The organism is Citrobacter sp. CtB7.12 (assembly GCF_001297795.1).
GTDB classification, from domain to species: Bacteria; Pseudomonadota; Gammaproteobacteria; order Enterobacterales; family Enterobacteriaceae; genus Citrobacter_A; species Citrobacter_A amalonaticus.
In genome coordinates this window covers 115,344-173,014 of sequence record NZ_LIFT01000009.1, presented here as the reverse complement: position 1 = coordinate 173,014, position 57,671 = coordinate 115,344, and the positions used below count along the sequence as shown (strand labels likewise).

At 51.0% G+C, this 57,671-nt stretch carries 53 protein-coding genes and 3 pseudogenes (2 of these 56 cut by a window edge); 31 read left to right on the top strand and 25 right to left on the bottom strand.

Annotated features, from left to right (window positions below; translation table 11 throughout):
* Window positions 1–912 carry the 5' portion of a hypothetical protein gene (locus AOY24_RS13565; protein WP_054176802.1) on the bottom strand. It extends 201 nt beyond the left edge of the window, so 912 of the gene's 1,113 nt are visible here — the first part of the coding sequence; the start codon lies at window positions 910–912; its stop codon lies beyond the left edge, outside the window.
* Window positions 913–1,142: 230 nt separating this feature from the next.
* On the opposite strand from AOY24_RS13565, the pseudogene AOY24_RS23945 reads away from it, so the two are divergent.
* The 11 genes and pseudogenes from AOY24_RS23945 to AOY24_RS13510 all read left to right on the top strand — a co-directional run.
* Window positions 1,143–1,636, top strand: a pseudogene (locus AOY24_RS23945) (IS630 family transposase); the annotation flags it as partial.
* A gap of 287 nt (window positions 1,637–1,923) precedes the next feature.
* Window positions 1,924–2,703 (top strand): hypothetical protein, encoded by a 780-nt coding sequence (locus AOY24_RS13555; protein ID WP_054176800.1) that lies wholly within the window; start codon window positions 1,924–1,926, stop codon window positions 2,701–2,703.
* A gap of 358 nt (window positions 2,704–3,061) precedes the next feature.
* Entirely contained in the window at window positions 3,062–3,937 is an 876-nt protein-coding gene (locus AOY24_RS13550; protein WP_054176799.1) for a GTPase family protein, read from the top strand.
* 309 nt (window positions 3,938–4,246) lie between these two features.
* Window positions 4,247–4,711, top strand: coding sequence for a hypothetical protein (locus AOY24_RS13545; protein ID WP_054176798.1), 465 nt, complete (start codon window positions 4,247–4,249; stop codon window positions 4,709–4,711).
* 101 nt (window positions 4,712–4,812) lie between these two features.
* Window positions 4,813–5,286, top strand: a complete 474-nt coding sequence (locus tag AOY24_RS13540; RefSeq protein WP_054176797.1) for a hypothetical protein — start codon at window positions 4,813–4,815, stop codon at window positions 5,284–5,286.
* Window positions 5,287–5,406: 120 nt separating this feature from the next.
* On the top strand, window positions 5,407–6,228 hold the full coding sequence (locus AOY24_RS13535; RefSeq protein ID WP_054176796.1) for a DUF932 domain-containing protein: 822 nt from the start codon (window positions 5,407–5,409) through the stop codon (window positions 6,226–6,228).
* Window positions 6,229–6,258: 30 nt separating this feature from the next.
* Window positions 6,259–6,702, top strand: coding sequence for an antirestriction protein (locus tag AOY24_RS13530; protein ID WP_054176795.1), 444 nt, complete (start codon window positions 6,259–6,261; stop codon window positions 6,700–6,702).
* A gap of 12 nt (window positions 6,703–6,714) precedes the next feature.
* On the top strand, window positions 6,715–7,257 hold the full coding sequence (gene radC / locus AOY24_RS13525) for a DNA repair protein RadC (RefSeq protein WP_054176794.1): 543 nt from the start codon (window positions 6,715–6,717) through the stop codon (window positions 7,255–7,257).
* A 10-nt stretch (window positions 7,258–7,267) separates the two neighbouring features.
* On the top strand, window positions 7,268–7,609 hold the full coding sequence (locus AOY24_RS13520; RefSeq protein WP_054176793.1) for a type IV toxin-antitoxin system YeeU family antitoxin: 342 nt from the start codon (window positions 7,268–7,270) through the stop codon (window positions 7,607–7,609).
* Between the two features lie 20 nt (window positions 7,610–7,629).
* Window positions 7,630–7,719: pseudogene (locus tag AOY24_RS23940) on the top strand (TA system toxin CbtA family protein); the annotation flags it as partial.
* A gap of 326 nt (window positions 7,720–8,045) precedes the next feature.
* Window positions 8,046–11,678 (top strand): hypothetical protein, encoded by a 3,633-nt coding sequence (locus AOY24_RS13510; RefSeq protein WP_054176791.1) that lies wholly within the window; start codon window positions 8,046–8,048, stop codon window positions 11,676–11,678.
* Window positions 11,679–11,889: 211 nt separating this feature from the next.
* On the opposite strand, the gene AOY24_RS13505 is transcribed toward AOY24_RS13510, so the two are convergent.
* Window positions 11,890–12,231 (bottom strand): hypothetical protein, encoded by a 342-nt coding sequence (locus tag AOY24_RS13505; RefSeq protein ID WP_054176790.1) that lies wholly within the window; start codon window positions 12,229–12,231, stop codon window positions 11,890–11,892.
* A gap of 298 nt (window positions 12,232–12,529) precedes the next feature.
* Here AOY24_RS13505 and AOY24_RS25390 point away from each other — a divergent pair, with 298 nt between their 5' ends.
* Window positions 12,530–13,009 carry a hypothetical protein gene (locus tag AOY24_RS25390; RefSeq protein ID WP_054176820.1) on the top strand — a complete coding sequence of 160 codons (480 nt, stop codon included), beginning with the start codon at window positions 12,530–12,532 and terminating at the stop codon, window positions 13,007–13,009.
* A 243-nt stretch (window positions 13,010–13,252) separates the two neighbouring features.
* Window positions 13,253–14,173, top strand: coding sequence for a hypothetical protein (locus tag AOY24_RS13495; protein WP_054176789.1), 921 nt, complete (start codon window positions 13,253–13,255; stop codon window positions 14,171–14,173).
* Between the two features lie 829 nt (window positions 14,174–15,002).
* On the opposite strand, the gene AOY24_RS13490 is transcribed toward AOY24_RS13495, so the two are convergent.
* From AOY24_RS13490 to lsrA, 7 genes are read right to left on the bottom strand one after another with little or no spacing between them, the layout of a single operon-like run.
* Complete coding sequence (locus AOY24_RS13490) at window positions 15,003–15,749, bottom strand: epimerase (protein ID WP_044264510.1); 747 nt, start codon at window positions 15,747–15,749, stop codon at window positions 15,003–15,005.
* A 10-nt stretch (window positions 15,750–15,759) separates the two neighbouring features.
* Window positions 15,760–16,050 (bottom strand): (4S)-4-hydroxy-5-phosphonooxypentane-2,3-dione isomerase, encoded by a 291-nt coding sequence (gene lsrG, locus AOY24_RS13485; protein WP_044264508.1) that lies wholly within the window; start codon window positions 16,048–16,050, stop codon window positions 15,760–15,762.
* A 48-nt stretch (window positions 16,051–16,098) separates the two neighbouring features.
* Complete coding sequence (gene lsrF, locus AOY24_RS13480; RefSeq protein WP_000774153.1) at window positions 16,099–16,974, bottom strand: 3-hydroxy-5-phosphonooxypentane-2,4-dione thiolase; 876 nt, start codon at window positions 16,972–16,974, stop codon at window positions 16,099–16,101.
* A gap of 28 nt (window positions 16,975–17,002) precedes the next feature.
* Window positions 17,003–18,025: an autoinducer 2 ABC transporter substrate-binding protein LsrB gene (lsrB, locus tag AOY24_RS13475; RefSeq protein ID WP_054176788.1), complete on the bottom strand. Its 1,023-nt coding sequence runs from the start codon at window positions 18,023–18,025 to the stop codon at window positions 17,003–17,005.
* Between the two features lie 26 nt (window positions 18,026–18,051).
* Window positions 18,052–19,050 (bottom strand): autoinducer 2 ABC transporter permease LsrD, encoded by a 999-nt coding sequence (gene lsrD / locus AOY24_RS13470; protein WP_042999273.1) that lies wholly within the window; start codon window positions 19,048–19,050, stop codon window positions 18,052–18,054.
* Complete coding sequence (gene lsrC, locus AOY24_RS13465) at window positions 19,050–20,096, bottom strand: autoinducer 2 ABC transporter permease LsrC (RefSeq protein ID WP_044256831.1); 1,047 nt, start codon at window positions 20,094–20,096, stop codon at window positions 19,050–19,052. Before lsrC ends, lsrD begins: the two co-directional genes overlap by 1 nt.
* Window positions 20,090–21,643 (bottom strand): autoinducer 2 ABC transporter ATP-binding protein LsrA, encoded by a 1,554-nt coding sequence (gene lsrA / locus AOY24_RS13460; protein WP_042999275.1) that lies wholly within the window; start codon window positions 21,641–21,643, stop codon window positions 20,090–20,092. The genes lsrC and lsrA overlap by 7 nt, the downstream gene beginning before the upstream one ends.
* Window positions 21,644–21,892: 249 nt before the next feature.
* On the opposite strand from lsrA, the gene lsrR reads away from it, so the two are divergent.
* The 6 genes from lsrR to AOY24_RS13430 all read left to right on the top strand — a co-directional run bounded on the left by lsrR (window position 21,893) and on the right by AOY24_RS13430 (window position 30,462).
* Window positions 21,893–22,849 (top strand): transcriptional regulator LsrR, encoded by a 957-nt coding sequence (lsrR, locus tag AOY24_RS13455; protein ID WP_054176819.1) that lies wholly within the window; start codon window positions 21,893–21,895, stop codon window positions 22,847–22,849.
* A gap of 108 nt (window positions 22,850–22,957) precedes the next feature.
* Window positions 22,958–24,550 (top strand): autoinducer-2 kinase, encoded by a 1,593-nt coding sequence (gene lsrK / locus AOY24_RS13450; RefSeq protein WP_042999276.1) that lies wholly within the window; start codon window positions 22,958–22,960, stop codon window positions 24,548–24,550.
* Between the two features lie 12 nt (window positions 24,551–24,562).
* On the top strand, window positions 24,563–24,913 hold the full coding sequence (locus AOY24_RS13445) for a dimethylsulfonioproprionate lyase family protein (RefSeq protein ID WP_042999277.1): 351 nt from the start codon (window positions 24,563–24,565) through the stop codon (window positions 24,911–24,913).
* 245 nt (window positions 24,914–25,158) lie between these two features.
* Window positions 25,159–27,126, top strand: coding sequence for a YjhG/YagF family D-xylonate dehydratase (locus tag AOY24_RS13440; protein ID WP_054176787.1), 1,968 nt, complete (start codon window positions 25,159–25,161; stop codon window positions 27,124–27,126).
* Between the two features lie 329 nt (window positions 27,127–27,455).
* The gene (locus AOY24_RS13435; RefSeq protein WP_042999279.1) at window positions 27,456–28,835 is read left to right on the top strand and encodes a glycoside-pentoside-hexuronide (GPH):cation symporter; all 1,380 of its coding nucleotides are present in this window, start codon (window positions 27,456–27,458) and stop codon (window positions 28,833–28,835) included.
* A 10-nt stretch (window positions 28,836–28,845) separates the two neighbouring features.
* Window positions 28,846–30,462, top strand: a complete 1,617-nt coding sequence (locus AOY24_RS13430) for a glycoside hydrolase family 43 protein (RefSeq protein WP_054176786.1) — start codon at window positions 28,846–28,848, stop codon at window positions 30,460–30,462.
* Window positions 30,463–30,474: 12 nt separating this feature from the next.
* Here the strand turns inward: AOY24_RS13430 and AOY24_RS13425 are convergent, their stop codons facing one another.
* From AOY24_RS13425 to AOY24_RS13415, 3 genes are all read right to left on the bottom strand, one after another.
* Window positions 30,475–31,236, bottom strand: coding sequence for an IclR family transcriptional regulator (locus AOY24_RS13425; RefSeq protein ID WP_044264503.1), 762 nt, complete (start codon window positions 31,234–31,236; stop codon window positions 30,475–30,477).
* A gap of 208 nt (window positions 31,237–31,444) precedes the next feature.
* Window positions 31,445–32,161 (bottom strand): SLATT domain-containing protein, encoded by a 717-nt coding sequence (locus AOY24_RS13420; protein ID WP_042999282.1) that lies wholly within the window; start codon window positions 32,159–32,161, stop codon window positions 31,445–31,447.
* Window positions 32,162–32,357: 196 nt separating this feature from the next.
* A complete protein-coding gene (locus AOY24_RS13415; protein ID WP_042999283.1) occupies window positions 32,358–33,230 on the bottom strand; it encodes a phosphorothioated DNA-binding restriction endonuclease in 873 nt (290 codons plus the stop codon).
* A gap of 141 nt (window positions 33,231–33,371) precedes the next feature.
* Between AOY24_RS13415 and AOY24_RS13410 the strand changes: the two are divergent.
* Window positions 33,372–34,008: pseudogene (locus AOY24_RS13410) on the top strand (HNH endonuclease).
* Window positions 34,009–34,056: 48 nt separating this feature from the next.
* On the opposite strand, the gene AOY24_RS13405 reads toward AOY24_RS13410, so the two are convergent.
* Window positions 34,057–35,970 (bottom strand): sigma-54-dependent Fis family transcriptional regulator, encoded by a 1,914-nt coding sequence (locus AOY24_RS13405; RefSeq protein WP_054176785.1) that lies wholly within the window; start codon window positions 35,968–35,970, stop codon window positions 34,057–34,059.
* Between the two features lie 235 nt (window positions 35,971–36,205).
* On the opposite strand from AOY24_RS13405, the gene AOY24_RS13400 reads away from it, so the two are divergent.
* From AOY24_RS13400 to AOY24_RS13375, 6 genes are all read left to right on the top strand, one after another.
* Window positions 36,206–37,402 carry a CaiB/BaiF CoA-transferase family protein gene (locus tag AOY24_RS13400; protein WP_044253842.1) on the top strand — a complete coding sequence of 399 codons (1,197 nt, stop codon included), beginning with the start codon at window positions 36,206–36,208 and terminating at the stop codon, window positions 37,400–37,402.
* A gap of 11 nt (window positions 37,403–37,413) precedes the next feature.
* Window positions 37,414–38,331, top strand: a complete 918-nt coding sequence (locus AOY24_RS13395; RefSeq protein WP_044264501.1) for a hydroxymethylglutaryl-CoA lyase — start codon at window positions 37,414–37,416, stop codon at window positions 38,329–38,331.
* A 50-nt stretch (window positions 38,332–38,381) separates the two neighbouring features.
* The gene (locus AOY24_RS13390; protein ID WP_227657171.1) at window positions 38,382–39,701 is read left to right on the top strand and encodes an MFS transporter; all 1,320 of its coding nucleotides are present in this window, start codon (window positions 38,382–38,384) and stop codon (window positions 39,699–39,701) included.
* Between the two features lie 241 nt (window positions 39,702–39,942).
* Window positions 39,943–40,362 (top strand): hypothetical protein, encoded by a 420-nt coding sequence (locus AOY24_RS13385; RefSeq protein ID WP_042999289.1) that lies wholly within the window; start codon window positions 39,943–39,945, stop codon window positions 40,360–40,362.
* A gap of 618 nt (window positions 40,363–40,980) precedes the next feature.
* Window positions 40,981–41,181 (top strand): hypothetical protein, encoded by a 201-nt coding sequence (locus AOY24_RS13380; RefSeq protein WP_042999290.1) that lies wholly within the window; start codon window positions 40,981–40,983, stop codon window positions 41,179–41,181.
* A gap of 20 nt (window positions 41,182–41,201) precedes the next feature.
* Window positions 41,202–41,426 carry a hypothetical protein gene (locus AOY24_RS13375; protein ID WP_042999291.1) on the top strand — a complete coding sequence of 75 codons (225 nt, stop codon included), beginning with the start codon at window positions 41,202–41,204 and terminating at the stop codon, window positions 41,424–41,426.
* On the opposite strand, the gene AOY24_RS13370 is transcribed toward AOY24_RS13375, so the two are convergent.
* From AOY24_RS13370 to AOY24_RS13340, 8 genes are all read right to left on the bottom strand, one after another.
* Entirely contained in the window at window positions 41,410–42,609 is a 1,200-nt protein-coding gene (locus AOY24_RS13370; RefSeq protein WP_054176784.1) for an MFS transporter, read from the bottom strand. The genes AOY24_RS13375 and AOY24_RS13370 overlap by 17 nt on opposite strands.
* 78 nt (window positions 42,610–42,687) lie before the next feature.
* The gene (locus AOY24_RS13365) at window positions 42,688–43,452 is read right to left on the bottom strand and encodes an SdiA-regulated domain-containing protein (RefSeq protein WP_054176783.1); all 765 of its coding nucleotides are present in this window, start codon (window positions 43,450–43,452) and stop codon (window positions 42,688–42,690) included.
* A 194-nt stretch (window positions 43,453–43,646) separates the two neighbouring features.
* Entirely contained in the window at window positions 43,647–43,922 is a 276-nt protein-coding gene (locus tag AOY24_RS23930; protein ID WP_042999294.1) for a DUF3343 domain-containing protein, read from the bottom strand.
* Complete coding sequence (gene yjiL, locus AOY24_RS13360; RefSeq protein ID WP_042999295.1) at window positions 43,919–44,686, bottom strand: putative 2-hydroxyacyl-CoA dehydratase activator YjiL; 768 nt, start codon at window positions 44,684–44,686, stop codon at window positions 43,919–43,921. The genes AOY24_RS23930 and yjiL overlap by 4 nt, the downstream gene beginning before the upstream one ends.
* A 9-nt stretch (window positions 44,687–44,695) precedes the next feature.
* Window positions 44,696–45,847, bottom strand: a complete 1,152-nt coding sequence (locus tag AOY24_RS13355; protein ID WP_042999296.1) for a double-cubane-cluster-containing anaerobic reductase — start codon at window positions 45,845–45,847, stop codon at window positions 44,696–44,698.
* A 96-nt stretch (window positions 45,848–45,943) separates the two neighbouring features.
* Entirely contained in the window at window positions 45,944–46,183 is a 240-nt protein-coding gene (locus AOY24_RS13350) for a DUF2164 domain-containing protein (RefSeq protein ID WP_054176782.1), read from the bottom strand.
* Between the two features lie 9 nt (window positions 46,184–46,192).
* Window positions 46,193–47,476, bottom strand: coding sequence for a DUF445 domain-containing protein (locus AOY24_RS13345; RefSeq protein WP_054176781.1), 1,284 nt, complete (start codon window positions 47,474–47,476; stop codon window positions 46,193–46,195).
* Between the two features lie 50 nt (window positions 47,477–47,526).
* Complete coding sequence (locus tag AOY24_RS13340) at window positions 47,527–48,453, bottom strand: LysR family transcriptional regulator (protein WP_042999299.1); 927 nt, start codon at window positions 48,451–48,453, stop codon at window positions 47,527–47,529.
* A 224-nt stretch (window positions 48,454–48,677) separates the two neighbouring features.
* On the opposite strand from AOY24_RS13340, the gene AOY24_RS13335 reads away from it, so the two are divergent.
* Both AOY24_RS13335 and metC read left to right on the top strand, forming a co-directional pair.
* Window positions 48,678–49,916, top strand: a complete 1,239-nt coding sequence (locus AOY24_RS13335) for a dicarboxylate/amino acid:cation symporter (protein WP_044253866.1) — start codon at window positions 48,678–48,680, stop codon at window positions 49,914–49,916.
* A gap of 25 nt (window positions 49,917–49,941) precedes the next feature.
* Window positions 49,942–51,132 carry a cystathionine beta-lyase gene (gene metC, locus AOY24_RS13330; protein ID WP_042999301.1) on the top strand — a complete coding sequence of 397 codons (1,191 nt, stop codon included), beginning with the start codon at window positions 49,942–49,944 and terminating at the stop codon, window positions 51,130–51,132.
* Between the two features lie 30 nt (window positions 51,133–51,162).
* On the opposite strand, the gene mdtM is transcribed toward metC, so the two are convergent.
* The 4 genes from mdtM to AOY24_RS13310 all read right to left on the bottom strand — a co-directional run bounded on the left by mdtM (window position 51,163) and on the right by AOY24_RS13310 (window position 55,774).
* Entirely contained in the window at window positions 51,163–52,395 is a 1,233-nt protein-coding gene (gene mdtM, locus AOY24_RS13325; RefSeq protein WP_099433781.1) for a multidrug efflux MFS transporter MdtM, read from the bottom strand.
* Between the two features lie 325 nt (window positions 52,396–52,720).
* Complete coding sequence (locus AOY24_RS13320; RefSeq protein ID WP_054176780.1) at window positions 52,721–53,362, bottom strand: LysE family translocator; 642 nt, start codon at window positions 53,360–53,362, stop codon at window positions 52,721–52,723.
* A 48-nt stretch (window positions 53,363–53,410) separates the two neighbouring features.
* The gene (locus AOY24_RS13315) at window positions 53,411–54,226 is read right to left on the bottom strand and encodes an AraC family transcriptional regulator (RefSeq protein WP_054176779.1); all 816 of its coding nucleotides are present in this window, start codon (window positions 54,224–54,226) and stop codon (window positions 53,411–53,413) included.
* Between the two features lie 135 nt (window positions 54,227–54,361).
* Complete coding sequence (locus AOY24_RS13310) at window positions 54,362–55,774, bottom strand: PLP-dependent aminotransferase family protein (RefSeq protein ID WP_054176778.1); 1,413 nt, start codon at window positions 55,772–55,774, stop codon at window positions 54,362–54,364.
* Between the two features lie 176 nt (window positions 55,775–55,950).
* On the opposite strand from AOY24_RS13310, the gene AOY24_RS23925 reads away from it, so the two are divergent.
* From AOY24_RS23925 to AOY24_RS13300, 3 genes are all read left to right on the top strand, one after another.
* Window positions 55,951–56,115: a DUF1127 domain-containing protein gene (locus AOY24_RS23925; RefSeq protein WP_071888362.1), complete on the top strand. Its 165-nt coding sequence runs from the start codon at window positions 55,951–55,953 to the stop codon at window positions 56,113–56,115.
* A 149-nt stretch (window positions 56,116–56,264) separates the two neighbouring features.
* Window positions 56,265–56,729 carry a MarR family winged helix-turn-helix transcriptional regulator gene (locus AOY24_RS13305; RefSeq protein ID WP_042999305.1) on the top strand — a complete coding sequence of 155 codons (465 nt, stop codon included), beginning with the start codon at window positions 56,265–56,267 and terminating at the stop codon, window positions 56,727–56,729.
* Window positions 56,730–56,734: 5 nt separating this feature from the next.
* Window positions 56,735–57,671: the 5' portion of an HlyD family secretion protein gene (locus AOY24_RS13300; RefSeq protein ID WP_054176777.1), read on the top strand. Its footprint extends 131 nt past the window's final position; only the first 937 of its 1,068 coding nucleotides appear in the window; its start codon is at window positions 56,735–56,737; its stop codon lies beyond the right edge, outside the window.

The following is a 57,671-nucleotide window of genomic DNA, read 5'->3' as shown; positions in this document are numbered from 1 at the left end:
CCTGTGGTGCCGCGCACAGTCCCAAATGTAACGTTCCAAATTGGAAATAAATTCTTCCGAGTGGACGGCCAACTTGTGCCAATCGAATACAGCCTCATTCCGGAACTCATTTTCTTTATTGATAAAAAACTCGGCATTTAATTCGTGAAGTTGTGTAAAACGCGACACATCTTCCTCAAACTTCCTTTTGGTTAGATAAATTACCCTAGAGTCCTGATCACAGTTATCTATTTTGTAGCTAGTCATGGACACTTGTTCTGGGATTTCTATCGCCTCGACATCTGCACCATCGTTAAAGTCAAAGGCAACAAATTCTCCTTCAGTTAAAGATATTAAGTTAAACTGCTTAATTTCACGATTCTCCACGTTATGTCGATCAGATATCTCATATGCCTGAGCTTTGATCAGTTGCATGGTGGCGCTATGCATGTCGCTATCATGAAGTTTTCCTTTCTCCAAGGGGATTTGCTGATGTGCAAACACGTCATGTTGGGGCACACCAAACCAACTTGATAGCCCGTGCCCGGCCATAAAATCACAAAACTCTCTTTGCCACCCCCACTTTAGAGCATAATTAACCGGAGGGTATTTTGAAACAATCATGGCTGGAAATAAATTTATCTGATTTCCATATTCAGGAAAAGACCTGCGCAAGAAGCCCCACACGGAGGATTTTGATTTTTTGCAGCTTATTAATAGAACCGTTTTTACGTTGAATCTATCAAGACGCTTTAACTTGTATGCAACGATATCCATTTCCCTAGGTTTCTTATCATCTGAATCGATATAATAGTAATTAGTCCTGACAATCCAGCCTTCTTTTCTTAGAAGTGAAGATGCCCAGTGCTCAAGTGGAAACCCTGACTCACTTATCTGTTCGACAAACTTCTTCAGTAGTTCATTTGATACCATGTCTAATTTTCCCCTAGCTAATCCCTGAGAATTAATTGTATTTCATTGTGATGTGAAATCCAATATTATCGCATTTCTTTTCTCCTGCAAAAAAATCACATACTCATGAAATAATTATTAACTCCCCCACATTCCTAAGTAGCTGCGTGGAATAGTAGATCCCTTAAAGGGAACTCAGCCCGAATTGTGCGATCTGATCAATCGCCAAGAATTACAAATCACCAACCGGACTGAGCGATGTTGCCCGAACACTGTGCTGCGCCCGTTCATCCGTCGCGCGCTGGATTAACTGGTTTACGTGTCGGGTGTAGAAGGCCTGAAATCCTTACCCGCAGGGCGTACCCGGCGCTGGTCCTTTGAGCATATCTGCATATTGTTACGTGAACTGATAAAACACACTCCCGGTGATTTTGGTTATCAACGTTCACGCTGGAGTACGGAGTTACTGGCGATCAAAATCAACGAGATAACCGGATGCCAGCTGCATGCCGGAACGGTGCGCCGCTGGTTGCCATCTACAGGGTTAGTCTAGTGCAGAGCCGCACCAACATTGCGTATCCGCGACCCGCATAAAGAAGAAAAAATGGCTGCTATCCATGATGCGCTGGGAAAATGTAGCGTAGTACATCCGGTATTTTACGAAGATGAAGTGGATATCCATCTCAATCCGAAAATCGGCGCAGACTGGCAGGTTCGCAGGCAGCAAAAACGTGTTGACCTGCCCCCAATGATTAATGCAGTGCAGCGTTAACAACGTCCGCTCTTGGCACAAAGCGGAAAAGGTCACTGAGCTGAGGGTCTGCTGTGAGCGAGGAGCGGACATTGATTTAACTGGATTATAAGGAGCTTCAAATGTTACTGGCGCAACTTTCTGGGATGCTTACAGCCATAGTTAGCATTTTAACCAAGGTTCTGGACTATGGCTAACCCGTCAGTTAAATTCGTTCCCGACCTGTCGTTCTCTCCCTGGCAGGGGCCGCTTATTTCCGTGTTATGTTTTAAGGATAATTCATGAGTAATCGAGCGCAATCGTTTTCTAGTCAATTGCTAATTACCATAATTTCTATATTCTTAGGGTCATTTCTTTTTGCTGGGATATTAGAAAACTACAAAAAGGACCAAGGTCTTCAAGAGGAACTTATAAAGGATTACTACAGACCAATGAGGGAATTACAAAGTTCTTGTTCATCTTCACACAATGAACTTTTTCTAAAATATGGAGAGTTATCTGGTTCTTATCAACTTATGTTTAATGAAGTAGTACATATGATGGTGACCCCTGATTCCAAATTAGGTCAGAATTATGAAGCTATTCCAATGTCAATTATCAAAGCAAATGCGGATTTAAAAAAGACAGTTGAAGACCTCGAAGTGACGGTAAAAAAATGCAAAGCCGATTTATTTCTCAAATATGAAGAGATTGCATTAGCTACTGGTTCATACCCAGAATTTATGAGGTTAGCAAAAAAATACACAAGCGAGATTAATGTTATCTATTCAGAAAGACAAAAAAAAGCTAGTGGGAATATAGAAAACATAGACCCAAATCAACTAATGCCATTAATGCGAGAATTTATCGCTATAGATCTGTCCATCGATAAAAATAGATCTATGTTGATCAAGGAAATGGAGAGGGTATTTAATCCGGTAATGCAAAATTATTTAATAATTGAAGAGCATGAGCAGTTAATATTTGAAAAAGATAATGATTTTTTTCGAAGTCTTCATGAACTGTATGCAATGAAAATTAGTGAAAAGCATTCAAGTGGATTTATCAGTTGGGTGTTTTAAAATATAATATATCGTAATCCACTACGAGCTTTCAGTATCGGGCGCAGTAAACCTGAGCCGGTTGTTGATGTGCAAGATATAGTGCAACCTGCTGCCTATAAATTAGCACATTACTCCGTTAGCAACGCCCGCTTCTGACTACTCCGTGCCAGAAGCGGGTATCCTGCTTATTGACTGAAGTGAGTGTTAGCAATGACTGCTTCGGGCACGAATCGGACATTTTTCACTCCTGGATCGCACAATATTTTTTACATGTTAATCTAAAATTCCAAATTATTTCAGACAGATATTATCTCAGTGAATCCCCGCCTTCCTTACTGGATCCGGGATTTTTAATTTTTCACGCTGAGACTACTGTATGAATAAACCTGACGGCCTTCAGGCCTTTGAGCAACCGCTCGCGTCGCTTCCGCACACGCTTCGCCAGCTTATTCTTGAACGTATCCAGAACCTGACCCACTACGAGCCGGTGATTGGCATTATGGGCAAAAGTGGTGCTGGTAAATCCTCTCTTTGCAACGAACTTTTCCGGGGCGAGGTGTCCCCGGTGAGTGACGTGAACGCGTGTACTCGCGACGTATTGCGCTTCCGGCTACGCAGCGGGCGTCACAGTCTGGTGATTGTCGATTTACCGGGTGTAGGTGAAAACGGGCGGCGGGATCATGAGTACCGGGTCCTGTACCGTCGTATGCTGCCGGAGCTGGAACTGGTGCTGTGGGTCATTAAGGCCGATGATCGGGCACTGACCGTGGACGAGCAGTTCTGGCACGGTGTGATGCAACCTTACAGGCAAAAGGTACTGTTTGTGGTTAACCAGGCCGACAAAATCGAACCCTGTCATGAATGGGATAGCGCGATCGGCACGCCCTCGCCACAACAACAGGTAAATCTTAAAGCGAAACAGGCTGCAATTATGGCAATGTTTAAACCGCATCATCCGGTCTGTGTGGTGTCCGCCAGCACTGGATGGGGCATTGAGGATATGGTGGCGAACATGATGTGTTGTCTGCCTGACCGCGCCACCAGCCCGGTGGTGACACAACTGCAAGGGAGACTCTGCACAGAGCCGGTAAAGTCGCAGGCCCGTGACAGTTTCGGTGACGCTGTGAGCCGGGTTTTTGATACGGCTGAGTCATCGTCGTTCCTGCCTGCACCACTGAAAACGGTGATTCGCACCGTGCGTGATGCGGTGGTGTCCGTCGCCCGTGCCGTCTGGGACTGGATTTTCTTCTGAAACCAGACTTTATACTCCTCCCGGTCATCCGTGGGCATGAGCCTCATTTACAGACCCACTTCTTTTAATCAGAACCCCCCGTTGCCCCCGCTTCGTGGTACCGGATACCTGAGTCCCTGTTCTGTCACACATTTTCCCCGAAAGGGATGACAACCCTTGTGTTAATTAATAGAATGTAACGATCGATATCTATTTTATCGATCGTTATTATCGATCGATAAATAAATGCATCTGCTCCACCTGCTGCGCGCCAGGTACGCCGTTGCGGGCGCTGACTCCGGATTTTCTGAAATGGCTAAGGAATGAAAAATGAAAGTGAGGTTTGCAGTTTTTGCGCTGGTCTTCAGCGTCAGTCTTAGTACCGCGGCCCGGGAACGAGCCGATATTCCGGCGAACACCATCTGGTCGTTTAAGGACCCTGGTGGTCGGGTGTTATGGGATGTCTGTGGGGGAAAACAAAGCACCTGCACCATCGTGTTGGCGGCAACGAACAGGGTGGCCATCGTTAATCGTAAATCCACTAACGGCTGCGCCCTGGGGGATTTTTACGTGGTGGGCAAACCCGAAAAAGCCTGGAACCAGTACGACACGGGGACCTGCAGCAGCAATGCTTACTTCAGTCAGGGGACCATGAACAACGGGCAGTACCGGACTATCGATGTCCGTCTCAACGGGGAACTGGTAAAACGATTCCCGGTGGAATACTGGTCGCTGGTGAAATCCTTTTCGGGTAGCAACCGGCCAAAATGGAAGGACAAGACGACAGACAGATAAGAGCGTTGATGAAGTGAAATAAGGTCGCCCGGGTACCCGGAGCGCTTCAGCGCGCCCTGACGGATGCCCCTCCCTCTGATATTAATGAAAGGAAATCACTTATGCGTTTATCTCATGCCGCCCTGGCGGTCGTTATGCTGGCCTCAGCCTCCGTTGCACAGGCCATCCCCAATATGTGGAGCAGCGGCTTCGCCCAGGGGGTGACCGAATACATCATCACCAGTCCGGAGAAAGTGGTCTTTAATCTTAACTGCACCACCAGCCCCGATGAGCAGAATGTGCTGCAGCACAGCGTATACCTGACCCTGCCCGACGGTACCTTGCTGAATTCTCACGATGACGGAACCAACATCACCGTGGTGATGGATGACAGCCAGTATCCGTTACCGTCATTCCTCGGCTGGCGAAACGGTGACAATGCCTGGGTGTCATTTATTGACGCCCTGAGCCAGGCTGGGAATTTTGATGTTTACGTCAACGATAAAAAAGTAGGCACTTTCAGTCCGGGTCTGAAGAATACGCAAAAAGAGCTGTCTGACCTCAGTGAGTGTCGGACCACACACTACAGCGATTAATTATTCACATTTCAGACCTCTCCAGCCCGCTACGCACCAACACCAGATAGCGACAGGCCATGCTCCTTCGGGAACATGGCCTTTTTTGTTTTTATTTGATTATCAGATAAGGAGTTAGCCATGCGATTAGCCAGCCGCTTTGGCCGTATAAACCAGATACGCCGTGACCGGCCTCTGACCCACGAAGAGCTGATGAGTCATGTGCCCAGCGTGTTCGGGAGTGACAAGCATGAATCTCGTTCAGACAGGTACACCTACATCCCGACCATCACCATCCTCGAAAGCCTGCAGCGTGAAGGCTTTGAGCCGTTCTTTGCCTGCCAGACAAAAGTTCGCGACCAGAGCAAGCGGGAACACACCAAACACATGCTTCGCCTGCGTCGTGCCGGTCAACTGACCGGACATCAGGTGCCGGAAATCATTCTGCTTAACAGCCATGACGGCTCCTCAAGCTATCAGATGCTGCCGGGGCTGTTTCGAGGCGTCTGTACCAACGGTCTGGTCTGCGGTCAGTCATTTGGAGAAGTGCGGGTCCCGCATAAAGGTAATGTCGTCGATAAGGTGATTGAAGGGGCTTACGAAGTACTCGGCGTGTTTGAACGGGTGGAGGAGAAGCGTGATGCAATGCAGTCACTGGCGTTGCCAGCACCCGCCCGTCACGCACTGGCGAATGCCGCGCTGAAGTATCGCTTTGGTGAAGACCACCAGCCGGTCACGGTATCGCAGTTGCTGACCCCGCGTCGTCGGGAGGACTACAGCGATGACCTGTGGACCGTTTACCAGCGCGTGCAGGAGAACCTGATGAAAGGTGGTCTGTCAGGGCGTACCGCTCAGGGGAAAAGCAGCCGCACCCGTGCCGTTACCGGCATTGACGGCGATGTGAAGCTCAATCGCGCTCTTTGGGTGATGGCAGAAAATATGCTCGAGTTTTTCGGGCGTTAAACAACCGTTCCGGCATAAGGAGATAGTTTAATGAATACACAAAATCATCAGTTCGCGGAGCATACCGCAATTACTGCCTCAGTGGTCCCGGACGAGTTACGCATCGGCTTCTGGCCGCAGCACTTTGGCTCCATCCCACAATGGATAACCCTTGAACCTCGCATTTTCGCCTGGATGGACCGGCTGTGTGTCGATTATCACGGCGGTATCTGGCGCTTTTCGACGCTCAGTAATGGAGGTGCTTTTATGGCTCCAGAGTCAGAGAGCGGTGAGAAGTGGGCATTGTTCAACAGCATGAACGGCAATGGCGCAGAGCTTACCAGTGAAGCTGCAGGGATGGTCGCCTGTCTGATGGCTTACAACCACCATGCCTGTCGCACCGAGTGTGACGCGATGACTGAACACTATTATCTCTTACGCGACTACGCGCTGAACCATCCGGAATGCAGCGCCATTATGCATCTAATCGACTGAGGAATACCTGACATGAATACCGCATTATCCCCGCTGTCAACGCAGCCTGAACTCTTTCCGCTGGCGGTTATGGCCCAGCATGGTTGCCTGCTCCCCGCGACCTCCGGATTGACACCTTATGCCCAACGGACCATTCGCCGCGCTATCAACCTGCTGGATAAATATCTGCGCCAGCCCGGCATGTCCTTTACCTCAAGCACGGCTGCCCGTGACTGGCTTCGGTTACAGCTGGCAGGACAAGAACGGGAAGTGTTTATGATGCTTTATCTCGATAACCAGCACCGTTTACTGGAGAGTGAAACGCTATTTGCCGGTTCGATTAACCATGTCCAGGTCCATCCCCGTGAGGTAGTGAAGTCAGTGCTTCGCTTCAATGCTGCAGCTGTCGTGCTTGCGCATAACCATCCATCAGGTGACCCGGAGCCCAGCCAATGCGATCGCAACATTACCGGTAGGCTTAAAGAAGCCCTGGCACTGGTTGATGTGAACATACTCGATCATCTGGTTGTCGGTTCAGATGGCATTGTGTCGTTTGCAGAGCGAGGCTGGATATGAGGGTACTTCAATGAAATCTACTGGCTCAGAGAACGAATCATTTCTCCAGTGGGGGCTGAATCGTAATGTGACGCCTTGCTTTGGCGCTCGTCTGGTACAGGAGGGAAACCGGCTGCACTATCTGGTTTACCGGGCCAGCATTACCGGTAAGTTCAGCGAAGCAGAATGTCTTAAGCTGGATGTGGCATTCCCGCATTTTATCAGCCAGATGGAATCGATGCTGACTACTGGTGAAATGAATCCTCGCCATGCCCACCGCGTCACCCTGTACCACAATGGTTTCACCTGCGAAGCCGATACCCTTGGCAGTTGCGGCTACGTATACATCGCCGTTTACCCCACTCATCGTTAACTACTTTCACAAGAGCAAATATGAAAACTCTACCTGCAACAAATCCGCAGGCGGCGACGCTATGTCTGTCGCCCGTGGCTGTCTGGCAAAGGTTACGTACTCATCTGCTATCGGCATAGTCTTTACCAAGATGACTATAAACGGTGGCTTAGCGTCCGCTTCGTGCCAGGAGCGGACGTTGCTACTTCGTAAATGTCTTGATCCATATGGCTTTATTGGTAAATATCAAGGAATGCAAACCCAAGGCAAAAGTATTGGACACGTTGCAGAGGTAATATTTAGCGTAAAATCAGAGGGATAGGAGAAGAAGAACAACGAGGCTTTGACTAATCTTTAGCATTGTTTCTGCTATAATAGGACGAATTTTTATCTGTATGATTTTGTTTGATTAACTCTGAGAAGTTGCTCTCTCGGTGAATATGGGGAAGGGATATCAATGAGTGATGACAGCTATAAATTTCAAAAGTTAACGCCGATCAGCGATGTTGAGCTGGGTATATATAAAAATGCGATAGATTTTGTTTTTGCCAATGACGATCTAAAAAATATTGCAATATCAGGGCAATATAGCGCAGGAAAAAGTAGCCTTGTCGAATCATATAAGAAAAGTCATTCGAATATAAAGTTTGTTCATATTTCACTTGCCCATTTTAGAGCGACGGAGGAAGCTGAAACTAATGAACCTAGTAAAGCCATAAGTGAAACAGCGTTAGAAGGTAAAATTCTTAACCAGTTAATTCACCAAATTAATGCTGATGACATTCCCCAGACGCATTTTAAAGTAAAGAAAAAAATAAAAACGAGCAACATTGTGATAAATACTATCTTCACGGTATTACTTATCGCAACGGTACTGCATATCACTCTATTTAATAAGTGGGATGAGTTTGTTTCACTTTTATCTGATGGCGTTTTAAAGACACTACTAACATTATCGACTAGGCACGATACGCTTTTAATTAGCGGCTTTATAGTTACTATCCTGTCTTTTATCTTTATTTATAAACTAATAAAAACCCAAAAGAATCGTAATGTCTTTAAGAAAATAAATGTACAGGGTAATGAAATAGAGATTTTTGAAGAGAGTGAAGAGTCTTATTTTGACCGGTATTTAAATGAAGTATTATACCTTTTCGAGAACGTTGATGCTGACGCTATTATTTTTGAAGATATGGACCGTTTTAATAGCAATCATATCTTTGAACGTCTTCATGAGGTGAATAGGCTGGTTAATATTCAACGGACCCTAGCAGGACACAAGAAATCGACGTTACGTTTTATTTACTTGCTTCGTGATGATATCTTTATTTCTAAGGATAGAACTAAGTTCTTTGATTATATTATCCCAGTTATTCCTGTTGTTGATAGTTCTAACTCTTACGATCAGTTTATCTCACATTTTGATGATGGTGGTATTCTCAATTTGTTCGATGAAAGATTTCTACAAGGGGTTTCGCTATATATTGATGACATGAGAATATTGAAGAATATATATAATGAATTTCAGATTTATTATAATAAGTTAAATACGACTGAGCTTGATTGTAATAAAATGTTGGCTATCATTGCCTATAAGAATATTTTTCCACGGGATTTTAGTGAGTTGCAACTTAATCAAGGTATGGTTTTTACCATATTTAGTAAAAAAGATAATCTTATTATTGAGGAATTAAAAAAAATAGAAAAAGACATTAGTGATAGGAAAAAGGAGATTGATGTAATCAATGATGAAATACTCATTTCTAGTCAGGAGGTTGATGCTATATATGATCAGGAATTATCCAGATATAATAATCATCCTCACTATTATCAGACTGAGAAAGCTGATATAGCGAAGAGAAGGGCGGCTAGAAAAGAAAATGTAGAAAACAAATTCAATGGAAAAATAGAAGAAATCAATGAGCTTATTTCAAGATCAAGAGAGAATTTGGTTGATTCCAGGAATAAAAAACTTAAAGAAATAATAACAAGAGAAAATATTGATGAAATATTTAAACTCACCTATACCAATGAAATTGGAGAGGAAAGAGATTTTAATGAAATAAAAAGTAGTGAGTATTTTGACTTACTTAAATATCTTATTCGTGATGGCTATATTGATGAAACCTACACCGACTATATGACCTATTTTTATGAAAATAGCCTGAGTCGTATTGATAAGATGTTTTTACGCAGCATTACCGATCAAAAAGGCAAAGAGTTCACTTATCAACTCAAGAACCCAAAACTGGTCGTTGCCCGCCTTCGAGAAGTGGATTTTGAACAGGAAGAGGCGCTCAATTTTGATCTATTAGCTTATCTGCTTCAAACGCCTGCCCAAGTAAACTTAATAAAACGTTTATTCAAACAGCTAAGGAAAGAAAGAAGAGTTGAGTTTATTCGCGGTTACTTTGAAACTGAGAGGGCTCAGCCTGGCTTCATTAATCGATTAAATACGCAGTGGCCTGAGTTTTTTTCTTATGCGCTGACAGAGAGTGAATTTTCTGCTGATTGGGTTAAACTCTACTCTATAGGCACATTTTATTATTCTGCCAATAACACCATTGAGGCCATTAACATTGATAATTGTCTGACTGAGTACCTCTCTAATTCTGCGGATTATTTAGCAATATCAGAACCGAAGGTTGACAAGTTAATTAGTGGTTTTAAGTTGCTTAACGTCTCTTTTGTCAGTATTAAATTTGAAAACGCAAATAAAGTACTCTTTGATGCGGTTTATCAGCATTCACTTTATGATATTAACTTTGCCAACCTGACCTTAATGCTGAGTAAGGTTTACACGCTTAACAGTGAAGATGATATTCGCCATAAGAACTATACACTAGTGATGTCACAGCCTGATTCTCCATTAGCTAGTTATGTTAATAACCATATTAGTGACTATCTGGATATGGTTTTATCTAGTTGTGATGGTTCAATCTTGGATGATGAAGCCATTGTTTTATCCGTTCTTAATAATGAGAAAATATCTGATGAACAAAAAGGCCAGTATATAAACTCTTTGCAAGTTTTCGTGACCTCTCTGAGTGAGGTTGAGAGCGAATCCTTATGGTCATCTTTGCTGGATAAAGATAGAGCAGTTTGCTCTGAGGAAAATATTGTCTCTTATTTTGAACATGTTGATGGACTGGATGGCTCACTTATCGAATTTATCAATAGAACTGATGTAGAGCTGAATTTTCAAAATATTAACATTGATAATGAGCTTAAGGATAAATTATTTAAGTCGATTGTTATCTGTAATGATTTATCAAATGATAAATATGAAAAGTTAATTTGTTCACTAAATCTTATTTACGAAAACTCCTTTAGTGCTAGTAATATTGCGGGTGATAAGTTCAAAATATTAGTGGATAAAAATATTATTCGTATGAGTATTGTTTCACTTAACTTCATACGAGATAACTATTCGGAGCAACTTTCCTATTATATTGATAAGAATATCGGGGTATACGTTGAATTAATGACAACTGATAGCTTTATTTTGGATGAGGCTATATCAATACTTTCTTGGCAAGTTGATGATGATTTGAAAATTAAACTACTCGAGTTTGTTAAAACACCGTTGGCTATTCATGGTAAGAATTACCCTCAGTTAGTTAATGACTATATTTTAGAGAATAATTTTGAACCAGATGAACTTCTAATCTTGACGTCATCTTATAAAACTTGGGTAACCTCTACTCAGTCGCTCATCTTGAGTCGAGCAATACAGGATATATCAGCATTGATAGCAAGCCCTAATGATGTTTCTGAACCGTTACTTAAAAACCTGTTTGTCGCAGAGGGACTGAGTATGCAGAATAAAATAGCACTGCTAATCGCTTTGTTGCCGGGTAAGGATTTGAGTAAGACGACTTGCAAAGAGTATCTTGATCTGCTTGGTTTATCGGAGTTCAGTAAAATTTTGGGGCGAGGAAAACCTAAAATTGAAGTTGATTCAACTAATCAAAGTTTATTAACAGCATTAAGAGATAACCGCTTCTTCTCTGATTTTGAGGTGGATGAAGAAAATCCCATTTACTATAAAATAACAAGGCAGCGCTCTATGTTTGACTCAGAGACATAGCATTATATATTTTTCTACAGTTTGGGTACTTTTATAGTGCCCAATTTTTACGCTGAAACTTACATAGCTAATCTGACTTTTCCCAGTGGACGAATACAGCTAGGTGTTCGTGAAGCCCTCAGTGTGTTGAGATAGATGCGAGCGTCCGCTTCTCGCTCAAAGCGGACCCTGAGGACCAGCCAGCCTAACCTCTGCGAGCCAACAGCAGACGTTATGCGTTAGTTGACGGATCATACTCCCACTGCGATTCGTCACTGTAAATCGTACCATCATCATCCATTACTTGGGCATTAAGGTGTCTTGCAATCCGCAACATCTTTCTGTACAGGTATGTATCGGGCCATGTGGTATAAATATTACCTGCGCTCCAGTCAAGCCATGGTTCTTCGTACAAAGAGTGACCTGACCACAAGGCGTTGTAATCGCCGTTTATAATATATCTGCTTAATTCATTATCGTTATTAATGTAGTTAAGCCATTCATCAGCGGTTATCTGCGCATCCTCATTATCTGCCCAAAATTCAGCTCTCGTTATGTGCAATTCAACACCCATAGCATCTCCTTAACGCTGGTATAGACTTCACAAACTAGCATAGTGGTTTATTAAAAACGAGGTGAGTAACACTGCAGAATCTATAGACTTGAACGATATGTCTGCTCTTCGCTCACAGCGGACCTTCAGCTTCGTTAACACGTCCGCTCCGTGCCAGAAGCCGACCTTTGGTAGTTGTCAGTAGGACGGTATTTGAGCAGAATGAGACAGTCTTTAAGGCTGTCCGTTTTTTATGCAACAACACAAGGTCCGAATGGGGCTACTGACCCACAAAAGAAAGGATGTACGAGATCAAGCTATGCGTATTCATCAGCAGAATAAGCCCCGTAAACTATATCGCAGCGTCAACACGACGACGCGGCACCATTCTAATGATCCAGGTGCTGAGTATCGGTGGGAACGAAATCGCAAAATAGTCGGAGATGAGCTACTGGTAAAGCGCGAGACAATGCATAGCAGACAGAAGCGTGGCCGAGACTACACACCATTGTTTTATTTTCTGATCAAACAGATTGGCAAGCCGTGGAATGAAATATTCAGCGAAGTATGTGGGCGTCTTGATACCACCGAGCCGGTATTCTGGTTGGTCGCGCTACATGAGCATCAGCGAAGGGATTTAGTCTGCATTGGTGAAAGCAGTTTCTACCCAGGTCTGTTTGTTGATGAGAATGGAATTCTGCAACAGGTAAACCCTTCAATCACGAGAAATGACGTTAAGGTGACATGTCGTTGCTGCACACACACTTATATTGGTGAACCTGTACCTTGGATAGATTGAGTGACACCACCTATCTTATCTTGGGTGCGATCATTGTCAGCAGTAAACATCCGTTACTCACTTACTGCGGGCCGTTAGCCCTTACGCAATGTGCCAGAAGCGGAGGTTCATCACAATTTGTATTTTTTCAAGATATTTCCTGTAAAAACCCCCCTTTGTTATATACCCATGAAGATTTACATTAACGTTATTGGCGGCTATAGCCGATACTGGTTTCAGGGGATCAAACAACAGGAAGAATGGATGAACATTTTTTTATCGAGGTCACTGTCAATTGTATGTACCACGCTGCTACTGACGGCCTGCTCTGGCATTCGTGACCAATCTGAAAAACCATACAATTATCGCGCTGAACATAGCATCGCCTGGAATATCATCAATGCATCCGGCATGGACGCATATAGCGACGCGTTGGTTAACCAGTCTCAAAGTAAAATGTACAGCCGCACGGATTACAATTTCGCTTACCCTGTCGAGGGAAATACTAAATTAAATGAAGTGACATTGCCCTTAACCCCGTTACTGCAACATCGTGACACGGGTATGAGTGTGGAAGATTGGCAATCAAATGGGATCCTTGCCTGGATCCCTACCGAACTGGCAACCACCCCCCAGGCGGCTTCACTTGTGCTCTCAGATAAAATAGAATCTGCTGTCCTGGCGACCCTAAATGAATCTAAACGCGAATTTAGGGTTCGTAAGGGGGCGGGGTACAACGACTGGTTAGGAAAATACGTTTTTCAAACCAATGCTTCACGCTATCTAACCATTAAATTTGCAGATAAAGATGCAGGATGTGAGCTTCCAAAGGATGATTATTTCGACCCTGCCCGCAAGAATACCCCGATCTGTACTTTTTTCACAAGCTTCCACGATGCAGAAAAAATTGTCCGCACTCCTGAGTTCATAGGTTCAAATGCGACCGGGAAAAGTTATTTCATAAGACACGATGGTTTAAATGGAAGTTCCCTCAGCTCGGTATTTAATAAAAACGCAGGTCATTCTGATGCAGAAAATGAGCGTATGAATTATGCCTTCATGCAACAGGTCAGTAGCCATCTTCCTGCGTGGGTAGTTATTTACCTGTCACCTCATGATGATGAAGGTTTGCCTGCCGTTGCATTACAGCAAGGGAAAGTGCATTTTTTCTTTCGCGAAAAATAAAGCAGAACACATCAACAGGGGATCTTAATGTCCGCTCTTCGCTCATAGCAGACTACAAGCGTTTAGATTCTGCCCACCTTGTACCAGAAGTTGTCAATGCTAGTATTGCGATGTATCGATCAACGAATGAAGGTCAGGATATATGATTGTAACCAGGGAAAGCATGAAACTATGGATCATTGAATGTCTTCGGGAACGAGGTGGTAGTGCTTGGCCACGTGAAGTCTCAAAGTATGTATGGGACAGCTACGAGGCTGAGCTTAGAGATTCGGGCGATATGTTGTATACGTGGCAATATGACATTCGTTGGGCCGCTCAACAGTTGAGAAACGAGGGTACTCTGAAACCAGTAAATAGACGCAGAGATTTGCCATGGGAACTAGCATAGCAAAGTAAGGTTAATGTTAACGTTCATATCTCGGCTAGATCTGACTTTGTTCTGAGTGGATACGAATTGATTCCTCTGAAGAAAACGTTCCTGCCTGCCTGAATATTGCTTTGATAGCCATATCGGTGTTCTACTGGTATGGCTTTATACCCACTCGCGATGTCTATTTTTTATACGGATTTTAACTTGTGGGTACAAGTGTGGGTATAAATAATTATTCCTGCTTATAAACTACATTGATATCAGTCTATTGGGTGTGAAATTCGAGTCCGGCCTTCGCACCAAATCTAAATATAAAGCCCTCAAAAGCAGTTTTTGTACCTTAAATCCGCGCCACGCAAGATTTCTCTTTCAATCATAACCATCCTCATCCATGTCTACGAACTTCACCGAATTCATCAAGGTACTGCCCAAAAATGCCCCATCCAGCAGACCCCCTCATCACCCCTTTGCTGAATGTATCGTCGTTAGCCAGTAAGTGATGTTTTCATTCAACGCATCGCTTTTGAAGAGGGCGCTGCCGGATACTACGCGATCGACGCCGCTGGCGATTATCTCCGGCAGTTCTTCCAGTGCTAGCGAACCGTCGACGGCCAGCAGAATGGAATCCCGCTTCCCGGACGCATTGAGTAATGCGACAACCTGAGCGATGCGCCTGAGTAAGGCAGGCTTGCTGAGCTTGCTCCCGTAGCCCGGATTGACCGCCAGAATTTGTACGATTTCAACGTCTTCAATGACCGGCAGAATGTGTTCCAGCGGTGTTGCCGGGCACAGACTGACTCCTCGCAACACCGGCATTGTGCCGCCGGAGACTTCCGCATTTTGCTCACCCAGCCAGTGGAGCATATGGTGCAGATGCGGCGAGTTTTCTACCTGCAACGTGACGCAGTGTGCTCCCGCCTTTACGCTTGCCTGCACGACGGGCCAGGGATTATCCACCATCAGGTGAACATCCTTAATTATCTGCGCTGGTAATTGCGTGATAGCCCAGGGACCGACGGTGAACTGAGGGCAAAAATGCCCGTCCATCAGATCCAGGTGAAGAACGGGTTGTTCAAGCGCGCGAAGCGTTTGCAGGTACTCACCGAGTTTGAGCCACTGACCGGCAAGAATACCGATGCTTAACGGGTAACGCTTCATTAACGAGACGCACTCTGCGCGATTCAACCCGGAAAAGGGACGGTTCATTTTGAGATCCTTATGGCATCAATCCATTGAAGACGCGTTTTTTTCGGGGGCAGCTCATCAGCGATTCCAGTTTTTCCACGCAGGCAAGGTAGTGGGGCGTGGTTTTATGGAACGCAACGGCGGCTTCATCCTTATAGGCTTCATAAATATAAAAGCGGCTCTTCACTTCCGGATCCTGTAACACGTCGAAACGGAGATTTCCCTCTTCACGCACCGATCCCAGATGATTGAGGCGAAAGACGTCGATAAATTCATCGACTTTATCGTCGTGGACGTTAATTTCCACCAGAGTGACATGCATACTGTTCTCCTTGAAACGCATGGGCCCGCCTGGCAGGCCCATGACTTCTTAGTTTTTCTCGCTCAGATAGAGTTCATACGCGCGGTCTGCGGTTTCATTACGATGTACCACCGCGTGGACGGCCTTCATCATGGCGACAGGGTGTTCGGACTGGAAGATGTTACGTCCCATATCGACACCGGATGCGCCCTGGTCGATGGCCTGCCAGCACATCTCAAGCGCTTCGCGTTCCGGTAATTTTTTACCACCGGCGATAACAATCGGAACCGGGCAGCCTGCGGCGATGCGCTCAAAACCTTTATCGACGTAGTAGGTTTTGATGATCTGCGCGCCCATCTCTGCGGCGATACGCGTGGCGAGCGAGAAGTAGCGCTGATCGCGCACCATGTCTTTCCCCACGCCAGTTACCGCCATCGTCGGCATGCCGACCTTGATACCGGCATCAATCAACTGAATGATATTTTTGATCGACTGGTGCTCATACTCACTGCCGATATACACCTGTGCCGCCACGGCGCAGCTGTTGAGACGAACCGCGTCATCGATGGAGAGCGCAACCGCCTCATTGCTTAACTCGGTGAGAATCGAGTTAGCGCCCGAGGCGCGCAGGACTACCGGTTTGTTGGTGGCGGGCGGTACCACACTGCGCAGGATACCGCGTGTGCACATCAGCACATCGGCGAGCGGGAACAGGGGGGCGATATTGATATCGATACGTTCCAGTCCCGTCGTCGGCCCCTGAAAATAGCCGTGGTCAAACGCGAGCATGACCGTTCTTCCCGTCTCAGGATTAAAAATGCGCGACAGTCGGGACTGCATCCCCCAGTCAAGTGCGCCGCACCCCTTTAATGTGAATGGGGTATTGCGTTGCGGCGTATCGGTATGGAAATCCTTACCATCTTTGATGTCATCTAAATCAGCCATTTTTTACTCCACGGTTAAGGAATGAAACTCAAAAATCGTACTTATCGATATTCTCTTTGGTGAACACCACGCGCTCAGGCAGCAGCACAATGCCGTTGCCTTTCGCCTCATAGCTGTAGCCCTGTACGCTGTTCGGCGAGACTTCAACCTGGCCCACGCCCGGAATGTCCAGCTTGTCGCCGGTATTCATTTCGCCTTTTTTCAGCAGCGCGTCAGCCACGTACACGGAGATCTTGCCCTGCTGGACCACGTCCCAGAGGCCAAACTCTTTCACCGTGCCGCGCTCAACATAAGGGCGCATCACGTTTGGCGTGCTGAAGCCGACAATCGCCACGCTGGTGTTTTTCAAGTTTTCAGCAGCCTGAGCGGCGGCGGGAAGGGCGTTGGCATCCGGCGCGATGATGGCGTCGAGATCGGCATAAGCCTTAATAATGCCTTCTGCGGTTTGCAGCGATTTGGTGGCGTCGTTATAACCAAACTGCGTGGTGACGACTTCCCAGCCAGGATGATCTTTGGCGATCTTGTCTTTCGCTTCTTTTACCCACTGGTTTTGATCGGTCACGGTCGGACTGGAGTAGAAGAAGGCCACTTTGGCTTTCTCTTTTTTGACCTGATTTGCGGCCATATCGACCAGCATGCCGCCTAACTGGGCAGGAGTGCCCTGGTTGATGTAGTACGACCGGCATTCCGGTTTGGTGTCAGAATCCCAGGTCAGCACCTTCACGCCGCGCTGCATGGCACGCTTTAACGCCGGGCATAAGCCATCAGGCGACACGGCGGACACCACAATGGCGTTATACCCCTGGTTGACGAAGTTATTGATGAGCTGAACCTGACCGGACACGCTGGGCTCCGTCGGGCCATCGTAGGTGACATCGACGCCCAGCTCTTTGCCTGCCTCGAGGGCGCCGTTACCGCCGCTGGTAAAGAATCCCACGCCAACCAGTTTTGGGATAAACGCGATTCGCTCTGCGGCATAAGCGTTGAGAGTGAACGCCGCCAGGCTAAGGGTACTGATTACGGCAATTTTTTTAATGCTCTGAATAGTCATGTACTTTTCCTTTATGGCAATGGGTTTTAGGCCTGCCGGATAGCGCGACGACGCGCCAGCCAGTCTTTGATTTGCTGACGATGCAGGCTGACAGAACGACCTACGACAACGACAATTAGCAATGCGCCGGAGAGGGCGCTGGATACCTGATTGGGCACGCCAGCCATCTGCAATCCCTGCTGCAGATAGCCCACCAACAGCGCGGCGATGGCGGTACCGAGAATTGACCCGGAGCCGCCGTAGATATTGGCGCCGCCCAGGACGACCGCTGTAATGGCTGGCATCAGGAAAGAGGCGCCCAGATCGGAACGTGCAGAGCCGAAGTAAGAGACCAGTAGCACCGCCGCGACCGCCGACGCAAAGCCGGTCATCGCGTACAGCGCGTACAGCGTCCGGTTCACCGGGATAGCGCTATACAGCGCCACGCGGGGGCTCTGCCCAATCAGGAAGACATTGCGTCCGGCGTGGGTCCGGTGCATCAGCAACCAGAAAAAGATCACGCTGACGAGAAAGAAGATCAGGGGGACGGGCAGACCCAGCACATCGAGATTGGCAAAATCGGTGAAGCCCTGCGGGAAGCCGCCGATACCTTCATAACCGGTCGCTCCCGCCATCCCCGACAACAGCAGTGCGCTGCCGCCGAACAGGTATAACGTTCCCAGGGTGATGACCAGCGGGTTCACACCGGTGTAGATAATCAGTCCGGCGTTGATCAGTCCGCACAGCGCGCCCAGCGCGAGCGTCAGAATAATGGCCAGCGGCAGCGGTACGCCGCCCTGGAACATCACGCCCAGCGCGATGGCGCACAACCCCATCGTCGAGCCAAAGGAGATGTCGATCCCGCCGCTGACGATCACCATGGTTAAAGGCAGGGCGACAATGCCAATGCAGATAAAGTCGCTGGTGCTGAACAGCAGGACGTTCAGATCCAACAGGCGTGGGTTCAGGGCGCCGAATCCCAGAATTTCAATCACCAGTAGCGCGGCGAGCGCCAGTTCCCAGCCGTAACGATGTAAACGAGTCATCAGGCAACCTCACGTTTTTTGGCAGTGCGCACAGAGTCGGTGTTTTTTGCCGACGGACGCGGTTGGGGCGGCGGCGTGAAGCGGGCATATTTTTGCCGACGGATATTGCGTTCCAGCGCGCAGCGCAACCGGCCGTCAAATACCAGCACCGCCAGCAGGACCAGACCGGCAATAAAGTCATTCCACCACGCCGGAATGCGCAGCAGGACCAGTACGCTGTCGATTTGCGTCAGGAAATAGGCGCCGAGCACGGCACCAATGATCGTCCCGGAACCGCCCAGCAGGCTGATGCCTCCCAGCACGCAGGCGGCAATGGCTTTCATTTCCAGCCCGGTTCCCGTCTGATTCGGGATAAAGCCAATCTGTGAGGCAAAGACGATCCCGGCCAGCGCTGCCATGCAGCCATTGAGCGAAAAGGCCAGAATCCGAATGGCTTCGGTACGCACGCCCAGTTGCCGCGCGCCCTGTAAATTATCCCCGGTGGCATAAAAACAGCGACCAAAAGCGGTTTTTGCCAGCAGCCAGGCCATCAGCAACATCAGCAGCAGGGTCAGCCAGCCAATGGCGGAGATACCGAGGAAAACCGGGGCGGAGAGTTGCTTAAGTTGTGCCGGTAATCCTTCAATCCATTTACCGCCCGTCCACAGCAGCATGACGCCGCGATACAAGCCAAGCGTGCCCAGCGTGGCGACAATCGCCGGGATCTTCAGCCAGGCGACCAGCACGCCGTTGATAAATCCTGCCAGCAGCCCCAGCAGCAGCGTCGCCACGCAGGCCACCGGCAAGGGATATCCCGCGTTCAGCAACAGCCCCAGCAGTACCGCGCACATCCCGGTGATTGAGCCGACCGACACGTCGATGTTGCGGGTCAGCATCACCAGCGTTGCGCCCATCGCCAGCAGCATGAGGATTTGGGCGCTGCTGAAAATCATTGTCAGCGTCTGAACGCTGAGGTACTGGCTGTCCAGCATCCCTGGCAGCACGAACAGCAGCAGCACGGCTAACAGGGCGGTGGCCTCGCGGTTATTCTGGATAAATTTCAGCATGGCGCCTCCCCGGAATGTGGTGTAGCCCCTGACGTGCGGTCGCCGAACGCCACGTGCATGATGGTGTCGACATTAATCTCGTCGCCTTGCAGAGCATCGTTGCCCGTTTCTCCCTGGTGCATGACGTAAACGCGATCGGCCATCTGTTCTATCTCCTCCAGATCAGAAGAGATGAACAGCACCGCGACGTTCTGGGCGGCAATACTGCGGAGCAACTGATAGATGTCATTACGCGCCGAGACGTCCACACCGCGCGTCGGCTCATCCACGATCAGCACCTGCGGCGAGGCTTCAAGGCATTTGGCGATCAGGATTTTTTGCTGATTACCGCCAGAGAGCGTGCGGGCAGGCTGTTCAGGATCGTTGAGCTTGATATTAAGCGCGCGGCGATAGCGTTCGAGCGTGGCGCTGTCTTTGGCCGGATTAGCCCAGAAACCGCTGTGGTTGTGGGTTAATGCGCAAACATTCCACGCCAGCGAGGCATCCAGATTCAGCCCTGACGATTGCCGGTCCTCCGGCAAATACACCAGACCGTGCTGTAGACGTTCGCGGGTGGAAAGTGAGGAGATATCCTTGCCGCCGAGTACGATGCTTCCGGCCCGTAGCGGTCGTAGCCCGTAAAGCGTTTCGGCAAGTTCGGTACGTCCGGCACCGACCAGACCGGCCAGCCCTAAAATTTCCCCGGCGCGGACCTCGAAACTGACGTTCATAAACCCTTCGCCGGTCACATTCTCAAGACTCAACACCGGCGTGCCCGCCTCGTGCTGCGGACGGTTGCCGGGCAATTCCAGCCACAGTTTTTGCGTCGCGCTCAGCGCGTTGGTGCGTGAGGCAGGCGTGATGGCCTGGATAATCTCGTCAGTGGTCAGATCCGCCGTTTTTCCGGATAGCGCAATGATGCCGTCCCGCATCACGCTAATGTAATCCGCTATCTGGCGTATCTCTGGCAGCTTGTGGGAGATAAAGACGATCCCTACGCCAGTGCTCAGCAATTCACGCAGGCGGCTGAATAAACGATCGGTTTCCGCAGGCGTCAGTGAGGCGGTGGGTTCATCGAGGATCAAAATTCGTGAATCGCGCATCAGCCCGCGCATGATTTCGACCATTTGCCGGTCGGCCACATCCAGTGAACCCGCCGGGCTGTTGATATCAAACTGGCAGCCCAGCGCGGTCAGCATCGCCGCCATTTTTTGCGCCGAGCTCTGGTGTTTGGGCAGACCAAAGAGAATATTCTCCTTTACCGTCAGGCTGGGGAAGAGCAGAGGCTCTTGCGGGACAAGGTAGATGCCTAACTGATGCGCCAGAATGGGCGTCAGTTTTGTACAGCGGGCTCCCTCAATCTCAATGATTCCGCTATCCGCAGGGGTAATGCCGGCGATGATTTTCATCAGCGTGGATTTCCCGGCGCCATTCCCGCCCAGGAGCGCATGGACTTCGCCTTTGCGTAAGACAAAATCAATCCCTTTCAGGACGTTGACGCCGGAATACTGCTTGCAGACAGACTGCGCGCTGAGTAGTGGGGCGATCTTTTCTTGACTCATTTGCATGCCACCTCCGTTCGGCCTGGGTAGAATCAGGTTGAACAAATGTATTGTGCGATTCGAATTGTTCATAACCTTATGACCTAACTGCTCATAAAACCGACGAATAGATCACGTTTCATGCTAAAATGATCGTCAATATTAAATTTGTTCAAACGAAAGCCACTGAATTGTGGGTTTAATCACAGTTATTAACGACCAATGAATGAACAATTGTGTTCAGAAATTCGATATGTTCAAAGTGAAGACAGAATGATGACTATTAATGACCCGATGATTTCCGAGCAAGGGATGTGTGAAGAAGAGCTGGTGGCACGTATTGCGTGGTTCTATTACCACGACGGTATGACGCAAAGCGACATCAGCAACAGACTGGGGTTGACGCGGCTTAAGGTGTCGCGCCTGCTGGAAAAGGGGCATCAGTCCGGGATTATTCGCGTACAGATTAATTCTCGCTTTGAAGGCTGTCTGGAATATGAAACCGAATTACGTCGTCACTTTGACCTGAATAATGTGCGGGTCATCCCGGGACTTCCCGGCGCGGATGCATGTGTTCGCCTGGGGATCGGCGCTGCGCATATGTTGATGGAGTCACTCCAGCCACAGCAGATTCTGGCGGCGGGCTTCGGCGAAGCGACCATGAATACCTTAAAACGGCTCAGCGGGTTTATTTCTGCTCAGCAAATTCGCCTGGTGACGCTGTCGGGTGGCGTGGGGCCTTACATGACCGGGATTGGACAACTCAACGCGGCCTGTCCGGTCAGTATTATTCCGGCGCCGCTTCGCGCCTCTTCTGCGGAGATTGCCCGGACGTTAAAAAATGAAAATAGCGTCCAGGATGTCCTGCTGGCCGCCCAGGCAGCCGATGCGGCCATTGTCGGTATCGGCGCTATCAACCAGAAAGATGAGGCCACCATTATTCGCTCAGGCTATATCACGAAGGGTGAACAACTGATGATTGGCCGCAAAGGCGCGGTGGGCGACATTCTGGGTTACTTCTTCGATGGTGAAGGGCAGGTGATCCCGGAGATGAAGATTCACGATGAACTGATTGGGTTAACCCTCAATACCCTGAAGACGATCCCGACCGTGATTGGCGTCGCCGGGGGCGTGAATAAAGCGGAAGCGATCGCCGCCGCGATGAAAGGGGGCTATATCAACGCATTGGTCACCGACCAGGAAACTGCCGCCGCCATTGTCAGCGGACAGTAATGCGTATCTGTCGTGCAGGCGTACGGCAGGGGAGTAACAGAATTTCCGTTTGTACCGTGGAGAAAGCATTGACGACCTGACAGATATAATAAGCCGAGGACTAAAACGATGGCCCGACTCTGTACCCTCTCTGACTCAGAACATTACCTGATGGCACTGGACGCCGGAACTGGCAGCGTCCGCGCCGTGATTTTCGACCTGGAAGGCAAACAAATTGCGGTGGGACAAGCGGAATGGCGACACCTTGCCGTACCGGATGTGCCCGGCTCGATGGAATTTGATCTGGGAAAAAACTGGCAACTGGCCTGTGATTGCATTCGCCAGGCACTGCATATCGCCGGTATTGCGCCGGAAGCAATAGCTGCCGTTTCCGCCTGTTCGATGCGCGAAGGCATTGTGGTCTATGACGCAGAGGGAACGCCGGTCTGGGCCTGTGCCAACGTGGATGCCAGAGCGGCACGGGAAGTCAGCGAGCTTAAAGAGATCCACGACTACACTTTCGAAAGCGAAGTCTATCGCAGCACCGGCCAGACGCTGGCGTTGAGTGCCATTCCGCGTCTGCTCTGGCTGGCGCACCATCGTTCGGACATCTATCGTCGCGCCTCGACGGTCACGATGATCAGCGACTGGATGGCCTATATGCTCAGCGGCGAGCTGGCGGTCGATCCTTCCAATGCCGGAACCACGGGCCTGCTGGATCTCAAAACGCGCGACTGGAAACCCTCACTACTGCAAATGGCCGGACTGCGGTCGGATATTCTCTCGCCGGTCAAAGAGACCGGCACGCTGCTGGGTAGGGTGACGGCTCAGGCTGCAGCCCTGTGCGGGCTGAAAGCCGGCACGCCGGTGGTGGTGGGCGGCGGGGATGTGCAGTTGGGCTGTCTCGGCCTTGGGGTTGTTCGTCCGGCGCAAACCGCCGTACTGGGTGGCACATTCTGGCAGCAGGTCGTGAATTTACCTGCGCCGATTGTTGATCCTGAGATGAACGTACGCGTTAATCCGCACGTCATTCCGGGAATGGTACAAACTGAATCGATCAGCTTTTTTACCGGCCTGACGATGCGCTGGTTCCGTGATGCCTTCTGTGCCGAAGAAAAGCTGATCGCCGAGCGCCTGGGCGTCGACACTTATACACTGCTGGAGGAGATGGCTTCCCGGGTGCCGGCAGGGGCATGGGGCGTGATGCCGATTTTCTCCGACCGGATGCGTTTCAAGAGCTGGTATCACGCCGCCCCTTCGTTCATCAACCTGTCCATCGATCCGGAAAAATGTAATAAGGCCACGCTGTTCCGCGCGCTGGAAGAGAATGCGGCCATTGTGTCGACCTGCAATTTACAGCAAATCGCCGATTTTACCGGGATCCATCCCACGTCGCTGGTGTTTGCCGGGGGAGGCTCGAAGGGCAAACTCTGGAGCCAGATTCTGGCAGACGTGTCAGGGCTGACGGTCAACGTTCCGGTCGTCAAAGAGGCGACGGCGCTGGGCTGTGCGATTGCCGCTGGCGTGGGGGCCGGGATTTGGTCATCCATGGCTGAAACGGGCGAACGACTGGTGCGCTGGGAGCGGGAGCATGTTCCGGACAAGGAGAAACATGCGCTTTATCGGGAATCGCGCGAGAAATGGCAGGCGGTATATCAGGAACAGTTAGGTCTGGTCGATCACGGGTTGACGACCTCTTTGTGGAAAGCGCCGGGTTTATAACAGGAGATCGTCATGATTAAATCGAATGAAGCGCAGCATGAGTACCGTTTTGGCGACAGTGGCCCGAAATACCTCATTCGTGGCCCGGTATGTGACATGGGCGTCGTCATGCTCCAGCCCGGTCAGTCTTTTCCCAACCATCGCCACATCGAAGCCTGTGAAATTTTTTATACCCTGGCAGGCGAAGTGACGCTGTACCTGAACGGTGAACCCTACACATTAGGCTCCGGGGATGTGATGCACTGCGATCCCGGTGAAGCGCATTTTCTGGTGAACAAAGGGGAAGTGCCGTGGAAAGGGGTCTTTGTGAAATCGCCTCATATACCGGGTGACAGTCATCCGGTTGAGCCTGCCGGGTATTAGCTTTCGGGATCATCAACGGTCGGATAGTCAGTGGCTGTCCGACCATTTCGTTAGCGTAACCTTCTCGTTACATTTCGTTGCTTACCGTTTTGTGATCAAGGCTAAAAAACGCACAGCCTGCTCCTCTCTCTGATTTACCTCTACGCATGGCCTGCATTACAGTGAATCTATAAATAAGAACGTTGTTCTATAATGTAGAACAATAATGGAGCGACCTGAACCCCGACGCTCGGGAGAGTGAGACAATGTCTATCAACACCATTTTTACGCCGCAGGATGAACCGTTCTATGCGGTGAAAACCCACGCTGCCGGCCCCCAGGGGGCATTGCCGCTGACGCCGCAAATGTTATTGGAGTCTCCCAGCGGTAACCTTTTCGGCATGACGCAAAATGCCGGAATGGGCTGGGATGCTAACAAACTCACGGGCAGAGAAGTGTTATTGATTGGCACGCAGGGTGGTATTCGCCACTCAGATGGCCGCCCTATTGCTCTCGGTTATCACACTGGGCACTGGGAGATTGGCCTGCAAATGTCGGCGGCGGCGAAGGAAATTACCCGTCTCAGTGGCATTCCTTTCGCGGCATTTGTCAGCGATCCGTGTGACGGTCGTTCGCAGGGGACGCACGGCATGTTTGATTCGCTGCCTTATCGTAACGACGCGGCGATTGTCTTTCGCCGTTTGATTCGTTCGCTACCGACACGGCGGGCGGTCATTGGCGTGGCGACCTGTGATAAGGGGTTGCCCGCAACGATGATTGCGCTGGCGTCAATGCACGATCTGCCGGTGATCCTCGTACCGGGCGGGGCGACATTACCGCCCACCTTCGGCGAAGATGCCGGAAAGGTACAAACCATCGGTGCTCGTTACGCTAATAATGAGTTGAGTTTGAAAGAGGCATCCGAACTGGGGTGTCGCGCCTGCGCGTCGCCCGGCGGCGGATGCCAGTTCCTGGGGACCGCAGGGACATCACAGGTAGTGGCGGAAGCGTTAGGACTGGCGCTGCCGCACTCAGCGCTGGCGCCGTCGGGCCAGGAGGTGTGGCTGGAGATTGCGCGTCAATCGGCGCGGGCAGTGATGGCGCTGGATGAAAAAGGGATTACTGCCCGCGACATCCTCACCGACAAAGCGATAGAGAATGCGATGGTGGTGCATGCGGCCTTCGGAGGCTCGACGAATCTGCTGCTGCATATACCGGCGATCGCCCATGCCGCCAGATGCCGCCTGCCGGATGTGGCGCAGTGGAGCGCGATCAACCGCAAAGTGCCGCGCCTGGTCAGCGTGTTGCCCAACGGCCCGGATTATCACCCGACGGTGCGTGCATTCCTGGCGGGGGGCGTGCCGGAGGTGATGCTGCACCTGCGTCGACTGGGACTACTGCATGAAGATGTGATGACGGTAACCGGGCAAACACTCGGTGAAAACCTCGACTGGTGGGAGCACGCTGAACGTCGGGCGAAATTCCGTCAGTGCCTGCGCGATCAGGACGGTGTGGATCCTGATGACGTGATCCTGTCGCCGGAAGGGGCAAAAGCGAAAGGGATGACCTCCACAGTGGCGTTCCCGGTGGGTAATATCGCGCCAGAAGGGTCAGTGATCAAAGCGACGGCGATCGACTCGTCTGTGGTGGATGATGACGGTGTTTATCGCCATACGGGCAAGGCGCGCGTATTTGTCTCGGAAGAGGCGGCGATCAAAGCCATCAAACAGGGGCAGATCCAGCAGGGCGATATCATGGTGATTATCGGCGGTGGGCCATCCGGCACTGGCATGGAGGAGACTTACCAGCTCACTTCGGCGCTGAAGCATATCTCATGGGGGAAAACCGTATCGCTCATTACCGATGCCCGTTTTTCCGGCGTATCCACCGGCGCTTGCCTGGGGCACGTTGCGCCGGAAGCGCTCGCGGGAGGGCCGATCGGCAAATTGCGCACGGGGGATGTGATTGAAATTGTGGTCGATCGCTTGTCATTGAAAGGCAGCGTGAACTTTATCGGCAGCGCACAAGCACGACTGACGCCGGAAGAGGGCGCGACAGTTCTGGCGGAGCGCGAGTTACATCCCGACCTGAAGCCCCATGACTATCTGCCTGACGACACCCGACTGTGGGCTGCATTGCAGGCGGTAAGCGGTGGAACCTGGAAAGGGTGCATCTACGATACGGATAAAATTATTGAGGTGATTAACGCTGGGAAAAAAGCACTTGGGCTTTGAATAATTAAAATTAATTAATCAGTCGCCGGAACACTATTTTCGGCGACGAATAATATTGTCCTGAAATATATTATCCTTCACGGGAGGATGTCTTTTTTTTATTTTCTTGAAAAGTGCATCGTTATCACAGAAGTTAAAATACATAACCGCTAAAGCAAATATGACAATTGTTGTCTCATCGAATCCCTCTCTACAATCTTCCTCGTAAGCATCATCTGGTAAGCATACGGATAAAGGGTGTATTCCTCACAAAGTTCACGTTCAGATATTTAATTTTGTAGGTCCCGGTCATTCGGAACGTATTTCTCTCATATTCTCTGGAGGTAGAAATGCAGTTAACAATGAAAGATAAAATTGGTTATGGACTGGGGGACACCGCCTGCGGTTTCGTCTGGCAGGCCACGATGTTTTTACTGGCCTACTTTTATACCGATGTTTTTGGTTTGTCGGCAGGCGTAATGGGCACATTATTCCTGATTTCACGCGTGCTGGATGCGATAACCGATCCATTAATGGGGTTAATGGTTGACCGAACGCGTACCCGCTACGGCCAGTTTCGTCCCTATTTGTTGTGGGGAGCGATCCCGTTTGGTATTGTCTGCGTATTAACATTTTATACGCCTGATTTCTCCGCTCAGGGCAAAATCATTTATGCCTGCGTCACCTATATTTTATTGACGCTGGTTTATACCTTTGTGAATGTCCCTTATTGTGCCATGCCCGGCGCCATTACCGCTGATCCAAAAGAGCGTCATGCTTTACAATCGTGGCGTTTTTTCCTGGCCGCTGCCGGTTCATTAGCCATTAGCGGCATTGCCCTGCCGTTGGTAAAAATTATTGGCCAGGGGGATGAACAGGTCGGCTATTTCGGCGCGATGTGTGTATTGGGTATTTGTGGCGTAGTGCTGCTGTTCGTGTGTTTCTTTACAACGAAAGAGCGTTATACGTTCGAGATTCAACCTGAATCATCGGTTAAGAAAGACCTTAAATTGCTGATGGGGAATAGCCAGTGGCGAATTATGTGCGCCTTTAAAATGATGGCAACCGGTTCGAACGTGGTTCGCGGCGGCGCAACGCTCTATTTTGTCAAATACGTGATGGACCATCCTGAGCTGGCAACGCAGTTCCTGCTCTATGGCAGCCTGGCGACGATGTTTGGTTCTCTTTGTTCGTCTCGTCTGCTTGGCCGATTCGATCGCGTGACGTCGTTTAAGTGGATCATCGGCATTTATTCACTGATCAGCCTGAGTATTTTCTTTATTCCGTCAGACAATATCGCGCTGATATTTGCGCTGAATATTGTGTTCCTGTTCGTCTTCAATACCACCACACCGCTGCAATGGTTGATGGCCTCCGATGTGGTGGATTATGAAGAGAGCCGAAGTGGACGTCGCCTTGATGGCCTGGTATTCTCTACCTATCTTTTCAGCCTGAAAATCGGTCTGGCCATTGGCGGCGCGCTGGTGGGCTGGATCCTTGCCTTCTCCAGCTACTCGGCAAGCAACGCCGTGCAGCCAGATAACGTCCTGATGACCATCAAAATCCTCTTCTGCATCGTACCGGTCGTGCTTTACGTCGGTATGTTCACACTGCTTTCGTTCTACAAACTGAGCAGCAAGCGTGTGGAAGAGATCAGTCAGCAGCTGCAACGTCAGCGCACCGCGCAGCCTGAGAGCAAACCTGCCGATGCCGCTGTGGCAGTGAACTGAGGAGAGAACCATGTATCAGATTGAAAACCCGATCCTGACCGGCTTCAACCCGGACCCGTCTCTGTGTCGTGTGGGCGAGGATTACTATATCGCCACCTCAACCTTTGAATGGTTTCCCGGTGTGCGGATTTATCATTCTCGCGACCTGAAACACTGGTCTCTGGTCAGTACTCCGCTCGACAGCGTGGCGCTGTTGGATATGAAAGGCAATCCGGATTCTGGCGGCATCTGGGCGCCTTGCCTGAGCTATGCCGATGGCAAATTCTGGTTGCTGTATACCGACGTAAAAATCGTTGATTCGCCGTGGAAAAATGGCCGTAACTTCCTGGTTACCGCGCCATCTATTGAAGGGCCGTGGAGCGCGCCTGTGCCAATGGGCAACGGCGGGTTTGACCCTTCACTCTTTCATGATGCGGATGGACGAAAGTATTACATCTATCGCCCGTGGGGGCCGCGTCATCACAGTAATCCTCATAACACCATTGTGTTGCAGGAGTTTTTTGCTGATACGCAAACCCTTTCGCCGCAGCGTTCAACGCTCTTTACGGGTACTCCATTGGGCTATACCGAAGGGGCGCATATTTATCGTCGCGAGGGCTACTGCTATCTGATGGTGGCGGAAGGGGGAACCAGTTACGAACATGCCGTGGTGGTATTGCGGGCAAAAAATATTGATGGGCCGTACGAACTGCATCCCGATGTGACGATGATGACCAGTTGGCATCTGCCGGAAAATCCCCTACAGAAGAGTGGTCACGGTTCACTGCTGGAGACCCATACCGGCGAATGGTATCTGGCGTATTTGACCAGCCGTCCGTTACATCTTCCGGGAATTCCGCGATTAGCAGCGGGCGGGCGGGGATACTGTCCGCTCGGGCGTGAGACAGGGATTGCGCGTATCGAGTGGCGTGACGGTTGGCCCTATGTTGAAGGGGGCAAACACGCGGCGCTGACGGTGCCGGGGCCACGTATGACAGAGCAGGCTAGCGTTGGAACGGGAGCGTGGCGAACGGATTTTGACAGTGAAAGACTCGATCCGGAATTGCAGACCCTACGTATTCCGTTTGATGACCAGCTTGGCTCGCTGACCGCCCGACCTGGATTTTTACGTCTGTATGGCAATGATTCGCTGAACTCCACCTTTACCCAGTCAACGGTCGCTCGCCGTTGGCAGCATTTCTGTTTTCGTGCTGAAACGCAGATGGCCTTTTCCCCGCGCTACTTCCAACAAAGTGCGGGGCTAACCTGTTACTACAACAGTAAAAACTGGACGTACTGCTTTATGGACTGGGAAGAGGGGCGCGGACGAACGCTGAAGATTATTCAACTCGATCACAACGTGGCGCACTGGCATCTTTACGATAATCCGATTCTGGTGCCGGAGAATGCGGAAAACGTCTGGCTGCGAGTGGATGTGGACAATCTGGAATACCGCTATAGCTATTCATTTGATGGTGACCACTGGCAGACCATTCCGCTAACGTTTGAGGCGTGGAAACTGTCGGATGACTATATTGGCGGCAGAGGCTTCTTTACCGGGGCATTTGTTGGTTTGCACTGTGAGGATATTAGCGGCGACGGCTGCTACGCCGATTTCGCCACCTTCTCTTATCAACCGAAAGTTTAGCGAGACACAGGGTCAGGGTTGACGATAGCCCAGCGTTATCGACAGCCCCAGCCCGGCATCCATCAGTTTCTGACGCCAGGCGGCCAGCTCGGCGTCGTTTACGCGAGAAGTGAGAGTGGAGAGGCTAAGGGCTGCGATAACCCGTGATTCATGATTCCAGACCGGTACCGCGACGCAGCGCACGCCGGGCTCATTCTCTTCGTTATCCATCGCATACTGGTTATGGCGGGTTTCTTTCAGCGCGGCAAGTAGCGAGGCGCGATCGGTAAGGGTGGCGGGGGTAAAGCCATTGAACTGATACCCCTCCAACACCGCAGCAAGTTCTTCCTCATCCAGCCAGGCGAGCAATACCTTACCGATAGCCGTGGCGTGAACAGGCAAGCGGCGACCAATTCGTGAATAAGCGATGGCAGCCTGCTTACCTTCTATTTTCTCAATATAGACGCCTTCGTTGCCGTCCAGAATACCCAAATGGGTGGTTTGTCCCGTTTCCTGCGAGAGCCGGATCAACCAGCTTTTTGCCTTCTGGCGAATATCCATTGTGCCAACGACAAAGTGGCCACGCTCGACCAGTTTCATTCCCAGACGGTATTTTCCGTTTTCCGGGTTCTGATCGATATAGCCATGCAACTGAAGCGTTTTAAGAAGAGAGTGGAGGGTACTTTTGCTCAATCCCATCAGTTTGCTTATCTCGGTGATTTTGAGTTCCGTAGCCTGTTCATTAAACAAGTCGAGGATCTGCAAAGCACGTTCAACAGACTGAATTATTGGCATAATTTTCCACCGTCCACGAAGAATTCTTCTTGTGTGACCGTACTATTTTCGAGGGTGAAAAGCAATGCCGGACATGCTTGCATGATGCAGGTTTCAGGGCAGATAAGTGCAGGTGTTACAGGGCACGCTGAGTTGATGAATCGTTCTGTGTGGGCGACCTGCACCGGTTTGATTGAGAACGGGCTTAATCGCCCGTTGTACGATGAGATTAACAGGATAATGTCAGATAGCATTTCACATAGCGTAAATAATCTCTTTTCCTGATGATTTTTAATGAGCATAATACGTAGGCGATTTTTATCTTTATATTCACACTTACAATAGTACTTAGCTTTAATGTCGTACGTTTTTTCTTGGTGCTAAATTTTATAATATCCTTTTCCATCTCAGCTAGTTTTCCTTTGATGGCATTGCGTCGGTAAGCATTCATACTCATCGCTTTGAATGAGTCGCTATTATTCGTCGGACATGACTCACCCTCTTTGTTTATCTCCAGATACTTTTCTAATAAAGGTTCGTATTCTTTTATTTTCTCATTATAATTGTTTTTATTGATTTCATTTAAAAGAGATCTTGCTTTCCTGGATATTTCAATATAGGCATTGCCGACATATCGATGTTGTGCCGTTTGTTTCTCTAAACCAAGAAAACCGATAATTGCAGTTGAAATACCAACTAATAATGGAAGGATATGACTCAAAGCCGTATCCCAGGAGGCCCAATGTTCTATTTGAAGATAAGAATTTAGTAATTCTAATATGCTCTTGCCTATTCCAGATGATATTACAGCGGAGCCTACGACGGCAAATAAACCCAGATAGATTCGCCATTTGTTTTTTCTGTCGGCAGCAATAAAGTGCCTGTCCTTGCCAATTTTACAATCATTTTCCAGATTCGCAATTTCAATGATTTTTTTCTCATTCATAAATATTAACTCTATGCTGTGAAAAGGGTAATTTTTGTGCTTTTCAATGATGTTAGCCTTATAGAAAGACCACTTGTGAGATATATGATAAAAGAGTTTTGACCTAATCTAACGCTAGTTAAACGAAAGTATCATACCCTATTTTTTGTCATGGCTACTGAAAGTTCTAATGTTTCCTGAGCAAGCCTGATCTTTATCATCTCCTGAACACCTCTCTCCTATGCCAATCCACGAATTCGTCCTGCGGGCAGTATGCTTTTACCTGCGGTAGAGAAATGATCTTCCCCTGAAAATCCCAAAACAGCCTGCCGACGATCCCGCCACCGTTAACCGCTTCTGAAACCTGTACTCGCATACTCTCATCTAATCCAATGGATCCCTTATCAAAAGCTTTATGATGGATTGCGCAGAGGGCCAGACCATTCGGAATTTCGCAAGGACCACCGTACTGCTTCCATTTGATATGGGCAGCTTCCAGCGCGACAGAGGTATTGTCGTGCCGCATGTTGTAGCCGCAAATGGCGCATTCATAGTTGTAGGCTCGCAGTACCTGCTGGCGGAACAGGGGATCGCGCTGTTTACGAAGCAACTGGAGTTCAAATCCCAGTTCATCGGCGAGTTCTTCCTGAATACTTTCGGTAAAATGGGCTTCGAGGATTTGTCGGGCGAGTGAATTAATCAGTTTCTTACTTTTTATCAGATGGTCGTAATGTTGCTTATCAAAGCCGCCAGCAACGTTAAATTCAACCAGTTCACCAGCGGGAGGTTGTCGGCTACTGCCAAATGTGGAACAGCGCTCCGCGTTTTGCAGTTGCCAGAAACCGTCTCCCTGTAAACGCCAGAAGGGCATGTCCGGTCGGTACTGGGCGCGTTGGGGGCCAAATCGCTCCAATAGGCTACGTAGGTTATCGCGAACTTCCGAAGCATAATCAAACAGACGCCCATGACCTTGCTGATAACCCGCCAGTACGTATAACAGCAGTAATGGCTTATGCGGCGCGCGCTGCTCGCCTTTGCGCCAGATCGTCATGTCGGCAATTGCCTGTTGCAGCATCTGAATGGAACCCATTGATTTCATTACTCGAGAAATAATTGCGATGATGCTCGCAAAATACGGCCTGATCAAGCGGTGAAGGAGGGATACACTGGTGGGGTCACGGAGTCTTGCCAATGAGACAAGCAAAGCCCCGGATTACATGGATCATATCAAATGAATGAATTACCCGATCGATTGCCACGGAAATACATTATTAAAGCCATTCGAGCCTACGATGACGGGTTCCCTCATCTTTTCAAAGAGGCCCGACGTTATGAGGTAGTGTTTGATGGCCGCCGCTATCGCTTCAAAAGCGATCGTGGGGATCGCGGCAACGTTGATGACCGGGAAAACATTCACGCCGCAGGATTTCTCGGGAGGTATCAAATCGAAATGCGTGCGTTTGTTGATTGAGCAAGGATTTCACATCGTGCAGGGAGAAAAGGGGGCTGCAACTGTCAGCGATACCCTTTTCCCCGATGAGCTAACATCGCAAATCGACTATGTGGAAGGAGCGGCTACGCAGGTGGTGGTGAATTGTTATGAACGCGATCGCAATGCTCGGCAGAAAGCGCTTGAGTATCATGGCTATCAATGCAAGGTGTGCGGCCTCGACATGTCAAAGGTATACGGCGAAATCGGCAAGGGGTTTATCCATATTCACCATCTGGTACCGCTTTCGGCGATTAAAGAGGATTATCATCTGGATCCCATTGACGATCTGATACCAGTCTGCCCGAATTGCCATGCGATGTTACACCGACATAATCCGCCATTGACCCCAGAAGAATTAAAGCAACGAATGAGTTGAAATAATATTGGACTCAGCAGGCGACCGGCATTGCGTCGTTGCCCTCCCTTAGCGGTCCATCTGATTATATTTTCGCCATAAACTCATTTTGCTGATCCCCAGATGGGCGGCGACTTTCTCTTGATCCTGTTCAAAAAGATCCATGTAGAACGCAATAATCTGTCGCTCGAGATCTTTAATGATGACTTTCAGTTGTCCTTTACTCAGATCCGCGACGATCCTCCCATTTGTCTGTGACGCATTGCAGGATTTAAGCGCGTTAAAACCGGTCAGATTTAATATCTCAAACAGCGAAGCGTCCGGAAATCCGGCCGATAATAGTGCCAGCCGCTCAATAATAAAATTCAGTTCACGCACGTTTCCCGGCCAGTTGTAAGTGGAAAACAGGGCGATGAACTGCGCCAGTTTATGCCCGCAGCCCGATTTTTCGAGGAAGTGCCCAGCCAGAAAACGGACGTCGCCGTCTCTTTCCCGTAGCGGCGGCACCATTAGCGGTAAGACGTTCAACCGGTAGTAGAGATCGCCGCGAAACGAGCCTTCCTCCGCCATTTTTTCCAGCGATCGGTTAGTGGCGCCGATAATCCGCACATCGACAGGGATAATATCCTTTCCCCCCACCCGCATAATTTCGTATTCCTGTAAGACGCGTAACAGGCGGCTCTGAATAGGCAGTGGCAGTTCACCAATTTCATCGAGAAATAAGGTTCCCTGATGCGCCAGTTCTATCAGACCTTCTTTTCCTTCGCGCCGCGCGCCGGTAAAAGAGCCCCCTTCATAGCCAAACAGTTCGCTTTCCAGCAGGGTTTCCGGAATGGCGGCGCAGTTAATGGCGACAAATGGACCCCGGTGGCGTTTACTCTGGTTATGAATACTCTGCGCGAATAACTCTTTACCGGTGCCGGATTCCCCATAAATCATCACCGGGGAGTGGGTATTGGCATAAATTTTTGCCAGATGAATGACCGACTCCATGTGTTTATTTTGCGTGAGGATATGCTCAAAACGGTAACGGGCGGTGAAGCCTTTTTTCATCAGCTTGCCGCGAATAATCCGCTCCACTTTTTGGATTTGCGGCGTATCGGTAAACGAACACACCACCCCAATACACTGCGTACCACGAAATATTGGCACCCGGCTGGTAATGATGGAGGTGTTGTCCAGATCCATAATCTCCCGGATCTCGGGGGATTTTGTCAGCAATACCTGGTTAATCCGCGTATTTTTAATGACCGTATCCACCGGTTTGCCAATCACCTGCGAGGCCATCAGGCCAAATATGTTCTCGGCGGATTTATTGAAGATCTGGATCTCGTTATTTTCGTTGGTGACGATGATCCCTTCCGTAATTGAGGAGAGAATGATCTCCAGTCGCGCCATATCCTGTTGCTTGCGGCGGGTCGTCTCCACGATTGCCATCGCTTCGCGCAGCGCGCTGTTCACCGATTCCAGACCATTTTCGATCAGAATCCCGTGCATCTCATAGTGTTCCGCCGTGTCTGAAACCGGTAATCCTCCCGCCACCGTCTGGAAATTACGTGCACGGCATTTTTTGAGTTTATCCACCATATCGGCATGCGATAAAAAGATAAATTCTTCTATCTCCACGTCCAGTGCGGTTGCCACCAGATTTACGTCAGATAAATAGTTCTGATAATTGAAAAAGGCGATTTTATGCGGATGTTTTTTCAGTGGCGTGAGCGATTTAAGCAAATCCAGCGCGGACGTGAGAATACGTACTACCGGAATTTTGGTTACGCGATCGATATAGTCCGCCGTACCGCCACGGCTGATAATGATGTCATAAAAATCAGGGTCGAGATTTCGCGCAATCCCCGCGGCTTTTTCCAGGCTTCCGTGAAAAACATGGCAGTTAAAAATACCGGCGCACTGCTCAGTCACCACGGCTGCCAGTGCCGGATAGGGGGTTATTAAGGCCAGATTCGGTAACATTTTATGTGACATAAATCACCATTGAAATTTTGTGGCTATCACAAACCAATATCACAACTGTTATGAATTTCAAAATTGAAAGCCATTTTTCTTTCTCTCAGATAAATAGCAAAATGCAATAAATCTATTTATTTCATCTGGTTAGGTTAAATATTTCTGTTTTATTCATTCTGGCACACATATTGAATTAGACAATCTATAAGGCGAGCGGCCTTGTACTCTATCTAATAAAAAAGTGAGGGAAGGAATGAACAAACAGTCTGGTGTTTTAAGCGGTGTTCGTGTGCTGGATTTAACCCGGGTGCTGGCTGGCCCTTATTGCGGAATGATGCTGGCGGATTTTGGCGCGGATGTGATTAAAATCGAATTGCCGGGGAAAGGGGATGATTCACGGGCCAACGCGCCGCAAATTAATGGCGAAAGCGCCTACTTTATGAATTTAAACCGCAATAAGCGCGGAATGACGCTGAATCTTAAATCTGAAGAAGGTCGGCAGATATTTCTCGATTTAGTTCGCGACAGCGATGTGGTTCTGGAAAACTACCGTCCGGGTGTGATGGAAAAACTGGGACTTGGCTATGAGGATTTGCGTAAGGTGAATCCGGCGATTATTTACGGCGCCGTTTCCGGCTTTGGTCATACCGGCCCGTATTCGAAACGCGCGGGTTACGACATCATCGGCCAGGCCATGAGCGGACTGATGAGCACCACCGGTTGGCCTGATACGCCGCCTACGCGCACCGGGACTGCTATTGCGGATGTGGTCGGGGGGATGAGTTGCGCTATTGGCGTGCTTGCCGCTTACGTCAACCGCCTGAAAACCGGTGTCGGCGAAAAAGTGGATATTGCGCTGGTCGATTCGATGGTGTCGTCGCTGGAAATTATCAACATTATTTACCTTAATACAGGACGTATTCCGACACGTATTGGTAACCGCTATGAAGCGATTTATCCGTATGACTCTTTCCAGGCGCGTGACGGTTACGTCATTATTGCCTGCGGCAACGACAAATTATATGGCCTGCTGAAAAACGTTCTGCAAATCAGCGCGCTGGAAGATGAGAAATTTAAATCTAACCTCGACCGCGTCGCTCATCACGCCGAGCTGAAAGACATTATCGAATGCTGGACCCGCGATTTAGATATCGACACCATCGTGTCGATGCTACTGGATGCCGGTATACCTTCTGCGCCGATCAATACCATCGACCGCGTGACTCAGGATCCGCATATTGCTGGTGCCCGCGAAATGTTTGTCGATATTGAACACCCCGTCGCCGGGAAAATTACCATGACCGGCAATCAGGTTAAATTCACGAACAACAAGGCGACCATCAGAATGCCTGCGCCCACGCTTGGTCAACATAATTACGAAGTGCTTAAAGAACGTCTGGGCTATTCAGATGAAAAAATTGAGCAGCTTATTCGTTCCGGCATTCTGTAAGGGGTTCTGCCATGTCGACATTTATCCAGATTACTGAAGTCGGGCCAAGAGATGGTTTTCAGAACATCAAAGCGTTTATTCCTACCGATTTAAAAATAAAAATTATCGATCGTCTGGTCGAGTCGGGGATCGGCGCGATGGAAATCACCTCGATGGTTAGTCCTAAGGCGATTCCACAAATGAGCGATGCCCGTGAGGTTATTCAGCATGTTCTGAACACGCATCCGCATATTATTCCGTCAGTGTTAGTACCGAACGTGAAGGGGGCCAGTCTCGCCAGTGAGGCCGGCATTAAAAATATTAACTATGTGGTTTCGGTCAGTCCGGCGCATAACAAGGCCAACATTAACCGGACGCATGCCGAGTCGCTGGAGGATCTTTATAAAATTCGCCACACGTTCCCGGATATGACTATTACGCTGTCGCTGGCGACGGTATTTGGCTGCCCGTTTATTGGCGAGACCAGTCGTGAAACGCTGATGGATATGATCAAGTTTGCCGATGATCTCGGGATTTCGGCGGTAACCCTGTGCGACACCATCGGCGTCGCCAATCCGACTCAGACATTATCTGTACTGCGCGGGATCCAGCAGAAATTCCCCAAAATGGACATTGGTTTGCATCTGCATAACACCCACGGTATGGCGCTGGCCTGTATGTTTGCTGGCGTTCAGTCGGGCATAACGCGCTTTGAGACCGCTGTCGGTGGACTGGGCGGGTGCCCGTTTGCGCCTGGGGCCGCCGGTAATGCCGCCACCGAGGATGCGGTGAATATGTTTAACCGAATGGGGTTCGATACCGGTATCTCACTGCCTGACCTGCTGGATATCGCAAACCTGATCCGCAGCACGATTGAACCGACGTTGTTGAGCAGTCTTTCGCGAGCCAGAACCTACAGTGAATTTGATTTTTGCAGCGAAAAAATCTGACCTCTGATACGGAAACAGACATGATGAATAATAATATCGGGAAGCCGAAGATGACCCATTACAGATGGTGGGTCATGAGTTTTATTTTTGTAACCTACACCGTAGCTAACGCCGATCGCGCAAATATCGGCTTTGCTATTCCGTTTATTCAGGAAGAATTTCAAATCTCAAATACCATGGCAGGACTGTTAATCAGCCTGTTCTTTGCCGGCTATGCGTTTTTTCAAATTCCTGCCGGGTACTTGATTAAGAAGTTCGGCATGCGTAATGCATTTGCGATGGGGATGTTATTAACCTCCGTATTTACGGGGTTGATGGGGATGGTGAATAACATTTTCCTGCTGAAGATCCTGCGTTTTATGGTGGGCGTCTGTGAGTCACCGGTGGTTATTGGCTCGACGGTGACTATCAACCAGTGGTTTCCCCCGAAGGAAAAAGGGACGGCAACCGGGCTGTTTCTGGCAGGATCCAAGTTTGGTCCACTGATCGTCCCGCCGCTGTGCGCCTGGATCATCACCGTCTGGGGATGGCGCTATATCTTTGTCTTCTTTGCCATTCCGGGGTTGCTGTTGGCGATCTTCTGGTATCTGATGGTTCGCAATAAGCCGGAAGAGAGCCGCTTCGTGAATGAGCAAGAGGTCGCTTACATCCGCGAAGAACAGCTTCCGGCGACGACTCAGGAAGCCGCCGCACCGGTCGTTCCTGAGTTCAATTACTGCTGGCTCGACAAGCTAATTCGCACAAAGCAGGTTGAAGAACTCTCCTGTTCAAAACAGGTCTTCCGCTGCTGGGATATTTATGGCGTCGCGCTGGGATACTTCTCGATGGTGGGGATTGTCAGCGTGCTGATGTCATGGCTGCCCAAGTATCTGATCACCGAACGCGGATTCGATCTGACGAGTTCTGCCGCACTGGCAGCCGCACCGTTTCTCGGGACGGTCATGGGCAACTTTATTGGCGGCGTGCTCTCTGACCGGGTGCTGAACAAGCGTCGTAAACCGCTGATGTTGCTCAGCGCCGGGGCGACGATCTTCACCATGTACTCACTGGTTTATGCGCCAGAAAGCAAAATCGTTCTGTCGCTGATGCTGTTCCTGCTGGGGCTGATGCTGTCGCTGGGCTATTCGGCTTACTCGGTCTACGCGATGGGGCGGGCGAATAAAGACATTTATCCGATCGCTTACAGCGTGATCAACATGGGCGGGCAACTGGGTGGCATGTGTATGCCGCTGATCGTGGGTATTATTCTGGATGCTTACAACTGGGATGCGGTATTCATGGCGATGACCGGGTTCTGTGTTCTGTGCTTTATTCTGGTCTCCACGGTCATTGAACCGTTGTCGAAAAATATGAAGGTCAACTACCGGTAACCCGTAAGATACTGTGCGGGTAAGCGCGTGGCTTATCCGCACGTTGAACGGCGCATCTGTAGGCGCTATCGCGTCAGGTCAATGAAAGGTATGAAACGGCACGCGCTGATTACAACTTTCCTGTTATGGAGCGCGGCCGCAGAGTTCATAAAAATTAGTGTTACCCCTCCTGTTCGTCATCGTTTTATCCGGGCGGCCTTTGGCGGCCTGCATAACTGTGTTTGCGCAAAGGTGATGATGTATGGTTGATCGAATGTGCGTTCCGCCACTGGCTTCACGACGGGTGAAGCGAACTCAAATTCGCTCACGCGATAAATGGGTTGAAACGGAGCTGTTTGTTGAGCAGGGCGTCAGGTATTTCTTTCATGTCACCGGAAAGTGGTGCGATATGGGGCATTATTGTGACGCGAACGGTTACACCGTCGGCTATTTGAATTTTGCCCGACTCTGGCTGCGTTGCCGCCACGAATCTGCGACCTGGTTTACCCTGATTGGTACTATTGATAAATCAACCGATACCATGTTTGTGATTGGCGACGGCACCCGGCTCAATAATGGCTGGATTGCGCCCCGCAGCGGTGAGTTAGTGGTGTTTGCAAATGATATGTCGGGGATGTACTGGAATAACTTTGGTTCCGTCGTGCTGGAAGTGTGGCGATGAAAAGTAAAGTCAATATCACCCGCGGATGACAGGCATGTCTGGTGGCGTAAAATTTAGTGTACAAAAGCAGTCGGTATTTGTGCGCTTCATCAGATTCTTACCAAAAGCTGGCAAAATTCAGCTTTTAAAATTGATCCATGTCAATTGATACGCACTTAATTTGCGTCGTTAAAAAATGTCCTTATTTACGACTTGTTTACCTTTATTGCGTTTATGGTGGCGGTGGTAAGACGTCTGATAACAAAGAAAAGAAGTGACGTTAGCGAAAATTATTGAAAGAGATCGTCGTAACTCTCTCTAAAAAAGCCAGTTATTGCCTTCAAAGTAAACATTTATCCTGGAAGTAACTTATTGGCGCATAGGAATTTTCAATAATCGTGGTGAATGTTTTGCCGGAAGCGCAGGGGCTGAAATGCACTGAATTAATCAGAACATGTAAATAAACCCTGACATCATTAGCCTGCTACGGGCTATCTTTCACTTGAAACAGCGTTCCATTTTAAGGCGTTTTCTTAACATTTCTATCACCCGGCTGCTGAAATTTTGTACGTTGACTTGTTATTCGACCAACTGCATATTCCTCCCCAGTTAAGACGACATAGCCTTCAGGAGCCGACGATGCCTTCCCGCGATTATCCCGATACCCGTAAAGCCAGGGGAACCCGTTCTAAAGATATGGTGCTGTTAAGCGCCCGTGTTGAGACGACGCTATGGGACTACGTTCGGGCGTTGGCGTTAGAAACGCGTAAAAGCAAACAGGACATTATTGCCGAAGCGCTCATGCTGCATCGCACCGCCAATGAAGGCGGCCGTGAATAAGTGCGGGCGGATTTTACAGGATGATGTTTTTACCTCTCTGGCGCGCCATGGCGTGTATTACCGTCACCGCATTAGGACTGACCCTGGTCGTGACAACCGTCTCGCTCATGACGTGGGAACTCAGCGTAACGCTCTTTCCCTGGTCAACCGCGACAACCAGTAAAATCGTCACGGCTTCGCTGCTTTACGAATTACTGGAGTGGATCCACCAGGTCCCCCGTATTATGGTCAGCGCATGTCTTTGATGCGGCACGTCAACAAACGCTTTTGTTTATAGAATTGCAGGGCGCTGATCGTCGCGGCGATAAATAACGCCAGCGCGCCGCACAGCGTGGCATCGGTAATCGCCTGCGTGCCACTGCCTAACAGCGTGGTTAACAGCGGACCCAGAATCTGGCCGATACCGTAGGTCAGCGTCACAAACCCGAGCAGGTTGAGGTTTCCCGGCACAATAAGCTGTCGCGCGAGGGTCATGACCAGCGAGGTGGTGCCCATAAACGTTGCGCCGAACCCCACGCTGCTCAGCACCAGCAACAGCGGAGAGCCGCTGGCCAGCGTCAGGATCACACAGGCCCCCTGAATCACCAGGTTTGCCGTCAGGCATTGCAGCACTCCCCAGCGTTTCGCGGCCCACAGCCAGGCGAAGCAGCCCGGCACAATTGAGACACCGACCAACGTCCACAGATGAACCGTCAGCAGTGGAGAACCCGCCCCTTTCGCCATAAGCGGTAAATAGGTGGCAACGATGATGTAACCGAATCCTGCCAGTCCGTAGAGCAGCGCCAATAGCCACCAGCGCATCGGCTGTGGGGCACTTTTTGCCTGGGTGGCGGCAGGCAGCGTGTGGGCGTGGGACGGAAGCAGCAGCACCAGCAACATCGCCAGGACGGCCGAGAAGGCCACCGCCCCGATCCACAGCGCGTGGGAGGAGAGCGCAAAGTGCAGACCAGCAATCACGTACTCGTTACCCAGCGCAATCCCGACGCCGACGCCAGAAAACAGCGAGGCAATGACAAAAGGATTGCGGGTATGTTGTAGCACCAGCGTGGAGCCAAAGATCAGCATCCCGGCGCTGGCGACTCCCGCCAAAAAGCGCACCAGCATCACCACCATGGGATTGGAGAATAGCGCCATCGCGAGGATCAGTGCGCCGGTCGCCACCGCTGAACTCAACAGCATAGGGCGTAAACGTCCCGGCAGATGAAAAAGCCCGAACGAGAACAATAGGCTGCCGACCAGGTATCCCGCATAATTGATGCTGGCTATCCACGACAGTTCGGAAAACGTGAAGCGCCCCTCAGCCAGCAGTACGGGCAGCATTGGGGTATAGAGAAAACGGCCAATTCCCATGCCCAGCGCGAGGACCATCATCCCGAAAAGGGCGCTGCGCAGTGAATACCGGTCTGCGATATGCGGTTGCTGGCTCATGCCGTACCCATTGTTATTTGTCGTGAGCGAAATGCGAGAGTAACAAATTTATAACAAATGGGTAAGGCGATGGCGGTATTATTGTGCGCTCTTAGACGTGAAGCGGTAAAACAGGTTGGGCTCTGCCACGATAAACAGCGTCCCCTGGTTATCCATCGCGATCCCTTCAGCCTGCTGTATGGTGTGCGCCAACCCGTGGTGACCTTCGGTTAGCGGCATGACGCCGAGAACGTTGCCGTCGGTTCTGACCTCTTTGAGCACTCGTGATTCGTGAGATAGGATCAGCAGGCTGTTCCGCTGCGGATTAAACTCCGCGCCTGAAATATCCTGCACATCAAGCTGTTGTTGCAGCGCATGGTCTTTACTGATGGTCAGATTGTCATTATTGAGCAGCCCCGTCACTTTATAGATCCCAATCGGTCTCTTTTCTTTAAAAAACCAGAATGTCTCTTTTTCACGTGACCAGGCGAGGCCCTCAAAACCGTCGTTGGTCGGGGTTTCATAGAGATTAAGCGTTAACTTTTTGATGATGTTGACCTGTGACTGCGCATTGAGGGTAATCACGTAGATGGAATAGTCACTTTCATCGCTGATGACAAACGTGTCGTTACCAATGAACTCGATCGTCTCCAGATCGCGAATAAAATCGAGTGGGATGGTACGCAGCAGTTGACCCTGGCGGGTTAATTCAATAATCGCGGCGGGTTTATTGATTGTGCTGAACAATGTATTCGTTTTATCGGACCAGGTGAGTGAGGAGACATTTTTTTTCACGCCCGCGATCTGTTTAGCGTCTATCGTCGCGCGATAATCGGCAAGGGAGTTATTGTCATTGTCGGGCATGGCGTTACCCGATATGACATAACTCGCCCCCGCAATGAGTAAAGTAAGAAGAAGCATGATTCGCAGAGGTGAATTCAGATATCGGGCGGACAATCTCATTATTCTTCCTTAAATAAAATCAAAGACATTAAGGGAGAAAGTATAAAGATTAATCTTAATGAATCCTTAAACGGGTGATAATTGCATAGTGACATTTATCGTGGTTTCGCGGGGCAACGTGCTGGCGCGTCGAAGGTTGCCACACATTGCCAGTCGCCCTGCTCAAGGCGGTAGATTGATTCGGTGTGACCGGGGATCACCCACCGATCTTGTTCACCGGGCTGGCAATGCAGGTAGACGCACAGTCCGCAGCCCCCGCGCAACTGGCGGGGTATGTCGGCGACCCGAAAGGTCACGCCTGCGGCCTGCAACGCTTTGCGGGTCTGGATCACGCCAACCGTCGAATGAAATAAAAACAGGTATTCCGTCATCCGCGCGTTCTCTGCCGTTGGCCGATCAGCGCCGCGCCGATGGCGCCGGCAAACTGCGCGTCCGGGTGGGTGTTTACCGGGATACCGACATGGCCTTCCAGCATCCGGGCAAACGCTGCGCAGTGGCTGACGCCGCCGGTAAACAGCAGTGGCCCTTCTGAAGAGAGTCGACCAATGAAATTGGCGCTGCGCCGCGCCATGGCATTGATCACCCCCGCGAGGATCGCTTCCGGGGCGATACCCGCAGAGCGCAGGCTAATCACTTCAGATTCGGCAAAAACGGTGCACATACTGCTGATGGCGTGCGGCGCAACGCCAGCGGTAATGGTATCGAGTTGCTCCACGCTGGCGCCCAGGGTGCGTGAAATGACCTCCAGAAAGCGCCCGGTGCCCGCCGCGCATTTGTCATTCATCAGAAAGTCGGTGAGGTTACCATCGTCATCCAGTTGGATCACCTTGCTATCCTGTCCACCGATGTCAATGACCGTGCGGGTGGCAGGTGCGAGCAGCCGCGCCCCCAGTCCGTGACAGGAGATTTCCGTCACCTGCTTGTCGGCAAAATCAACCAGCTGGCGGCCATAGCCGGTTAAGGTCAGGTAGGGGCGCGTTTCCAGACCTTCCGCGAGAACCTCCCAGGCCTCGCGGATGGCATCGGCAGGGCGGAATGGCGTCGGGCACAGGAAACGGCGCTCAATCACACCGCCGGTGAGTAAAATGCCTTTGGTCGCCGTCGAGCCGGAATCAATTCCTATCGAATACGTCACGCCTGCTCCTCACAGCATTTCAATAAAGGCCGCGACGCGGGTGCTGAGCTGGCCGACATCCGAGGTAGAGTAGTCGGTTTCAATGGCGATATAAGGAATGTTGTGTTGCTGGCGAACATGGCGCTTAATTGCCAGTGATTCAACGGCATAGGTATGACAGGCCTGCAAAATCACGTCCACCACGCCGTCTGCATGGTACTCTTCCACCATCTGGCTGAGCAGCGTCAGGCGCTGATCGTTTGGAGAGATGCACGAACAGCCGATGGCGAGATATTTGTCGGTGAGCGCCTCGTATACGTCACCAGTTTCCGCGACGCACTGCTCGGTCGCCTTCGCGCCGGTACAGTTTTCGTATCCCACCACCCAACCGCCGTTTTCCTCAATGGCGCGCACCACTTTTTCTGCCGCGCCGCCGATCGGACAGCCGGTGATCAGAATACGCGGACGGGCGTCCAGTCGTTTACCATCCTGCCATGCCTGGCGTACGCGTTCAGCCATGCTGTTCAGTTCGTCGATAAGGGCTTCTTTATCAAAGCGGAAGGTCGCGCCGTACACCACTTTCAGGATATCGCTGCCGCTCAATGCAGGGGGATTAAGCTGCCCGAGACGATAGAAATTCGCCAGCGCACGACGCTCACGGTTTTTGAGGACAATGGCGTCACGCAGTGCCGCTTCGGTAACCGGCGTCCCAAAGCGTGCTTCCACAGCCTGTTGCAGACGCAGAATTTCTGCTTTCCACAGCGCGCGTGAGGCGGCATCCTGGCTGCTGTTTGGCAACTGCATGACGTGAACGGCTTTGAACTCCGCCATGTATTCGTACATTTTCTTTTTGCCATCGCAGGTGGTTTCACCCACTACCAGGTCGGAAAAGTAGAAATAGGGGCATTTGTCGGTTTTGCCGAAGCCGTAGCTGCTTTTGATCAGCGGGCAGAGGTTGCGCGGTAGATCTTTTTCGGCTTCTTCGATGGTTTCATCCGACGTTGAGCACAGCGAGACCACCACCGCACCCGCCGCCATCGGGATCTCCTGCGGCATGAAGGTGCAATAGGTTCCCACCAGCGGGATACCCTGCTCTTTGAGATCCATCACGGTGAGAAAGCCTTTCTGGCGGGCTTCAGAGAACTGGTCGAAAATGGCGGGCAGATCGGTGATAAGCGACATGGATTTTCCTTCCCCGTGACACGGGAGATGTTAAAAGTGCTCGCATTATAACCATGTCAATGTTATGGGTTTATTGATCTCCCGCCAGGTAAGGCATTATAAAATCTTCTTCAGATCCATCTCTTCCTGGATGCGCTCGCTCCAGGCCAGATGCGTGCGAATCGCCTCCTCAATGCCCGCGTTGTAGTACACAGGCCCTAGTTTTTCGCTAATGAAATCAATAAAAAACTCAGCGTCGAACTGTTCCAGCTCCAGTTCGAAATGATCGCGGCAGTAGTCTCTGAGCGCATCGCGCAGACCGTCGCGCTGCGTCGGGGAAAGGGTAATGTCAGCCATTTTTTCTCCTTAAAAAGTGGACAGTGCGGGCAGCAGTGAGGGAAGTTGCGATAACAGGTATAAGACCAGCCCGATCGTCCCGCCCACCAGCGTGCCGTTGACGCGGATAAACTGTAAATCTTTCCCGATGTTAAGTTCAATCTGCCGCGACATATCGCGGGCATCCCAGCTTTTCACCGTATCGCTGATGTGGCGGGTCAGGAAGGCGGCAAACTCCGGCGCCACCCGATGGGCGGCCTGCTCCAGATGGCCGTTGAGCGAAGCGCGCAGCGCATCGTCGGCGATCAGCGTTTCGCCAAACCACTGTCCGGCATGGGCGATTCGCTGCTTCACCCTGGAATCGTCGGCGTTGATATCCTGCTTCAGCCACTGACGTAAATCCGCCCACAGCTCGCCGAGGTAGCGGTTAAAGGCTTCATCTTCTTTCAGGTAATCTTTGATGCTTTCTGCCCGGTTCGCCATCTCCGGATCGTTTTTCAGTTTGTCGATAAGCCTGAACGTGGCGCGATCGAAGGCGTGGCGGATTTGATGCGCGCGATCATGGCTGATGTCGTCGAGCAGCGAGTTCACCGCTTCCGATACCAGCTCCGCGCTGTGCTCGCCCAGCCATTCGGTAGGCAGAATTTTAGCCTTCAGCGGATGCTCGGTCTCCAGCCAGTGGACGATTTGCCGGGCGATAAAGGTCCTCGAACTGTCGCGCTGTAGGAGGGATATCAACTGGGCGATCAGCGTATCGAGCAGAACCTGATGTCGATCGTTTTTGGTCATGCTTTCCAGCATCAGGGCGCTGGTGCCGGAGAGATCGACCTTATCAATCGCCTTATGCACCGCCCGTTTTAGCAGGCGCTGGATACGGGCATCGTCGGTCAGTTCCAGAAAGCCGCTCATGATCTGCAACAGATGCTGTCCGACCCGCTGGGCGTTTTCCGGCTGGCTGAACCAGTTGCCAATCAGCAGCGCGGGTTGATGGCGGCGGATCAGCGTAACCAGGGACTGGGTGTCGAGGAATTTCTCCTGCACAAACTGCCCCAGATTCTCGCCGATGCGGTCCTTATTGCGGGGAATAATCGCCGTGTGCCGCGAAATGAACGGGAGAGGGACGCGGCGAAACAGCGCCACCACCGCGAACCAGTCCGCCAGGGCACCGACCATCGCCGCCTCGGCAATGGCTTTGATCCCGCTGACCCAAAAACCAGGCGGCAGGAAGAGGGTGATGACGAACGTGGTGGCCGCGATCAGCAGTAACGAAAGCGCCAGCAGTTTGGCGCGTTTGAGTTCAGCAATTTTATTCATACGCTTAAGGATAGAGCCAGACGGAGGGATCGTGCAAAAACAACCGGGGATCAGCCGGGGATCCAGTTGTCCCACGCTGGCAGTGTCCCTAATTCCGCGACCAAAAAATCAATAAACGAACGCACCTTCGGATTGCTGTATTTGCTGGGGAAATAGAGCGCGTAAAGGGTGTGCGTTTCGCAGGCGATCGTGCCGTCGAGCATCAGCGGGGTGATCTCCTCTTTCTGGATATGATCGCCAATCAGATAGGTCGGCAGATAGGCCACGCCCTGATCTTCCAGCACCGACTTCAGCAGGACCAGGCTGCTGTTGGCCTGGATCGGCATATGCAGTTTTAGCTGATGCAGGCGATCCTGCTCGTCGGCAACCTTCAGAACCGGGGTCAGGCCAGGATAAACCAGACAATCGTGATCGACCAGATCGGTACGACGCAGCGGCATCCCTTTCTTCGCGAGGTAACCGGGGGAGGCGCAGTACGCCCAGCGGATCGGCACCAGTTTACGCGTGGCATAGTTTTGCGGCGGGGCGGTGGAGATGCGCAGGGCGATATCGAAATCCGTGTCGTTCAGATTGACGAAGTTATCGTTGAGATCGATATACAGGTTCACATCCGGGTATTGGGTGCGATATTTGTCCACCAGATTGACCAGTCGGGAATAGCCGAAGGCAATCGAACAGGTAATGCGTAATTCACCTTGCGGATTATGATAATAACCAGAGGTAGTATTAAGCGTTTCATCAAATTCTTTCAGTAATTTATTGGCCCGGTTAAACAAATATTGCCCGGCGTCGGTCAGCGTAATACTGCGGGTCGTGCGCTTAATTAATGTTGTCCCCAGCGTATCTTCCATTGCCGCCAGACTTTTACTGACCGCGGACGGTGACACGTTAAGTTGCACCGCGGCTTCAGATAAACCTCCGCAGTCCACAATTCGAACAAAAAATTCTAAGTGCTTGAGAGAAATGGGTGTGCTCATTGTTTCCTTTTACTCACAAGTGATTTGCAAAAATGGTACGAATAGGCCGTTACATTGGGTTTTGAAACATGTAACTATTGAATCACAGGAAACGACATACGCACAAAATGAAAAAATAACAACTTAAGTGAGGTGCGTCACAAATAGTAAGGAGGCAAAAACAGAACGTCGCCAAATTGTGAATTTACTCTCATTTAATTCCATTCTTATAAAAGGTACCGATTATGTGGACACGACTCGAACCCTACAAATCGTCAATTATTTTATTACTTGCTCTGGTGGCAGGTGGTTTATTAGGGATTTTAGCCCCCGCGTTTGCCAGTAAACTCCAGCCGATAGGTCAGATTTTCCTGAACCTGTTATTTATGATTATCGTTCCGCTGGTGGGAATCAGCGTAATGTCCTCTATCGCCAGTATGACCGACCTGAAACGCTTAGGGCGAATTATGGCGATTATCTTTATCGTTTCCATCGCGATGGCGTTTATTCCGGCGGCCGGCATCGTGGCGTTAGCCCTGTGGTACAACCCGGCGCAGGGGGTCACTATCGATCTCTCGCAGTCCGTGCAGGCGGGCAGCGGCAAGATGGATTTTGTCAGCATGATCACCACCAACGACTTTATTGGTCTGTTTTCTAAGTCGAATATTCTCGCGCTGATCGTGATGGCGATCATTGCCGGGATCGCGATTGGTCAGTCAGAACAGGCGGGTAAACGTATTGCCTCGCTGCTGGACGATGCCAACACCGTCATTATGAAGATCGTGTCGATCATCATGAAGGTCGCGCCGCTGGGGCTCGGTTGCTACTTTGCGGCGACGATGGCCAGCCAGGATTCCGGACTGCTGCTCACCTTTGCCCGGGCAATTGGTCTGTTCATGGTTGCCACGCTGGCTTACTACATTTTCGGCTCTATTCTCTACTCTTACATTGGCGGCGGCGTACCGGCGGTGAAGGCCTTCTGGCGTCACGCCATTGAGCCTTCTGTCACGGCGCTGGGTACCTGTTCTTCGCTGGGCACGCTGCCGGTGACGCTGCGCGCGGGCAAAGCGATGGGGATTAACCCGGAAATTGTGGATGTCTCGATCCCACTGCTGGTCAACCTGAACAAAGGCGGCGTGGCGATGATTGCGGCGCTGAAGATCGTCTTTATTTACTCGGTGCTGGGGATCCCATTCACCACGGAAACCTTCTTCCTGACCATGCTGATCGCCGTGCTTTCCGCGATTATCGTCGGCGGCGTACCGGGCGGGGCGTTCCTTGGGGAGATCTTTATCGTCACCACGCTGGGACTGCCGATGGAAACCATTCCGATGTTGGTGGTGCTGGGTACCATTACCGATGCCCCGGCGACGCTAATTAACGTGATTCATGATTTGAATGCGGCACAAATTGTAGAACGCTTCTCCGGGAAAAAGTCGGTGAATGCAGAGATGAATGCGACGGCGACGGCCGCCGAGGTTTAACGCACGGATTAAGGATAAGAAGGTTATGAAAGATTCAGTGAAACTCGAAACCCAGTTGGTCATCGCCGGACGCGATAAACGCTATACTCAGGGCGCGGTAAACCCGGTTATCCAGCGCGCCTCTTCGCTGGTGTTTGATACCGTGAAGGACAAAAAATTCGCCACCGCCAATCGCGCAAACGGTGAGTTGTTTTATGGTCGTCGCGGCACTTATACCCACTTCGCGTTTCAGAAAGCGATGAGCGAACTGGAAGGCGGCGTCGGCTGTGCGCTCTATCCGTGCGGTGCGGCGGCGGTGACAAACGCGATCCTCGCGTTTGTACAACGTGGCGATCATCTGCTGATGACCGGGGCGGCATATGAACCAACACAGGATTTCTGCAATAAGATCCTGAGCAAATTCAACGTCGAAACGACGTACTACGATCCGATGATCGGCGCCGGAATTGTCGATCTGATCCGCCCAGAAACCAAAGTGGTGTTCCTTGAATCACCGAGCTCGATCACCATGGAAGTGCAGGATGTGCCGGGAATGGTGAAGGCTATTCGTGCGGTGAACCCGGAGATCGTCATTATGATCGACAACACCTGGGCGGCTGGTGTGTTGTTTAAGGCGCTGGACTACGGCGTGGATATCTCGATTCAGGCAGGCACCAAATACACGATTGGTCACTCTGACGGCATGCTGGGAACGGCGGTATCCAACGCCCGTTGCTGGGACCAATTGCGTGAAAACTCGTATCTGATGGGGCAAACGCTGGATGCCGATACCGCGTATAACGGCAGTCGCGGCCTGCGTACGCTGTCGGTGCGTCTGAAGCAGCATCAGGAGAGTAGCATTCAGATTGCCCGTTGGCTGTCGGCACGCGCAGAAGTGGCGCGGGTGAATCATCCGGCACTGCCGGAATGTCCGGGCCACGAATACTTCACGCGTGATTTCAGCGGCAGTTCTGGTTTGTTCTCGTTCGTGCTGAAAAAGCGACTGACGGATGAACAGTTAGCGAACTTCCTCGATAACTTCTCGCTGTTCCACATGGCTTACTCATGGGGCGGATTTGAGTCGTTGATTCTGGCGAACCAACCGGAAGAGTTGAACAGCATTCGCCCGGCCGGTGAGGTTGATTTCAGCGGGACGCTGGTGAGGGTGCATATCGGCCTGGAAGATGTCGGCGATTTGATTGCCGACCTTGAAGCCGGATTTGCCCGCATTGCTTAAAAAAACGGCCCCGCATGGCGGGGCCTGATTTTACTTCTCTGTTGCCAGTTCCGTTGCGTGATACTGGCGTACCCGCGTTAACAACCCTTTCAACGTGAATACCACCGCCACTCCCGCAATGACTGCCAGCAGGTGAAACGGGATCCGGCCGCCGTTAAACCACAGTCCGCGACCGATTTCGACGGAAACGGCCATCACCGCCAGAATGACCATGTTCAGCGAGGCCGACACGGTTCCTTTCGGCAGGTTGTTGGTAAACAGCGTGAAGCGGAACAGCGTCGGGAAGATTAGCCCAATGCCAAACGCATACAGACTGGTGCCCAACACCGACCACAGCCACACGTGAGGCCAGAGCAGGTTCCCGGCGATCAGTACAAACAGGCCGCTGAGCTGAATGGGCACCGCACGCCAGATAAAGCGCGGGTTGGTCGGATCTTTTACAAAACGAGCAACGACCATGTTGGCGACGATGACCGCACCGAATACCGGAACCTGTACCCAGGCGAACTGGGAGGACGTCATGCCACCCGCGTCGATCAGGATCACCGGGGAAACGGCGACCCAACTCATCATTGGGATGTAACTTAGCGAGATCGTGGCGACGCCAAAGAGGAACACGCGGTTGCGAAAGACATCGCGAAAATCGCGTACGACGCTGATCGCACTAAACGGCACCGCGCCGCGCTGGACCGTCTCCGGCATCGCCAGCAACAGGCCCATAAAGGCGATAAAACCCATTACCGCAATAATGGCGAACAGCACCTTCCAGTGGACGAAGTGCATCAGCGCCGCACCGGAAAGCGGGCCAATGATCGGCGCTACCAGCACGATAGAGGTGATGATTGCCATCAGCTTGATGGCTTTCGTTTGTCCGAACGCCTCCTGCACCGTGACGTAGCCGACCGTCGCGATAAAGCAGATGCTGGTGCCCTGCACCACGCGCGCGATCAGAAACTGTGTCATTGAAGTGGTGAACAGCGTGGCGGTACAGGCGAGGGAAAAAATGAGCGCCCCCGTGACCAATACCGGACGACGACCGATCCGGTCGGAAAGCGGCCCCAGCAGCCATTGCAGCGCCATCCCTCCGGCGAGATAGAGACTGACCGCCGCCGGTGCCAGACTGACATCGGCGTCAAACTCCCGCACGACGTTGATGATGCCCGGCTGAATCAGGTCCGTCGACAGATAGGCGGCAAAATCGTACAGAATCAGCGCCATCGGAAAGAACAGCGTCGTGGCGTGCCGCTTGAAAAACTCAATAATCCATTGCATACAAAACGAACTCCATGTGGAGAACCCCTTAACGGGAACAACGAAATTCAATACTGTCACAGGGACATCAGGCAGAAAAGAGAGAACAGCAGACTGCGGATGTACTGAATTTCATGTAATCAAAAGCACTGCCCATGAGAATCACAGACAGGGGAACACATTCTGACGCTTGTCAGAATGTGTAGCGATTACAGATGGTTATCAGCACATCACACCTCGGGAAAAGTAAGTTGAACGGAAAATATACACCTTAAGTGTCATTATAATTTGATGTTAGTCAATAGAATGGGCTGAATTCATTCAGTATCTCAATGAGCTACGGGAAGAGAAAGCGCCAGACGATCCCGCAGCCAAAGGCGATCAACACGACCCCGGCGAGACGTTCGATCCACACGATCCCGTGGCTTAGCCGTCGCTGGATAAACGGCAGGCCAATCCCCATCACAATCAACAGATCCCAGCACAGTACGACGCTGGTCATCCAGATCCCGCTGACGGCCTGCTGCACCAGCGTCACTGACGGGCCAAGCAGGGCGGTCATCAGCGCCAGATAGAACAAGGCGTTTTTCGGGTTGAGCAGCGACGAACCCAGCCCCAGCAGCACTTGTTTGCCCAATCCCGGACGCGTGGACTGGGCATCTGCGCCTGTCAGCGTTTGCGGACGACTGCGTAGCAGCAGGCTGCCGATCCACAGTAAATAAAGTGCGCCCAACAGTGCGATCAACGTGAAGAGCTGGGGAAGCTGACGGAGGATCCCCCAGCCGGCAATCGCCAGAAGGATATAAATGCCGTTACCGGTGGCGATCCCCAGGCACAGCCCGGCACTGCCGCGCAGTCGATAGCGAACGGCGTAGCCCACCAGTAAAAAGAAATCCGGTCCGGGGCTGAGCAGCGCCACAAAGTGAGCCAGCGCCAGGGCGGGAAAGGCAGGGGGAAAGAGTACAGACAACGGTTCCATAGTGACCTCAGTGTGTAAACCTGAGTTCACGCTACGCCCGGTGAAACGCTAATTATTGTCTGATATTGATCGCCCCCGCGCATACTGACGCGGTGTGGCGGCGGTATAGCTGACAAAGGTGCGGTGGAAATGGCTCTGGTCGGCAAAACCACTCTGATAACCGACGTCGGCGATATCGTCTCCGGCGCGCAGTCGCGTCCTGGCAAAATCGATCCGCGCGATGTTCAGATAGCTGCCCGGCGTCAGACCGGTGTCCTGCTTAAAGGTGCGAATCAGCGTCTCTTTGCGCATGCCGAACTCTTGCGCGATATCATCTAGCGACGGTGGAGAGAGCAAATTGTTGTGCAGCCGCGCTTTCAGAGACTGACTGGTCGCTCGCGTGCGCGGCGGATTTCCTGACTGCAAGGGGAGTGCGCGCAGCAGGAGACGGACGGCATCGATAAGCGGCGCGGTTTGTTGTTTCTCCATTAACGCCACAAGGTCGAGAAAGCGCTGAAAGCGTTGTGGATCGCGGATCACCGGGTTCGGGGCGAAAAACGGTGCAGGGATTGTCTGTTCGGGCAACTGGGCAACACACCAGTCCGCGTCCAGGTAGAGCATATGGTAGCTGCGACACTGTCCATCGACCGGATTACAGCTGTGCGGTACCCGTGGCGGGATGACTATCAGGTCGCCCACCTGCAGACGGTATTCTTTGCCATCGCTGACACAGCAGGTTTCACCTTCCAGAATGGCCCCAATGGAGAGCTGCGGATGATGATGGCGCTTATAGGCCTGATGGCTGCGCCAGGTGCTGCGCAGCTCCAGCCATGCAAGTCGCTCATCGCGCCAGAACGATTGTGGAATATCTCGGGTGTGGGTCACAATTAGTGCCTCCGGCATAGTCATGCTTTGTTATATCACGGTACAAAGACTTACCGGACTTTCCGCAGAAGAGCTGCAGAGTGTGATTCACTGAATACGTTGTGTCGCGTTCAGGCCGTCCGGTAAGTCGAATGTTTACTCCATCGCGACTTTGATCGCCTCGCCCAGCTTCTGCATCACGTCCCGGTGCTTCTCGCTGGGCGGGAGCGCACAGTTTATGCGCACACAGTTGCGGTATTTCCCTGATGCGGAAAACAGTGAGCCCGGCGCGACCTGAATTTTCAGGCGGCAAAGCTGTTTGGCAACGCAAACCATATCCACTTGTTCCGGCAATTCGACCCACAGCATAAAACCGCCTTTTGGTCGCGTAACGCAGATGCCGCAGGGAAAATATTCCCGCGCCCAGCAGGTATAAATCTCCATATTACGCTGATAAATCTGGCGCATACGCCGGACGTGGCGATGGTAGTGTCCTTCCCGGACAAACGTCGCAGCCGCCAGTTGTGTGGCGGGAACGTTGGTGCCAATGACCGCATATTTCATATGCAGTAATTTGTCGTGATAACGACCCGGAGCGACCCAGCCGACGCGCAGGCCAGGGGCGACCGATTTAGTGAATGAACTGCAAAGGATAACCCGACCGTCGATATCCCAGGAGTGAATGGTTCTGGGGCGGGGATACTCTGTCGCCAGTTCACCGTAAACATCATCCTCGAAAATCACAATGTCGTGGCGTTGAGCGAGCGCCAGCACCGCCCGCTTACGGGCGTCCGGCATGATAAAACCGAGCGGGTTATTGCAATTGGGCACCAGGATAACGCCTTTGATCGGCCACTGTTCAAGCGCCAGCTCCAGCGCTTCAATACTGATGCCGGTATCCGGATCGGTCGGGATCTCAATCACTTTGATCCCTAAACCGCGCAGCAATTGCATGGTGCCGTAATAAGCCGGGGATTCCACAGCGATAATGTCTCCTGGCTGGCAGACGGCCAGCAGGGCCAGTGACATGCCGCTTTGACTGCCGCTGGTGATCACCAGATCGTCGGCGTTAACCACCGATCCGCCATCCAGCATCAGCCGGGCGATTTGCTGGCGTAGTGCGAGGCTGCCAGCCAGTTCATCGTAGCCCAGAACCGCACTCAGATTGTGTTGTGCTACGCGACTGAGTTCGCGCCAGAGCGGTTTCAGGCTGGGTTGGCTAACATCCGGAATACCGCTGCTAAGCGGGATAACCGATTGGTCGTGATGGCCTTCCAGCATGTTCAGTACCTGCTCCCATTGGGTAATCTCAACCGGACGCTGTACCGGACGCGACATCGGCGGGACCGGCGGCAGCGCTTTCTGAGGCGCGACGAAGTAGCCTGAACGGGGCTGCGGCGTAATGAGCTGCAATGATTCCAGTACCTGATACGCCTGCTGTACGGTGCTGATACTGACACCGTGCTCCTGACTCAGACTGCGTACTGACGGCAATTTCTCTCCGTGACGATACAGCCCTTGTTCAATACGCTCGGTCAGCAGGTTGGCCAGATGTTGGTAACGGGTCATGCTGTATCCCTCGAAGATGCCATACAGATGTAAAAACCAGTACAGACAGGTGCAAAATGTGCGATGCAGAGACAGTATTAGCGAATCTGTATGTTAAATAAAAGCTGTTTTTGAATCTGTATTGATCCACTCGAAAACCGCCAGAATACAGGCTCTGGTATGAGAGGGGGTGGAGTATGGAATTTCATGAAAACAAAGCAAAGCAGCCGTTTATTGGTTTTGTCCTGATCTGGCGAGCGTTTAAAAAATGGCATCTGCAGGCGCAAACCCGACGGATCCTGCAACAGATGAGTGATGAGCGACTCAAGGATCTGGGATTACGCCGGGATCAGATTGAATAGCGTGACTGTAGCAGTCAGAGGCTGGAGGTTGAACCCGTCCGGCCTTTGTTACATTCATAAAATTTATCAATTCATGCTTACAGACAGTGTGTTTCTTGATACTTATCCTGATAAGTATTATTTTCCTTTCGCTTAGAGAGGAAAGAGACATGACTGAAGATGAGCTGTTTGCCCGCCGCCCGTTGGGGATGCGTATGGCGATGGTCGTGCGTCAATGGCGGGCCATTATTGATGCGGCTATTACCGATACCGGCCTGACCCAGTCCAGCTGGACGGTGCTGATGCAACTGTATCAACTGGGCGATAACGTTTCGGTCAGTGAACTGGCACAGGTGCAGGGTATTGAACTGCCACCGCTGATGCGCACGCTCACACAACTGGAAAATCAGGGCTATCTGGTGCGTTCCACATCGCCTTATGACAAACGCATCCGTCTGCTAATGCTAACTGCGGAAGGCCGTGCCCGGCTGGTAGAGTTGAACCGGATGATTGAAGCCTATCAATGTCGCGTCACGCGTACCATTCCTGAAGCAGATCTCGCTTCCTTCAGCGCCACCTTAAATGTAATCGCCTGCAATCTGCGGACAATCCGCGAAGAAGATAATCAACACTAAAAACTATGATGACCCCAGAACAAAAATTTGCCCGTTGGGTAAGGGTGAGTATTGCCGCTTTCCTTGCCATATTCGCCTGGTTTATCGTTGCCGATATTTGGATCCCGCTGACGCCAGATTCCACGGTGATGCGTACAGTTACGCCGGTTTCAGCACGCGTTTCCGGGTATGTCTCGCACGTTTATGTGCGCAATAACAGCCTGGTAAAAAAAGGCGATCTGCTTTATGAGCTGGATCCCACGCCATTTATCAACAAAGTCGAAGCCGCACAAATCGCCTTTGCGCAGGCCAGACTGAGCAATCAGCAACTGGATGCACAGATTGCTTCTGCCCGCGCCAACCTGCGTACTGCTGAATATACGGCGCGTAATGACAAGCTGACGTTCGATCGTTATCAGCGGCTAAGCGCGATGCAAAACGTCTCGCAGGCGGATCTCGACAGGGTGCGGACGACCTGGCAGACCAGCGAACAGTCGGTAACCGCGCTGCATGCCAACATCCAGAATCTGCTGATCCAACGCGGCGAGCGCGAAGACAGCCATAACGTGACGCTGCAAAAGTATCGCAACGCGCTGGAAGAGGCGCAGTTGAATCTGGCATGGACAAAAGTGCGCGCAGAGACGGACGGAACGGTGAGTAATCTCCAGCTTAACGCCGGGCTTTACGCTAACGCCGCCACGCCACTGCTGGCGCTGGTCAGCAATCAGACGGATATCGTGGCCGATTTCCGCGAGAAGAGCCTGCGCCATACCCGCGTCAATACCGATGCCGCCGTGGTGTTTGATGCCATGCCGGGTAAAGTGTTCCGTGCACGTGTGACCAGCAGCGATGCGGGGATCCTCGCCGGACAGGAAGAGGTCAACGGTCAACTGTCGCAGCCAGAGCAATCCACCCGTTGGGTGCGCGATGCGCAGCGGATGCGTATTCACGTGACGCTGAGTG

Bases quoted from the DNA above. Each gene is read 5' to 3' on its own strand.
- lsrR (WP_054176819.1), top strand. From the start codon at position 21,893: ATGACTATTAATGACCCGATGATTTCCGAGCAAGGGATGTGTGAAGAA.
- AOY24_RS13345 (WP_054176781.1), bottom strand. From the start codon at position 47,476: ATGAATAAAATTGCTGAACTCAAACGCGCCAAACTGCTGGCGCTTTCG.
- AOY24_RS13490 (WP_044264510.1), bottom strand. From the start codon at position 15,749: ATGAACCGTCCCTTTTCCGGGTTGAATCGCGCAGAGTGCGTCTCGTTA.
- AOY24_RS13370 (WP_054176784.1), bottom strand. From the start codon at position 42,609: ATGAGCCAGCAACCGCATATCGCAGACCGGTATTCACTGCGCAGCGCC.
- AOY24_RS13510 (WP_054176791.1), top strand. From the start codon at position 8,046: ATGAGTGATGACAGCTATAAATTTCAAAAGTTAACGCCGATCAGCGAT.
- lsrA (WP_042999275.1), bottom strand. From the start codon at position 21,643: ATGCAAATGAGTCAAGAAAAGATCGCCCCACTACTCAGCGCGCAGTCT.
- AOY24_RS13350 (WP_054176782.1), bottom strand. From the start codon at position 46,183: ATGGCTGACATTACCCTTTCCCCGACGCAGCGCGACGGTCTGCGCGAT.
- AOY24_RS13415 (WP_042999283.1), bottom strand. From the start codon at position 33,230: ATGGGTTCCATTCAGATGCTGCAACAGGCAATTGCCGACATGACGATC.
- AOY24_RS13380 (WP_042999290.1), top strand. From the start codon at position 40,981: ATGCCTTCCCGCGATTATCCCGATACCCGTAAAGCCAGGGGAACCCGT.
- AOY24_RS13390 (WP_227657171.1), top strand. From the start codon at position 38,382: ATGACCCATTACAGATGGTGGGTCATGAGTTTTATTTTTGTAACCTAC.
- AOY24_RS13430 (WP_054176786.1), top strand. From the start codon at position 28,846: ATGTATCAGATTGAAAACCCGATCCTGACCGGCTTCAACCCGGACCCG.
- AOY24_RS23925 (WP_071888362.1), top strand. From the start codon at position 55,951: ATGGAATTTCATGAAAACAAAGCAAAGCAGCCGTTTATTGGTTTTGTC.
- AOY24_RS13355 (WP_042999296.1), bottom strand. From the start codon at position 45,847: ATGTCGCTTATCACCGATCTGCCCGCCATTTTCGACCAGTTCTCTGAA.
- AOY24_RS13365 (WP_054176783.1), bottom strand. From the start codon at position 43,452: ATGCCCGACAATGACAATAACTCCCTTGCCGATTATCGCGCGACGATA.
- AOY24_RS13550 (WP_054176799.1), top strand. From the start codon at position 3,062: ATGAATAAACCTGACGGCCTTCAGGCCTTTGAGCAACCGCTCGCGTCG.
- AOY24_RS13555 (WP_054176800.1), top strand. From the start codon at position 1,924: ATGAGTAATCGAGCGCAATCGTTTTCTAGTCAATTGCTAATTACCATA.
- AOY24_RS13440 (WP_054176787.1), top strand. From the start codon at position 25,159: ATGTCTATCAACACCATTTTTACGCCGCAGGATGAACCGTTCTATGCG.
- AOY24_RS13535 (WP_054176796.1), top strand. From the start codon at position 5,407: ATGCGATTAGCCAGCCGCTTTGGCCGTATAAACCAGATACGCCGTGAC.
- AOY24_RS13305 (WP_042999305.1), top strand. From the start codon at position 56,265: ATGACTGAAGATGAGCTGTTTGCCCGCCGCCCGTTGGGGATGCGTATG.
- AOY24_RS13310 (WP_054176778.1), bottom strand. From the start codon at position 55,774: ATGACCCGTTACCAACATCTGGCCAACCTGCTGACCGAGCGTATTGAA.
- AOY24_RS13520 (WP_054176793.1), top strand. From the start codon at position 7,268: ATGAAATCTACTGGCTCAGAGAACGAATCATTTCTCCAGTGGGGGCTG.
- AOY24_RS13320 (WP_054176780.1), bottom strand. From the start codon at position 53,362: ATGGAACCGTTGTCTGTACTCTTTCCCCCTGCCTTTCCCGCCCTGGCG.
- AOY24_RS13545 (WP_054176798.1), top strand. From the start codon at position 4,247: ATGAAAGTGAGGTTTGCAGTTTTTGCGCTGGTCTTCAGCGTCAGTCTT.
- AOY24_RS13335 (WP_044253866.1), top strand. From the start codon at position 48,678: ATGTGGACACGACTCGAACCCTACAAATCGTCAATTATTTTATTACTT.
- metC (WP_042999301.1), top strand. From the start codon at position 49,942: ATGAAAGATTCAGTGAAACTCGAAACCCAGTTGGTCATCGCCGGACGC.
- lsrB (WP_054176788.1), bottom strand. From the start codon at position 18,025: ATGACTATTCAGAGCATTAAAAAAATTGCCGTAATCAGTACCCTTAGC.
- AOY24_RS13425 (WP_044264503.1), bottom strand. From the start codon at position 31,236: ATGCCAATAATTCAGTCTGTTGAACGTGCTTTGCAGATCCTCGACTTG.
- AOY24_RS25390 (WP_054176820.1), top strand. From the start codon at position 12,530: ATGCGTATTCATCAGCAGAATAAGCCCCGTAAACTATATCGCAGCGTC.
- AOY24_RS23930 (WP_042999294.1), bottom strand. From the start codon at position 43,922: ATGACGGAATACCTGTTTTTATTTCATTCGACGGTTGGCGTGATCCAG.
- lsrF (WP_000774153.1), bottom strand. From the start codon at position 16,974: ATGGCTGATTTAGATGACATCAAAGATGGTAAGGATTTCCATACCGAT.
- AOY24_RS13385 (WP_042999289.1), top strand. From the start codon at position 39,943: ATGGTTGATCGAATGTGCGTTCCGCCACTGGCTTCACGACGGGTGAAG.
- AOY24_RS13445 (WP_042999277.1), top strand. From the start codon at position 24,563: ATGATTAAATCGAATGAAGCGCAGCATGAGTACCGTTTTGGCGACAGT.
- AOY24_RS13530 (WP_054176795.1), top strand. From the start codon at position 6,259: ATGAATACACAAAATCATCAGTTCGCGGAGCATACCGCAATTACTGCC.
- lsrD (WP_042999273.1), bottom strand. From the start codon at position 19,050: ATGACTCGTTTACATCGTTACGGCTGGGAACTGGCGCTCGCCGCGCTA.
- AOY24_RS13495 (WP_054176789.1), top strand. From the start codon at position 13,253: ATGAACATTTTTTTATCGAGGTCACTGTCAATTGTATGTACCACGCTG.
- AOY24_RS13405 (WP_054176785.1), bottom strand. From the start codon at position 35,970: ATGTCACATAAAATGTTACCGAATCTGGCCTTAATAACCCCCTATCCG.
- lsrG (WP_044264508.1), bottom strand. From the start codon at position 16,050: ATGCATGTCACTCTGGTGGAAATTAACGTCCACGACGATAAAGTCGAT.
- AOY24_RS13420 (WP_042999282.1), bottom strand. From the start codon at position 32,161: ATGAATGAGAAAAAAATCATTGAAATTGCGAATCTGGAAAATGATTGT.
- lsrK (WP_042999276.1), top strand. From the start codon at position 22,958: ATGGCCCGACTCTGTACCCTCTCTGACTCAGAACATTACCTGATGGCA.
- radC (WP_054176794.1), top strand. From the start codon at position 6,715: ATGAATACCGCATTATCCCCGCTGTCAACGCAGCCTGAACTCTTTCCG.
- AOY24_RS13340 (WP_042999299.1), bottom strand. From the start codon at position 48,453: ATGAGCACACCCATTTCTCTCAAGCACTTAGAATTTTTTGTTCGAATT.
- AOY24_RS13400 (WP_044253842.1), top strand. From the start codon at position 36,206: ATGAACAAACAGTCTGGTGTTTTAAGCGGTGTTCGTGTGCTGGATTTA.
- AOY24_RS13375 (WP_042999291.1), top strand. From the start codon at position 41,202: ATGATGTTTTTACCTCTCTGGCGCGCCATGGCGTGTATTACCGTCACC.
- lsrC (WP_044256831.1), bottom strand. From the start codon at position 20,096: ATGCTGAAATTTATCCAGAATAACCGCGAGGCCACCGCCCTGTTAGCC.
- AOY24_RS13435 (WP_042999279.1), top strand. From the start codon at position 27,456: ATGCAGTTAACAATGAAAGATAAAATTGGTTATGGACTGGGGGACACC.
- AOY24_RS13540 (WP_054176797.1), top strand. From the start codon at position 4,813: ATGCGTTTATCTCATGCCGCCCTGGCGGTCGTTATGCTGGCCTCAGCC.
- AOY24_RS13505 (WP_054176790.1), bottom strand. From the start codon at position 12,231: ATGGGTGTTGAATTGCACATAACGAGAGCTGAATTTTGGGCAGATAAT.
- AOY24_RS13395 (WP_044264501.1), top strand. From the start codon at position 37,414: ATGTCGACATTTATCCAGATTACTGAAGTCGGGCCAAGAGATGGTTTT.